This is a genomic window from Streptomyces sp. NPDC051018, from assembly GCF_044456085.1.
Taxonomy (GTDB): domain Bacteria; phylum Actinomycetota; class Actinomycetes; order Streptomycetales; family Streptomycetaceae; genus Streptomyces.
Map to the genome: position 1 here is coordinate 1 of NZ_JBITFN010000001.1, position 57,671 is coordinate 57,671.

At 72.0% G+C, this 57,671-nt stretch carries 45 protein-coding genes, 2 tRNA genes and 1 pseudogene (1 of these 48 running past the window's edge); 38 read left to right on the forward strand and 10 right to left on the reverse strand.

The features are described from left to right. The 7 genes from ACIBCM_RS00005 to ACIBCM_RS00035 form a co-directional block, all read left to right on the forward strand. On the forward strand, positions 1 to 757 hold a 757-nt coding region (locus ACIBCM_RS00005; RefSeq protein ID WP_399238359.1), incomplete at its 5' end, for an SDR family NAD(P)-dependent oxidoreductase. Positions 758 to 962: 205 nt separating this feature from the next. After that, a complete protein-coding gene (locus ACIBCM_RS00010; RefSeq protein ID WP_399238361.1) occupies positions 963 to 3,071 on the forward strand; it encodes a hypothetical protein in 2,109 nt (702 codons plus the stop codon). A gap of 357 nt (positions 3,072 to 3,428) precedes the next feature. Further along, on the forward strand, positions 3,429 to 4,556 hold the full coding sequence (proB, locus tag ACIBCM_RS00015) for a glutamate 5-kinase (protein ID WP_399238363.1): 1,128 nt from the start codon (positions 3,429 to 3,431) through the stop codon (positions 4,554 to 4,556). A 134-nt stretch (positions 4,557 to 4,690) separates the two neighbouring features. Continuing rightward, positions 4,691 to 5,281, forward strand: a complete 591-nt coding sequence (locus ACIBCM_RS00020) for a hypothetical protein (protein ID WP_399238365.1) — start codon at positions 4,691 to 4,693, stop codon at positions 5,279 to 5,281. Positions 5,282 to 5,455: 174 nt separating this feature from the next. Continuing rightward, positions 5,456 to 6,748 carry a glutamate-5-semialdehyde dehydrogenase gene (locus ACIBCM_RS00025; protein ID WP_399238367.1) on the forward strand — a complete coding sequence of 431 codons (1,293 nt, stop codon included), beginning with the start codon at positions 5,456 to 5,458 and terminating at the stop codon, positions 6,746 to 6,748. A gap of 104 nt (positions 6,749 to 6,852) precedes the next feature. Next, the gene (locus ACIBCM_RS00030) at positions 6,853 to 7,485 is read left to right on the forward strand and encodes a hypothetical protein (protein ID WP_399238369.1); all 633 of its coding nucleotides are present in this window, start codon (positions 6,853 to 6,855) and stop codon (positions 7,483 to 7,485) included. A gap of 915 nt (positions 7,486 to 8,400) precedes the next feature. Beyond that, complete coding sequence (locus ACIBCM_RS00035; RefSeq protein WP_399238371.1) at positions 8,401 to 9,522, forward strand: hypothetical protein; 1,122 nt, start codon at positions 8,401 to 8,403, stop codon at positions 9,520 to 9,522. Positions 9,523 to 9,733: 211 nt separating this feature from the next. Here ACIBCM_RS00035 and ACIBCM_RS00040 read toward each other — a convergent pair whose 3' ends face one another. Next, on the reverse strand, positions 9,734 to 10,813 hold the full coding sequence (locus tag ACIBCM_RS00040; RefSeq protein ID WP_399238373.1) for a M48 family metallopeptidase: 1,080 nt from the start codon (positions 10,811 to 10,813) through the stop codon (positions 9,734 to 9,736). Between the two features lie 294 nt (positions 10,814 to 11,107). Between ACIBCM_RS00040 and ACIBCM_RS00045 the strand changes: the two genes are divergently transcribed. The 6 genes from ACIBCM_RS00045 to ACIBCM_RS00070 all read left to right on the forward strand — a co-directional run bounded on the left by ACIBCM_RS00045 (position 11,108) and on the right by ACIBCM_RS00070 (position 15,288). Beyond that, positions 11,108 to 11,269, forward strand: coding sequence for a hypothetical protein (locus tag ACIBCM_RS00045; RefSeq protein WP_399238375.1), 162 nt, complete (start codon positions 11,108 to 11,110; stop codon positions 11,267 to 11,269). Positions 11,270 to 11,316: 47 nt separating this feature from the next. Then, positions 11,317 to 11,940 (forward strand): nicotinate-nucleotide adenylyltransferase, encoded by a 624-nt coding sequence (gene nadD, locus ACIBCM_RS00050; RefSeq protein WP_399238377.1) that lies wholly within the window; start codon positions 11,317 to 11,319, stop codon positions 11,938 to 11,940. A 19-nt stretch (positions 11,941 to 11,959) separates the two neighbouring features. Further along, positions 11,960 to 13,852 (forward strand): LytR C-terminal domain-containing protein, encoded by a 1,893-nt coding sequence (locus tag ACIBCM_RS00055; RefSeq protein WP_399238379.1) that lies wholly within the window; start codon positions 11,960 to 11,962, stop codon positions 13,850 to 13,852. A gap of 163 nt (positions 13,853 to 14,015) precedes the next feature. After that, positions 14,016 to 14,447 carry a ribosome silencing factor gene (gene rsfS / locus ACIBCM_RS00060; protein ID WP_389263760.1) on the forward strand — a complete coding sequence of 144 codons (432 nt, stop codon included), beginning with the start codon at positions 14,016 to 14,018 and terminating at the stop codon, positions 14,445 to 14,447. Then, the gene (locus tag ACIBCM_RS00065) at positions 14,444 to 15,100 is read left to right on the forward strand and encodes a histidine phosphatase family protein (protein WP_399239763.1); all 657 of its coding nucleotides are present in this window, start codon (positions 14,444 to 14,446) and stop codon (positions 15,098 to 15,100) included. The genes rsfS and ACIBCM_RS00065 overlap by 4 nt, the downstream gene beginning before the upstream one ends. Before the next feature lie 115 nt (positions 15,101 to 15,215). Further along, positions 15,216 to 15,288, forward strand: a tRNA-Ala gene (locus ACIBCM_RS00070). 153 nt (positions 15,289 to 15,441) lie between these two features. Here the strand turns inward: ACIBCM_RS00070 and ACIBCM_RS00075 are convergent. Continuing rightward, positions 15,442 to 16,368 carry a helix-turn-helix transcriptional regulator gene (locus ACIBCM_RS00075; RefSeq protein WP_399238381.1) on the reverse strand — a complete coding sequence of 309 codons (927 nt, stop codon included), beginning with the start codon at positions 16,366 to 16,368 and terminating at the stop codon, positions 15,442 to 15,444. Between the two features lie 102 nt (positions 16,369 to 16,470). Between ACIBCM_RS00075 and ACIBCM_RS00080 the strand changes: the two genes are divergently transcribed. The 3 genes from ACIBCM_RS00080 (at position 16,471) to ACIBCM_RS00090 (ending at position 18,650) form a co-directional block, all read left to right on the forward strand. Beyond that, on the forward strand, positions 16,471 to 17,907 hold the full coding sequence (locus tag ACIBCM_RS00080; RefSeq protein WP_399238383.1) for an MFS transporter: 1,437 nt from the start codon (positions 16,471 to 16,473) through the stop codon (positions 17,905 to 17,907). A gap of 238 nt (positions 17,908 to 18,145) precedes the next feature. After that, a complete protein-coding gene (locus ACIBCM_RS00085) occupies positions 18,146 to 18,379 on the forward strand; it encodes a hypothetical protein (protein WP_389263768.1) in 234 nt (77 codons plus the stop codon). A gap of 198 nt (positions 18,380 to 18,577) precedes the next feature. Further along, positions 18,578 to 18,650, forward strand: a tRNA-Ala gene (locus ACIBCM_RS00090). Positions 18,651 to 18,819: 169 nt separating this feature from the next. Here the strand turns inward: ACIBCM_RS00090 and ACIBCM_RS00095 are convergent. After that, the gene (locus tag ACIBCM_RS00095) at positions 18,820 to 20,409 is read right to left on the reverse strand and encodes an NADH-ubiquinone oxidoreductase-F iron-sulfur binding region domain-containing protein (protein ID WP_399238385.1); all 1,590 of its coding nucleotides are present in this window, start codon (positions 20,407 to 20,409) and stop codon (positions 18,820 to 18,822) included. Continuing rightward, positions 20,406 to 22,079 (reverse strand): hypothetical protein, encoded by a 1,674-nt coding sequence (locus ACIBCM_RS00100; protein ID WP_399238388.1) that lies wholly within the window; start codon positions 22,077 to 22,079, stop codon positions 20,406 to 20,408. The genes ACIBCM_RS00095 and ACIBCM_RS00100 overlap by 4 nt, the downstream gene beginning before the upstream one ends. 677 nt (positions 22,080 to 22,756) lie before the next feature. Here ACIBCM_RS00100 and leuS point away from each other — a divergent pair. The 6 genes and pseudogenes from leuS (at position 22,757) to ACIBCM_RS00130 (ending at position 32,958) form a co-directional block, all read left to right on the forward strand. Then, positions 22,757 to 25,684: a leucine--tRNA ligase gene (gene leuS / locus ACIBCM_RS00105; RefSeq protein ID WP_399238390.1), complete on the forward strand. Its 2,928-nt coding sequence runs from the start codon at positions 22,757 to 22,759 to the stop codon at positions 25,682 to 25,684. Between the two features lie 165 nt (positions 25,685 to 25,849). After that, complete coding sequence (locus tag ACIBCM_RS00110) at positions 25,850 to 26,671, forward strand: hypothetical protein (RefSeq protein ID WP_399238392.1); 822 nt, start codon at positions 25,850 to 25,852, stop codon at positions 26,669 to 26,671. A gap of 289 nt (positions 26,672 to 26,960) precedes the next feature. Beyond that, complete coding sequence (locus ACIBCM_RS00115) at positions 26,961 to 27,806, forward strand: DegV family protein (protein WP_399238394.1); 846 nt, start codon at positions 26,961 to 26,963, stop codon at positions 27,804 to 27,806. Between the two features lie 588 nt (positions 27,807 to 28,394). Beyond that, on the forward strand, positions 28,395 to 29,186 hold the full coding sequence (locus tag ACIBCM_RS00120) for a helix-hairpin-helix domain-containing protein (RefSeq protein WP_399238396.1): 792 nt from the start codon (positions 28,395 to 28,397) through the stop codon (positions 29,184 to 29,186). Continuing rightward, positions 29,183 to 31,939 (forward strand): annotated as a pseudogene (locus tag ACIBCM_RS00125) (ComEC/Rec2 family competence protein); the annotation flags it as partial. The gene ACIBCM_RS00120 and the pseudogene ACIBCM_RS00125, both read left to right, overlap by 4 nt. 239 nt (positions 31,940 to 32,178) lie before the next feature. Further along, positions 32,179 to 32,958: an arylamine N-acetyltransferase gene (locus tag ACIBCM_RS00130; RefSeq protein WP_399238398.1), complete on the forward strand. Its 780-nt coding sequence runs from the start codon at positions 32,179 to 32,181 to the stop codon at positions 32,956 to 32,958. 82 nt (positions 32,959 to 33,040) lie between these two features. Here the strand turns inward: ACIBCM_RS00130 and ACIBCM_RS00135 are convergent, their stop codons facing one another. Continuing rightward, positions 33,041 to 33,484: a DUF4240 domain-containing protein gene (locus ACIBCM_RS00135; RefSeq protein ID WP_399238400.1), complete on the reverse strand. Its 444-nt coding sequence runs from the start codon at positions 33,482 to 33,484 to the stop codon at positions 33,041 to 33,043. A 360-nt stretch (positions 33,485 to 33,844) separates the two neighbouring features. Beyond that, on the reverse strand, positions 33,845 to 34,093 hold the full coding sequence (locus tag ACIBCM_RS00140) for a hypothetical protein (RefSeq protein WP_399238403.1): 249 nt from the start codon (positions 34,091 to 34,093) through the stop codon (positions 33,845 to 33,847). A 71-nt stretch (positions 34,094 to 34,164) separates the two neighbouring features. Here ACIBCM_RS00140 and holA point away from each other — a divergent pair, with 71 nt between their 5' ends. Continuing rightward, positions 34,165 to 35,151, forward strand: a complete 987-nt coding sequence (gene holA / locus ACIBCM_RS00145) for a DNA polymerase III subunit delta (RefSeq protein ID WP_399238406.1) — start codon at positions 34,165 to 34,167, stop codon at positions 35,149 to 35,151. Between the two features lie 780 nt (positions 35,152 to 35,931). On the opposite strand, the gene rpsT is transcribed toward holA, so the two are convergent. Then, complete coding sequence (gene rpsT / locus ACIBCM_RS00150; protein WP_399238408.1) at positions 35,932 to 36,198, reverse strand: 30S ribosomal protein S20; 267 nt, start codon at positions 36,196 to 36,198, stop codon at positions 35,932 to 35,934. Positions 36,199 to 36,422: 224 nt separating this feature from the next. Between rpsT and lepA the strand changes: the two genes are divergently transcribed. The 3 genes from lepA (at position 36,423) to hemW (ending at position 42,634) form a co-directional block, all read left to right on the forward strand. After that, positions 36,423 to 38,291, forward strand: a complete 1,869-nt coding sequence (gene lepA, locus ACIBCM_RS00155) for a translation elongation factor 4 (RefSeq protein ID WP_399238410.1) — start codon at positions 36,423 to 36,425, stop codon at positions 38,289 to 38,291. A 539-nt stretch (positions 38,292 to 38,830) separates the two neighbouring features. After that, a complete protein-coding gene (locus tag ACIBCM_RS00160) occupies positions 38,831 to 40,720 on the forward strand; it encodes an AMP-dependent synthetase/ligase (RefSeq protein WP_399238412.1) in 1,890 nt (629 codons plus the stop codon). Positions 40,721 to 41,401: 681 nt separating this feature from the next. Continuing rightward, entirely contained in the window at positions 41,402 to 42,634 is a 1,233-nt protein-coding gene (gene hemW / locus ACIBCM_RS00165; protein WP_399238414.1) for a radical SAM family heme chaperone HemW, read from the forward strand. Between the two features lie 177 nt (positions 42,635 to 42,811). On the opposite strand, the gene ACIBCM_RS00170 is transcribed toward hemW, so the two are convergent. Further along, positions 42,812 to 43,612: a DUF3097 domain-containing protein gene (locus tag ACIBCM_RS00170; RefSeq protein ID WP_399238417.1), complete on the reverse strand. Its 801-nt coding sequence runs from the start codon at positions 43,610 to 43,612 to the stop codon at positions 42,812 to 42,814. A gap of 47 nt (positions 43,613 to 43,659) precedes the next feature. Beyond that, positions 43,660 to 44,475, reverse strand: a complete 816-nt coding sequence (locus tag ACIBCM_RS00175) for an MBL fold metallo-hydrolase (protein WP_399238420.1) — start codon at positions 44,473 to 44,475, stop codon at positions 43,660 to 43,662. 178 nt (positions 44,476 to 44,653) lie between these two features. Here ACIBCM_RS00175 and hrcA point away from each other — a divergent pair, with 178 nt between their 5' ends. The 4 genes from hrcA to ACIBCM_RS00195 all read left to right on the forward strand — a co-directional run bounded on the left by hrcA (position 44,654) and on the right by ACIBCM_RS00195 (position 49,111). Then, positions 44,654 to 45,682 carry a heat-inducible transcriptional repressor HrcA gene (gene hrcA, locus ACIBCM_RS00180; protein ID WP_389263799.1) on the forward strand — a complete coding sequence of 343 codons (1,029 nt, stop codon included), beginning with the start codon at positions 44,654 to 44,656 and terminating at the stop codon, positions 45,680 to 45,682. After that, positions 45,683 to 46,816, forward strand: coding sequence for a molecular chaperone DnaJ (gene dnaJ, locus ACIBCM_RS00185; protein ID WP_399238422.1), 1,134 nt, complete (start codon positions 45,683 to 45,685; stop codon positions 46,814 to 46,816). 331 nt (positions 46,817 to 47,147) lie between these two features. Next, positions 47,148 to 48,371 carry a nitronate monooxygenase gene (locus ACIBCM_RS00190; protein ID WP_399238424.1) on the forward strand — a complete coding sequence of 408 codons (1,224 nt, stop codon included), beginning with the start codon at positions 47,148 to 47,150 and terminating at the stop codon, positions 48,369 to 48,371. Then, complete coding sequence (locus ACIBCM_RS00195; RefSeq protein WP_399238426.1) at positions 48,368 to 49,111, forward strand: 16S rRNA (uracil(1498)-N(3))-methyltransferase; 744 nt, start codon at positions 48,368 to 48,370, stop codon at positions 49,109 to 49,111. The genes ACIBCM_RS00190 and ACIBCM_RS00195 overlap by 4 nt, the downstream gene beginning before the upstream one ends. 185 nt (positions 49,112 to 49,296) lie before the next feature. Here ACIBCM_RS00195 and ACIBCM_RS00200 read toward each other — a convergent pair whose 3' ends face one another. Continuing rightward, positions 49,297 to 49,725, reverse strand: a complete 429-nt coding sequence (locus ACIBCM_RS00200; RefSeq protein ID WP_399238428.1) for a hypothetical protein — start codon at positions 49,723 to 49,725, stop codon at positions 49,297 to 49,299. 22 nt (positions 49,726 to 49,747) lie between these two features. Here ACIBCM_RS00200 and ACIBCM_RS00205 point away from each other — a divergent pair, with 22 nt between their 5' ends. From ACIBCM_RS00205 to ACIBCM_RS00240, 8 genes are all read left to right on the forward strand, one after another. Beyond that, positions 49,748 to 50,395, forward strand: a complete 648-nt coding sequence (locus tag ACIBCM_RS00205) for a hypothetical protein (protein WP_399238431.1) — start codon at positions 49,748 to 49,750, stop codon at positions 50,393 to 50,395. A 675-nt stretch (positions 50,396 to 51,070) separates the two neighbouring features. After that, complete coding sequence (locus ACIBCM_RS00210) at positions 51,071 to 51,430, forward strand: histidine triad nucleotide-binding protein (protein ID WP_399238433.1); 360 nt, start codon at positions 51,071 to 51,073, stop codon at positions 51,428 to 51,430. Between the two features lie 11 nt (positions 51,431 to 51,441). Further along, entirely contained in the window at positions 51,442 to 52,350 is a 909-nt protein-coding gene (locus ACIBCM_RS00215; RefSeq protein ID WP_399238435.1) for a ribonuclease Z, read from the forward strand. A gap of 17 nt (positions 52,351 to 52,367) precedes the next feature. Continuing rightward, entirely contained in the window at positions 52,368 to 53,375 is a 1,008-nt protein-coding gene (locus tag ACIBCM_RS00220; protein ID WP_399238437.1) for an adenosine deaminase, read from the forward strand. A 553-nt stretch (positions 53,376 to 53,928) separates the two neighbouring features. Beyond that, positions 53,929 to 55,029 (forward strand): carbohydrate kinase family protein, encoded by a 1,101-nt coding sequence (locus ACIBCM_RS00225; RefSeq protein ID WP_399239765.1) that lies wholly within the window; start codon positions 53,929 to 53,931, stop codon positions 55,027 to 55,029. A gap of 512 nt (positions 55,030 to 55,541) precedes the next feature. Next, the gene (locus tag ACIBCM_RS00230) at positions 55,542 to 56,591 is read left to right on the forward strand and encodes a PhoH family protein (RefSeq protein ID WP_399238439.1); all 1,050 of its coding nucleotides are present in this window, start codon (positions 55,542 to 55,544) and stop codon (positions 56,589 to 56,591) included. A gap of 13 nt (positions 56,592 to 56,604) precedes the next feature. Then, positions 56,605 to 57,102 (forward strand): rRNA maturation RNase YbeY, encoded by a 498-nt coding sequence (ybeY, locus tag ACIBCM_RS00235; RefSeq protein ID WP_399238441.1) that lies wholly within the window; start codon positions 56,605 to 56,607, stop codon positions 57,100 to 57,102. Then, positions 57,099 to 57,671, forward strand: partial view of a hemolysin family protein gene (locus tag ACIBCM_RS00240; RefSeq protein ID WP_399238443.1) — the start only. 726 nt of this gene lie beyond the right edge of the window; only the first 573 of its 1,299 coding nucleotides appear in the window; it begins with the start codon at positions 57,099 to 57,101; its stop codon lies beyond the right edge, outside the window. The genes ybeY and ACIBCM_RS00240 overlap by 4 nt, the downstream gene beginning before the upstream one ends.

Here is a 57,671-nt window from a genome sequence, read left to right on the forward strand (position 1 = left end):
CACGGCGGCGCCCCGGCAGGCCGGGGAGAGCGCGTACCGGGAGCTGCTGGCCGGCCGTACTCTCGTGGTCTTCGGCGGTTCGTACGGTATCGGCGGAGATATCGCCCGGCTGGCCGGGTCCTACGGTGCGCGGGTGTATGCCCTGGGCCGTTCGACCACCGGCACTCATGTGGAGAACCCGGAGCATGTCGGGGAGGCGCTGTCGCGTGCCTACGCGGAGACGGGCCGTATCGACTATGTCATCAACACGGCCGGGGTCCTGCGGGTCGGGAAGCTGGCCGAGACGGACAACAGCACCATCCAGGAGGCGCTGAACGTCAATTATCTGGCGCCTGTCCAGATCGCCCGCGCTTCTTACAAGTATCTGGCGGAGAGCCGGGGGCAGCTGCTTCTCTACACCTCTTCGAGTTATACGCGGGGGCGTGCCGAGTACAGTCTCTATTCGTCGACGAAGGCGGCCATGGTGAATCTGACCCAGGCTCTGGCGGACGAGTGGGCGGCCGAGGGGATCCGGGTCAATTGCGTGAATCCTGAACGTACTGCGACGCCGATGCGGACCAGGGCGTTCGGTACGGAGCCCGCCGGTTCCCTCCTGTCCTCCGAGGCCGTCGCGAGGACCTCCCTCGATGTGCTCCTCTCGGAGCTGACGGGTCATGTCATCGATGTACGGCAGCAGGACCCGACCCGCGGCGCCGGAGAAGCATCCGGCTTCGAACAGGCACTCGCCGCGGTCCTGGACCGCGAGGGGGATGTGTAATAATTCACGCTCGCATCCTTACCGGCATGCGATGAAATTCCCGGACCTCTGTGATTGCCTCGCCGTGAAAAGGCGTGCGAAACGCGGGACGCGAGAGAGACGCGAAATGCGGAGGCTCCGTACGTGAGGCCCCGACTTCCCCGGGAAGCCCCGGCTTCGCGATTCCCCTGAAGGATCGACCGGCACCCTTTGGAGCAGGTTCCCCGTGATTTCGACCGCCATTCGCCTGGTACGAGTCGGCAGCCGGTCAGAGCTGGCCGCCGCCGCTCTGATCGGGCTCGGCTATCCGTGCGTCATGCTCGCCGCGCTGCTCCCGAGCATTCCGCTCTTCGCGGCCGCCGCCGCCGTGACCTATGCCGCGGACTGGTATCTGCACCATCGCCGCAGCTATCTCGTCAACCGGCTCAGCAAGGTCCGGGTGGGCCTGCCGATCCGCTTTCTGCTCCGTCAGCTGCTGCTGGTCCTGCTGCTCGCCCGTGAGGCGCTCGCCCAGACCCCGCTCTTCTACACGGCCGTCGCCGGATTCCTCCTCCTGTACGCCCTCTCGGCGCCGCACGGGGCGCTGGCGACCCTGATCCGGATGCGGCGCATCATGCCGGTCATCACCCGGAACGTGGACCTCCAGAAGATCCGTATCCCGGACGCCCCGCCGAAGGCGCTGCTGCACCGGTCCGGCGAGAAGATGCTCCACCTCGACATCCCCGCCATGGCCGGGGTGCTGACGGCCGCCGCCTCCGGCAGGAACGCCATCGGTTACACGGGGGTCGCCGTGACCGTCGGGCTCGGGCTGCTCTACACCGTGGTCCTCGCGCCCTATCTGCTCAGCCGCCGGGTTCCGCCCGCCGCCACCGTGCTCAAGGCGGTGAGCGACTGGCTGCTGGAGTACCGCCCCACCGTCGCCCTCTACTTCTCCGGCTCGGACGAGTCCGCGTACCAGGTCAACATGTGGCTGGAGACCCTGGAGCAGATCGACGGCCGCCCGCTGATCATCATGCGCGAGCGCGAGCTGGTGCCCAGGCTCAACCCCACCGCCGTACCCGTGCTGTGTGTCCCCGGGGGCATGCACATGATGAACCTCAGCCTCTCCACGGTCCGTGTCGCGCTCTACCCGGCCAATGTCGGCAAGAACATCCACATCCTGCGCGCACCGACCATGAAGCACGTCTTCATCGGGCACGGCGACAGCGACAAGCTCGCCAGCGTCAACCCGTTCAGCAAGGTCTACGACGAGGTGTGGACGGCCGGCCGCGCCGGCCGCGACCGCTACGCCCTGGCCGACGTCGGCGTACGGGACGAAGACATCGTGGAGGTCGGACGGCCCCAGCTCGCCCCCATCCGGGCCGGCGCGGGCAGCCCGAAGCACCCCGTTCCGACGATCCTGTACGCCCCCACCTGGGAGGGCTGGGACGACAACCCGGGCAACACCTCGCTGCTGCTGGCCGGTGAGAACATCGTCCGCCGTCTCCTCGCCGCCGACCCGCCGGTGCGGCTCGTCTACAAGCCGCACCCCTTCACCGGCATCCGCAACAAGAAGGCCAAGGCCGTCCACGAGCGGATCACGGCCATGGTGAAGGCCGCCGCGGCCGAGCGCCGCGCCGACGCCCGCTGGTCCTCCGAGGCCGCCGAGGCGAAGGCCGACCAGGACAGGGCCCGCGCCGAACTCGTCGCCATCAAGGCCGAGCTGGCGGACCTCGCCACCCCCGGCCGCTCCGGCGGCGACGAGGCCGAGGAGTCGAGGGTCTCGCTCTCCGATCCGGTCCGCCTCGCGCGGATCAAGCAGCTGCGGGCCGACTGGAACGACGCCTACTGGCGCTCCACCGGCTGGTGGGAGCACCGGATCGTCACCGGCGACGAGCCCAAGCTGTACGACTGCTTCAACGAGGCCGACGCGATGGTCTCCGACATCTCCAGCGTCGTCTCGGACTTCATGGCGAGCGGCAAGCCGTACGCCGTGACCGACTCCGCCGGGCTGGGCGTCGAGGAGTTCCAGCGGCAGAACACCGCCGCGCGGGCCGCCGTCGTCCTCAGCAACGGCGCCGCCGAACTGGACGCCCTGCTCACCGCCGTCGCCGCACCCGAGCGCGACCCGCTGGCGGACGCGCGGCGCGAGCTGAGGGACTACCTCCTCGGCCCCGACCGCCCCACCTCGCTGGAGCGCTTCAACTCCGCCGTACGCACCCTCCAGGCAGCGGCCGAGGCCCGCAACCGGGCCGTCGAGCAGCGCGCCGACGAGCAGTCCCGGGGGAGGCCGCAGCCCGGCGGTGCCTACCGGGCCGCGGAGCCGAGCGGGGCGGGGGCCCAGCTGGCCCGCTGAACCCGGTCCCGCACCCGGACGCGGGGCCCGCACGGTGACGACACCGCGCGGGTCCCGCGTTCGTGTCCGCCCGCGCACGGCGGCGGGGGCCGGGCCGGGGCGGCGGGCCCGGCGTACTGCCGCCGACTCCTCCGATACGGGGACCCGTGTGTCGTACGGGTCCGGTGTCGCGGGCCCCGCGCGGCGCCTCCGCCGGTGTCCTGCCGTACCGGCGCCGGGTCCCGCGGTACGGCCTCCCGTCACGCCCCGCGACACCCGCGCCCCCGGCGCCGGGGGGTGGTGCCGCCGGGCGGACGGGCCTGTCCAGCGGGTGAAATGGCCGGGCACCCCGTCCGTGCCCTGGCATAGATTCGGCCTGTGACAGTGGCAAGACAGCAGGTAACCCAGGCCCGCAGGATCGTCGTCAAGGTCGGCTCGTCCTCCCTGACCACCGCGTCGGGCGGGCTCGACGCGGACCGGGTGGACGCGCTCGTCGACGTACTCGCCAAGATCCGCAGCGGGGGCGAGAAGGAGATCGTGCTGGTCTCCTCGGGCGCCATCGCGGCCGGACTCGCACCTCTGGGCCTCGCCCGGCGCCCCAAGGACCTGGCCCGCCAGCAGGCCGCCGCCAGCGTCGGCCAGGGACTGCTCGTCGCCCGTTACACCGCCTCCTTCGCCCGCTACGGCGTACGCGTCGGCCAGGTGCTGCTCACCAGCGACGACACCAGCCGCCGCGCCCACTACCGCAACGCCTACCGGACCCTGGACCAGCTGCTCGCCATGGGCGCCGTCCCCGTGATCAACGAGAACGACACGGTCGCCACCGACGAGATCCGTTTCGGCGACAACGACCGCCTGGCCGCGCTGGTCGCCCATCTCGTACGGGCCGATCTGCTGGTGCTGCTGTCGGATGTGGACGGGCTCTACGACGGAGACCCGTCCCAGCCCGGCACCTCGCTCATCGGGGAGGTACGCGGCCCGGCCGACATCGAGCACGTGCAGATCGGCAGCGCGGGCCGGGCGGGCGTCGGCACCGGCGGCATGGTCACCAAGGTCGAGGCCGCCCGGATCGCCACGGCGGCGGGGGTTCCCGTCGTCCTCACCTCCGCCGTGCGCGCCGCCGAGGCGCTGACGGGACGGGCCGCCGGGACGTACTTCCACAGCACCGGACGGCGTTCGGCGGACCGGCTGCTCTGGCTCGCCCACGCCTCCACCCCCCAGGGCGCGCTGATCCTCGACGACGGCGCGGTCAGGGCGGTCGTCGAGGGAAGGAAGTCGCTGCTGCCGGCCGGGATCGCCGCGGTCGAGGGCGAGTTCTCCGCCGGGGACCCCGTGGAACTGCGTGACACCCTGGGCCGGGCGGTCGCCCGGGGGCTCGTGAACTTCGACGCCAAGGAGATCCCGCAGCTCCTCGGCCGCTCCACCCGTGAACTCGCACAGGAACTCGGTCCGGAATACGAGAGGGAAGTCGTACACAGGGACGATCTCGTGGTCCTGCACCCCTGAAACGGCTGAAAGTCCCGCCAACCAACAGGGACCTTTACCAAAACCGCCCCATCCCCGGCCTGGGACTGGTCAACTTTGAGGCGGGGTTGTGGCGGGGGTAGAGCAAGTCGAGACATGCAATCAGGAGGCCGCCGGTGAGACGAGCGCGCCCAGGGGACATGCCCCGAGGCAACGATGGCGTCCCCCACATTCGCAGGGCTACGGGGGAGTCCACCCGTAGATCCGCAGGTGAACCCGCTCGCCGGGCACCGGGCGAGGAACGGACGCTCACCAGCGTCGGGGCGGGTGCCGACTTCGGCGAGGGGACGCCGGCGGGGCACGGGGCCGCTCCGCCGGACTCCTCGGGGCCCGTGGACGGCGACCCGTACGGCGACGAGCGCGCCCAGTCGAAGCTGTGGCACATCACGCTCAGCGTCTCCGGCGCCGAAGCACCGCTCCCGGAGGTCAGGCGCGGCCTCGAACAGCTCGCCCACGACCATCCCTTCCTGCTGACCAGCCGATACGCCGGCGATCACGCGGAGATCCGCTACTGGGAGGAGGCCCGGGACCTCCACGACGCAGCCGCGGTGGCGCTGCGGCTGTGGGGCGAGCACCGCTCGACCGCAAGGCTGCCCCCGTGGACGATCGTCGGGCTGGAGGTCATCGACCGGCAGACCTATCACCAGCGCATCGCGGAGGGGTACGGCCCGCCGCCGGCCGCGCCGGTGGGGGTCCACCCCTTCTGAGCCCCCGGCCGGAGCCTCTCCGGAGCCCTTCCGGCGCCCGTTCCCCGGGCATTCCCGGGCCCTCCGGGTCGTGGGACCCGGCCCGGGGACGTCCGCGGTGCCCGGTGCGGGGCATTCGTCTCGGAGTGCGGGATACCCGCCGGACGTCCGCGGCGAGCGCATTACCCTGCGGGTATGACGACGTCCTCGCCGCTCTCGCCCTACGACAACCTCTCCCCGGTCGCGCAGGCCGCCTACCGGGCGCGCTCCGCCGCCGCCGACCTCGCCCCGCTGCCGCGCTCGGCGAAGGACGATGCGCTGCTGGCGATCGCGGACGCCCTGGAGGTCCGTACGAGCGAGATCGTTTCGGCCAACGCCGAGGACGTCGCCCGGGCTCGTGAGGCGGGCACCGGTGAGGCGATCATCGACCGGCTCACCCTGACCCCGGAACGGGTCCGGGCCATCGCCGCCGACGTCCGCGACGTCGCGGCGCTGCCCGACCCGGTCGGCGAGGTCGTCCGCGGCTCGACCCTGCCCAACGGCATCGACCTGCGCCAGGTCCGCGTCCCCCTCGGTGTCGTCGGGATCGTCTACGAGGCCCGGCCCAATGTCACCGTCGACGCCGCCGCCCTCTGCCTCAAGTCGGGCAACGCGGTCCTGCTGCGCGGCTCGTCGTCCGCGTACTCCTCCAACACCGCCCTCGTACGGGTCCTGCGCGACGCGGTCGGCGGCTCCGGCCTCCCGGCCGACGCGATCCAGCTCGTGCCCGGCGAGTCCCGCGACTCCGTGCAGGAGCTGATGCGTGCCCGCGGTCTGGTGGACGTGCTCATCCCGCGCGGCGGCGCCGGACTGATCCGTACCGTCGTCGAGGAGTCCACCGTCCCCGTCATCGAGACCGGAACCGGAAACTGCCATGTGTATGTGGACGCCGCGACCGATCTCGACATGGCCGTCGACATCCTGATCAACTCCAAGGCGCAGCGGCCCAGTGTCTGCAATGCCGCGGAGACCCTCCTGGTCCACCAGGACATCGCCGCCGCCTTTCTGCCGCGCGCCCTGGACGCCCTCGCCGACGCCGGGGTGACCGTGCACGGCGACGAGCGCGTACTGGAGTACGCGGACGCGACCAAGGCCAAGGTCGTGGCGGCGACGACCGACGACTGGGAGACGGAGTACCTCTCGTACGACATCGCCGCGGCCGTCGTGGACTCGCTGGACGCCGCCGTGGCACACATCCGCCTGTGGTCCTCCGGGCACACCGAGGCGATCGTGACCACCTCCCAGGCGGCGGCCCGCCGCTTCACCCAACTGGTCGACTCGACCACCGTCGCCGTCAACGCCTCGACCCGTTTCACGGACGGCGGCCAGTTCGGCTTCGGCGCGGAGATCGGTATCTCCACCCAGAAGCTGCACGCGCGCGGTCCGATGGGGCTGCCCGAGCTGACCTCGACGAAGTACATCGTCACGGGCGACGGTCACACCCGGTAGGGGCACGCGGGACCCGGCCGTCCGCCGTGGTTCGCGCCATTCCGCCGGGGAGAGAGTTCTCCTTCCGTCTGCCCAAACCCATCTCCCGCGTCTACTCTGAATGCGTGCCGGACGACGTGGGGGGCAGGCCGTTCCCGGACGGCTGGGAGCCCGACGACGACCGCGGAGGCGCGGACGAGGACTTCGCCTCCGTGGTGTTCGACGAGGACTTCGTCCGGGCGGCGGAGGTCCATGAGCCGACCGCCGTCGAGCGGCTGCTCGCCGCCGCCCAGGCCCGCGCGGAGGCCGAGGCGGCCCGCGCCGGATCGGGCCTCGGGGTCACCGAGGACGAGCTGTACGACGGCGGGTACGGGGTCTACGGCCGGGAGCGCGCCTACCGCGACGGCACCGGCTTCGGCGACTACGACGAGTACGCCGACCCCTACGGCAGGCACGGCGGCGCCCTGCGTCCCTACCGCGGCAGCGCCCGCTGGCACCGGCCGGTGGCCTGGGTCCTCGCCCTGCTGATGGGGATCGGGATGGTCGCCCTCGCCTTCACCGCCGTCTACCGGGGCGCCTCGGGCAACCGCCAGGACCAGGTGCCACCGCCCGCGACGACGGGCGTCGACGCCACCAAGACCTCCCGGTCGACCGGCTCCGCCCCGGACCCCAACTCCCTCAGGGACCGTGTCGGCACCCCGTCGGTCTCCGCGGAGCACTCCGCACCCCCGGCCCCTGCCGACCGCCGCGTCCCCTGACCGGCACCCGATCACCGGCATCGCCCTGGGCGACGGCGACGGGGACGGAGATCGCGTCGGCTCCTGCGCGCACGACGGCGACCGTGCTCGGCCTGGGCCTGGGCCTGGGGCGGCGGGCGCGAGCCGGAGCCTGGGACCGCGGGTGCGAGCCGGAGCTTGGGGTAGCGGGCGCGACGCGTCGGGGTCAGCGGCGCGAGCCCGGAGTGTGAGGTCGCGGCCGGGTCGGCTGGGGCACGGAGCTGCCGGGTATGCGGCGCGGACGTGGCTTGGCCGTGGCTTGGGCCCGGGGCGGCGGGCGCGGGCCTGAGGCTGCGTCGGGGTCCGTGCTCGGCTGGGAGACGAGCCCGGGGCGGCGGGCCCGAGCCGGAGCCTGGGGCGGCGGGCGCGACGCGCCCGAGGCCGAAGGCACAGGAGCGGCGGTTGGCGCGGCTCCGCCGTGGTGAGCCTGGGGCGAGCGACATCGGAGCTGCCGGCGGAGTGCGGCGCGGGCTCGGCTGGCCGTGGCATGAGCCCGGGCCGCCGCCGGCGGCGCGGACGCGGGCGGACCGTCGGGCTCAGCCTGTCTGCGGGCCGCCTGAGGCTCAGCGCCCGCAGGCACGGCGAGCTCCACGGCCCTCCCGGCCGGACGCGCCCCCGCCGGATTCCCGTCGGCCGGCCGATCTCCGTCCGGACGCACCCCCTGCCGGGCTTCGAACCGTGTTCTCCTTCCTTGCCGAAGGGAGGCGGGCCCGGTGCTCCGGTGTCCGCCGCCACGGCGTGCCTGGTCCCGTGGCCTCCGGCGCTCGGTCTCCCGCCGGCCGCTGATCACCTTCCGGTCCACCGGTGAACGGATGGGGTACAACTTGGTGAGAACTCGTCAGACTTTGTCGAGTACGGGCGCGTTTACCGAAGCCCCGCCGGACCTAACCTGAAAGTATGGCTGGGCGCCAAGACCCGCCCGAGGGGACGCCGGAGGGGACACCCGAAGGATTTCCCGGCGGTGGAGAGGACGAGTACCGGTCCGTCGTCTTCGACGAATCGTTCGTACAGGCTGCGCGGCTTCAGGAGTTCTCCGCGCAGGAGCGGATGGGCGCCCACGCGCGCGCCGTACGCTCCCTCCCCGGGTGGAAGCCCAAGTCGGGCGGTACCCGGCAGGTCGTGGTGTTGGTGCTTCTGGTGGCCCTCGCCTTCGGGGCGGCGGTCTATCTGGCCGTCCGTCAGCCTTCCCAGACACCCGTCGGCAAACGGGCCGAGCCCTTGCGTATCACGATGATCCCCCTCGCTCCCCAGGGTCCCGTTCCCGGCGGGACACCCGCCGATCTCTACGCGCGCAGCCCCGCCGCGCACTACCGTGTCTCCGCTTCCGGCATCAACCTCCCCGGCGCCCGGCGCACCCGGAACTTCTCCGAGAGCCAGGTGATGACCGCACTGACCATCGCCAAGGACTATCTCGTGGTGTCCTCCCTGGACCCCGATGTCCTCACCGGCGGTGCCGTGCGGCCGGTGCGGGTGCTGCTCGATCCCGATCAGCTGGACCAGTTCGACCGGAGCATGTCGACGCCCGTCGCCGACGGTCACCACGCGGCCACCGGCTGGATGGTGCGCTTCGACCCGGCGAAGGTGGCCCTCGCCGACCCCGAGGTGCGGGTGCGGGGCGGGCTGACCTATCTGGAGGCCGGAGCCGACGCCCTGGAGGTGACGGCGAACCACACCTTCACCTACGCCCTGCGCCCGGCCCGGATGGACGGCACCCCCGCGGGCAGGGCGGGCAAGGCGTCCCTCTTCACGGTCCGCCGGGAACTGCACCTCCGCTTCGACCGTGAGGACCTGGACCACCGCCGTGCGGAGCTGGTCTCCAGCCATGTCCAGGCCGGACCTCAGGCATGCTCCGACGACCCCTCCGGCACCCTGCGCCCCCTGCTCGCGGGCCAGCGCGCCGCCCCCGGTGTCCCCGCCGGCACCGACCCCTATGCCACGGGCGACGCCACAACGGCCCTCTGCGGCTCTCTGTCCCCCTCGGCCCAGCCGAGCCCCTCCCGGAGCTCCCCGAGGCCCTGAGGGCGGCGGTGGGAGACGGCAGGGCGGCTCCCGGCCCGCGACCCCGGCCGGGGCAGCCACCCGGGCCGGGACAGGGACACCCGCCCGGGCCGAATCCCGGGCGCGGCGGGGGCCCGGCGCGGTCCAGCCCGCCGTACGGACGGAGTCCGGGCCTGGCCCGGACTCGGCCCTGCCCCTCGGCCGGCGGCCGGTCGGCCACCGGCCGCGCCCGTCAGCCGCTGCCGTTGCTTCCGCTGTCGCTTCCCCCGCTGGAGGAGCCGCCGGACGCGCCGCCGCCCGTGAACTTGCCGCGGAGCCTGCCGCCCAGGTCGCCCGCGCCGCCGGCTATGTCGCCGACGAGCTTCATCAGCGGATCCTTGCTCGTACGCACCGTGTCCGCGTAGTGCGAGGCGGACTCCCGGAAGGAGCCGCTCACCGAGGTGTCCTTGTCCTCCGAGCGCCGCGGATAGTGACCGTCCATGATCCGCTGGTAGTCACGGCTCTCCGCCCACTTCTTCAGCTCGGCCGCACGGACCGTGGTGAACGGGTGCGAGCGGGGCAGCACATTGAGGATCTTGAGCACGGAGTCGCGCAGATCGCCCCCCTCCTCGTACTCCTCCGCCTGCTTGAGGAACGCGTCGACGTTCATCTCGTGGAGATGGTTGCCTCCGGCTATCTTCATCAGGCCCCGCATCGATGCCTGGAGATCCTGGCCCACCACCAGCCCCGCGCGGTCAGCCGAGAGCTCCGACTTGCGGAACCACTCCCGCAGCGCCGTGACGATGGCCATGATCGCCATATTGCCGAGCGGGATCCAGGCGATCTTCAGTGCCAGATTGGTGAGGAAGAGCAGAATCGTGCGGTAGACGGAGTGGCCCGAGAGAGCATGGCCCACCTCATGGCCGACGACCGCCCGCATCTCCTCCTCGTCCAGCAGCTCCACCAGACCGGTGGTCACCACGATGATCGGCTCGTCCAGGCCGATGCACATCGCGTTGGGCCGCGGGTCCTGGGTGACGTACATCGCCGGGACCTTCTCCAGGTCCAGGATGTAGCAGGCGTCCCTCAGCATGGCGTTGAGGTGAGCGAACTGCTCGTCGCCCACCCGGACCGAATCGGAGAGGAACAGCAGCCGCAGACTGCGCTCCGGGAGCAGTCCGCTCAGTGCCTTGAAGACGGTGTCGAACCCGCTGAGCTTGCGCAGAGCCACCAGCGCCGAGCGGTCCGCGGGATGTTCGTACGCCCGTGAGGAGATGCCCGGGAAGCGCTTGCGCTGCCGGCCCGGCACGTTCTCATGACTGCTTTCGGTCATTCAAGCCCCCTGTTGACCCTGATGATGTGATCGATGACGTGATCGGCGAGTAATAGTCGTCCCCCTGGCAAGCCCCAGCGTAGGCGCTGGTGCCCCAGCCCGTCGGGGGCTGTGGATAACCTGGGAGTACGGGAGCCGCACGCCCGGTTTCCACCCTTCTCAGCTGCACGGCACCGCCGGAACGGCGCCGTGACAACCACAACGACCGAGTCGGCGTAAGCGTGCCCGAGGGGCCCGCATACGATGTGGGCGAAGTCGCTCCGCCTTGATTCCCGATCGATAGGTCCGCTGAAGATGAGCCTCACCAGCACCGCCGCCAACCTGGTCACTCTCGCCGAAGGCGCAGAGCACGGCGGCAATCACCAAAGCCTCGACCCGTACTTCATCGGTGGCAGCGTCCTCTTCGCGCTGCTTCTCCTGCTGTGGATCACCACCCGTTTCAACCGCGACCGCTGAGCCCGGACCGGGCGGCCCGGACGAACGTGCCAGTAGGCTCTGCACGCATGGGAGAGCAGGAAGTGCCTACGGGTACCGCTACCGGCAGGCGTCGACTGGGTGTGATGGGCGGGACATTCGACCCGATCCATCACGGCCACCTGGTGGCCGCCAGCGAGGTGGCCGCCCTTTTCCACCTCGACGAAGTGGTGTTCGTACCGACCGGACAGCCGTGGCAGAAGACCCACAAGGTGGTGTCCCCGGCAGAGGACCGCTATCTGATGACGGTCATCGCCACGGCGTCCAACCCGCAGTTCTCCGTCAGCCGTATCGACATCGACCGCCCGGGGCCGACGTACACGATCGACACCCTGCGGGACCTGCGCTCCCTCAACGAGGACTCCGACCTCTTCTTCATCACCGGAGCCGACGCGCTCTCCCAGATCCTCGGCTGGCGTGACGCGACCGAGCTGTTCTCGCTCGCCCACTTCATCGGAGTGACCCGTCCCGGACATGATCTGACGGACGACGGGCTGCCCGAGGGGAAGGTGTCCCTGGTGGAAGTCCCCGCGCTGGCGATCTCCTCGACCGACTGCCGGGCGAGAGTCGCGAAGGGGGATCCGGTCTGGTACCTCGTACCGGACGGCGTCGTGCGCTACATCGACAAGCGCCAGCTGTACCGCGGCGTGTGAGCCACTGGGAGGGGCACCGGTGAACGACCAGAACCGTCCGTACGACCCGTATCACCAGGAGCCGCAGATCATCGGCTACGACGAGTACGGGCAGCCGGTCTATCAGCAGCCCCAGCAGTACGATCCGTACGCCCAGCAGCAAACCCAGCACCCCGACCAGCACCAGTACCAGCAGGGCCAGGCCGGCGGGGACTACGGCTACGACCCCTACGCCCCGCAGCAGCCGACGACCGGGGAGCACCCGCCGTACGATCCGTACGCCCAGCCCCCGTCGCGGGACCAGGACGGCCACGGCACCCAGGGCGGGCAGGACTACCCGTACGGAAACGACGGCGGTGCCTACGGCGACGCGTACACCGGTGGCGGATACAGCGGCAGTGGGGACAACGGGTACTCCTACGGCACCGGCGGGCAGCCCGCCGCGGTGGACACCACCCGGCAGTGGGACGCCGCACAGCAGTACCAGCAGACCGGATACCCGGCCGAATCGCCCACGGCGACGGCCGCCCCCGGAACCGAAGCATCCGGAGTCCCGTCCTCCGGAGCCGCCGCTCCCGGCTTCCCGGCCGAGGGGTCCCCGTCCGACGGCTCCCTTGCCTCCGCCGCGCCGGGGCGGACCGTACCGGGACCGCGCCGGCCCGGGGACGGCGAGCGCGACTACCGCACCGAGCAGTTCTCCTTCATCGAGGAGCCGGACGAGGACTCCGAAGACGTCATCGACTGGCTCAAGTTCACCGAGAGCCGCTCCGAGCGGCGCGAGGAGGCCAAGCGCCGCGGCCGGCACCGCGTGGTCGCCCTGGTCGTTGTCCTGGCGCTCGTCGTCCTCGGCGGCGTCGGCTATCTGTGGGCCGCCGGCAAGCTGCCCGGTCTGTCGGACGGCGAGTCGTCGGACACGGCCACCGGGCCGCAGAAGCGGGACGTGATCGTGGTCCATCTGCACAACACCAAGAAGAAGGGCGCCACCTCGACCGCCCTCCTCGTCGACAACGTCACCACTCAGCAGGGCACCACCGTCCTTCTTCCCAACGCGCTCTCCGTCGCCAACGACGACGGCACCGGTACCACCCTCGGCAAGTCCGTGGAGGACGACGGCTCCGTGGGGACCCGGGAGGCGGTGGGTTCCCTCCTCGGCGCCAAGATCACCGGCACCTGGCGGCTCGACACCCCGTTCCTGGAGAATCTGGTCGAGCTGGTCGGCACCATCGACCTGACCACCGACACCGCCGTGCCCGGCGACAAGCAGGGCGCCGCGCCGCTGGTGAAGAAAGGCGAGAACCAGACGCTGAACGGCCGGGCCGCCGTCGCCTACGCCACCTATACCGGCCCGGGCGAGGCGGAGGCCGACCAGCTCCAGCGCTTCGGGCAGGTCATGCAGGCCGTTCTGAAGAAGTTCCCGAGCGAGCCGAAGTCCGCGACCGTCACGGTGGAGACCCTGGGGCAGATCCTCGACCCCTCGCTGACCGAGAAGGACCTGGGGGCCTCCCTCGCCAAGCTCGCGGAACACGCCAAGGGCGGCGACTACCGGACCGCGCTGCTGCCGGTCCAGCAGGACGGCACGCTCACCGAGGAGGCGTCGAGCAGCGTCGTCAAGGACATCCTGGGCGGCTCGGTCACGGCTCCGGAGCAGGGGGCGGCCGTCCGCGTCGGCATCAAGAACGGCACCGGGAAGACCTCGGCCACCGAGACCGCCCGGGTCTCCCTGGTCAACGGCGGCTATGCGGTGATCGACAGCGGCAAGGCGGAGACCGTTCCCGCCTCACGGATCACCTACGGTGACGACGCGAAGAAGGAGGAGGCCGCGGAGGTCGCGAAGACCCTGGGTCTGCCCGCGGGCGCGGTGAAGAAGGGCACACCCGCGGCGAACGCCGACATCAGCGTCGTCCTCGGCAAGGACTTCAGGACGGGCGGTTGATCCCCGGGACGGGCGGCTGGCTCCCAGGACGTCCGGCTGAGCGGAAGCCGCCGGTCCGGGCCCTGAGCGGCCCGGACCGGCGGCTCTCCGTAAGGGAGGCGAGGGTTGTCGGTGGTCCGTGAGACCCTTGAGGGGTTACTCGACCGCCGACGAAAGCCTGCTTGTGACCGCTACGGACCGCTCCATCGAGCTTGTCAACACCGCCGCCCAGGCGGCCGCCGACCGGCTCGCGCACGACATCATCGCCTATGACGTCAGTGATGTGCTGTCGATCACCGATGCCTTTCTGCTCGCCTCCGCGCCCAACGACCGCCAGGTCAAGTCGATCGTCGACGAGATCGAGGAGCGGCTGAGCGAGAAGCTGGGCGTCAAGCCGGTCCGCCGTGAGGGCGACCGCGACGCCCGCTGGATCCTCCTCGACTATGTGGACATCGTGGTCCATGTCCAGCACAGCGAGGAGCGTGTCTTCTACGCCCTGGAGCGGCTCTGGAAGGACTGCCCCGAGCTGCCGCTGCCCGAGGACGCCGTGAAGACCCGCGGAAAGGCCAAGGAGCACGCGGAGCTCTCCGGCACAGCGGACGGTGAGTTGAGCTGAACGAGGACGCCTACAAGCGCACGGGCCGCCGTCTCGTCCTGTGGCGGCACGGGCAGACCGCCTGGAATCTGGAGCGCCGCTTCCAGGGCACCACGGACATCGCCCTGACCGAGACCGGTGTCGCCCAGGCCCGCCGGGCGGCGCGCCTGCTCGCCGCCCTCAAGCCGGACGCCATCATCGCGTCCGATCTCCGGCGGGCCGCCGCCACGGCCGGTGAGCTGGCCGGGCTGACCGGCCTCGACGTCTCGTACGACGCCGCCCTGCGCGAGACGTATGCGGGAGTCTGGCAGGGCCTGACCCATCAGGAGATCATCGAGCTGTACGGAGAGCAGTACACGGCCTGGAAGCGCGGCGAGCCCGTGCGCCGGGGCGGCGGCGAACTGGAGACCGAGGTCGCCGACCGGGCCGCGCCCGTGGTCCTCCACCATGCCGAGAAGCTTCCGGAGGACGGCACGCTGGTCGTCGTCAGCCACGGTGGCACCATCCGTACCACCATCGGCCGTCTGCTCGGCCTGGAGTCCGCGTACTGGGAGAGCCTGGGCGGGCTCTCCAACTGCTGCTGGTCCGTTCTCGGCCAGGGCGCGCGCGGCTGGCGGCTGCTGGAGCACAACGCGGGCACCCTGCCGGAACCGGTCCTCGGCGACGACGACTGACCCGCCCGGTCGCGTCCCTCACGCCGGCCGCGGCCCCGTACCTCCGGATTTCACTTTCCGGCAGGTCGCAGGCTAAGGTTCTTCTTGTTCGCAGCGCCGAGCGCGGAGAACACGCGGGGCTATAGCTCAGTTGGTAGAGCGCCTGCATGGCATGCAGGAGGTCAGGAGTTCAATTCTCCTTAGCTCCACATCCCTGGAATCCCGTCCTCAGCAGAGGGCGGGATTTCGCTGTTCCGGCAGGACGACAGATCGGCCGGAGCATGCCGGGCGGCCGGCCGCATGGCTGCGGGGGAGCGCAGACGTCATACGGCCGGCCGGCCCGGGGTGCAAGGGCGCCGGTATCAGGAGGCACCGTCGGGCCGCGCCACCCGCAGCCGTTCGAGGCGCCTGCCACTCTCCGCGTCGTCCGGGCTGTAGGCGACGATTCTGCACTCCGGCATGCCGTTGATCTCCAGAGAGACGGAGGTCATCCGCATCTCGCCCACGTCCTTGTGCCGGAACGTCTTCACCCGCGGTCCGGGCGGCGCCACGTCTCCTCTCTGCCACAGTTCGGCGAAATGCTCGCTCCTCGACGCCAGCTCCGCGATGAACGACTCCCACGCGACCTCGCCCACATGACGCCCGTAAGCGCCGCGCAACTGCGCCACCATCACGGGAAGCTCCAGCGTGTGGAAGACGACCGGGCAGTGCTCGGGAACGGCCTGGGTGAAGAGTGCCCACAGCACATTGCTTCTGCCGGGCCCCACGAACCGGTCGTTCACAAAGAGATCGCTGTAGGCGCGGTTGGCCGCCAGCATGTCGTACCGCGCGTTGTAGACCACGGCGGGGCGCGGGTCCAGCGCGTCGATGATGCTCTGGATCTCCGGGCTCACGCTCTGCGGGCCCGCCTGTGCCACCCCTTCGTACGGGACCTCGGCCAGGTGGTACAGATGCTCACGCTCCGGACGGTCCAGGCGCAGCGTCCTGGCCACCGCGTCCAGGACCTGTGCCGACACCTTGATCGGACGCCCCTGCTCAAGCCAGGTGTACCAGGTCACGCCCACTCCGGAGAGCTGGGCGACCTCCTCACGGCGCAGGCCCGGGGTGCGCCGCCGCAGCCCCGGCGCAATCCCCACGTCCGCGGGTGTCAGCCGTGCGCGCCGGCTGCGGAGGAACGCCGCCAGCTCCGGTCTGCGGCGGTGCCCCGCCCGGCCCTCTCGCTGCCCCTGTGCTGCGCGGGTCTCCGGGGACGGGTGATCCGCTCCAGTCGCTGTCATCGCGGTCGTCATCCCCCCATGGTCGGTTCCCGGGCTCCTCCTTGCCAGGTGCTGCCAATACCAGCATCAGCGGGCTCTCACCACCCGTACCAGAGTGTCGTCACGCTGCGGAACATGACGACTGCCCCACGTGAGCCCCGTACTCTCAGTAAAGACCCCGGCACTGACAAACGCACCGGCCCCCTGCTGGCCGTCGTGCTCGCCGCGCAGTTCATGGCGCTGCTCGACACGTTCATCGTCGGCGTCGCCGCCCCCACCATCCGCAGTGAACTCGACACCTCCGACGCGGGGTTGCAACTCGTCGTCGCCGGATACACCGTCGCGTACGCCGTCCTCCTGATCACCGGCGCAAGGCTCGGTGACCGGATGGGCCACCGGCGGGCGTGGCTGACCGGACTGGCGCTGTTCACCGCCGCCTCGCTGGCCTGCGGACTCGCCGCCGGCACAGGCCAGCTGATCGCGTTCCGGCTGGCCCAGGGGGCAGCCGCAGCTCTGCTGATCCCCCAAGTGCTCAGCCTGATCCAGCGCAGCCACGTCGGCGAGGCACGGGTCAGGGCGCTCGGCGCCTACTCCGCCGTCCTCGCCACCGGGGCCGTCGCCGGGCAGGTCGTCGGCGGTGTCCTGGTCAGCGCCGACCTCTTCGGGATGGGCTGGCGGCCCGTCTTCCTGGTCAATGTGCCCATCGGCGTCGTCCTGCTGGTGCTCGGCACCAAGGTCCTGCCGACGGACCGGCGGGACCCGGGCGCGGCCGTCCGGCCGCTCGATCTGCCGGGGCTGGTGCTCCTCGCGGCCGCGATGTCCCTGTTCACCGTGCCGCTGGTGCTCGGCCAGGAGGAGGGCTGGCCCGCCTGGACCTGGATCTCCCTGATGGCGTCCGTGCTGCCCTTCGGCGCGTTCGCCGCGTACGAGTCACGGCTCGCCCGGCGCGGCGGTGCTCCGCTGATCGCCCCACGTGTGCTGCGGATTCCGGGGATGGTCCAGGCCGTGCTGCGGATCATCGTGGTGATGGCCGTGAACGCGGGGTTCGTCTTCGCCGCCACCCTGCACGTCCAGAGCGGTCTCGGTTACGGCGCCCTGCGTTCGGGGCTGATGTTCGCCCCGACCGCTCTGGTCTTCGGTTTGGTCGGACTGACCTGGCGACGCTGGCCCCCGCGACTGCAAACGGGCCTGGTGCCGGGCGGGTTCGTCCTCACGGCACTCTCCACGGCCGCGGTGGGGGCACTGCTGCGGGACGGCGGTGACGGCGGCCCGCTGCTGTACCTGGCGCTCGTGGGCGTCGGCGGGGGCATGGCGGCCGCCTACAGCCCCACCCTCACCGGAGCGCTGGCGACCGTAAGCACGGAAGACGCGGCCGACGCCAGCGGGCTGCTGGTGACCGTCACCCAGATCGGACAGGTCCTCGGAGTAGCCGTTTTCGGCACACTCTTCCTGAACCGGGGGGCCGGACCGGGGGCGGAGGGCTCCGCGGACGGCCTGTGGATGTGCGCCACGGCCCTCGCCGGCGCGTCAATCCTCGGTGCTGTGGCCGGTCTCGTTCGCAAACGCTCCTGACCATCTTGCGTGGCCATGGCAGAATCGGACGGCCGGAGGGGACACCGGCCAGAACGGGAAGGAGTGCACGATGTCCGCCAGCGGGAGCCAGAAGACCGACGCCCTGCTCACCACGGCGGACGCGAGCGCACCCCTGAGTTGCCCGTCCTGCGGATCTGCGCATGTCGCCCAGGTCCTCGGCGACAACGGTGGAGTTTCTTACGTGTGCACGTCCTGCGGCCACAGCTGGAGCTGACTGATGGGGGCACACAGGCGTAAATGCGACTGGTGCGGCAGTGGTACACCCATTGTCCGGGACATGGACCCGCTGAATCCCGAGTACCAGTACTGGTGCGAGGAGTGCGCGCGGGCGCTGATCATAAAGGGCGACCCCATCGAGACCTACCGGGAACTCGAGGGGGAACCCATCTACGGGCGCCTGCTGGACGAGCACTGCGCGCTGAAGCGTTTCTACTCGTTCGCCACGGCGTAGCCGGGCGCCGGGCAGGGAGAGTGCAAGGGGTCCCGGGCCGTCTGCGGACGCGGTCCGGTTCCCCGCCCGCGCCGCGCCGACGGCTCCCTCCGGGGCACGGACGGGAGGCGGATATGGATTTGGTGAAGCACCAGGGGGAGCGTTAATGTTGGCGATGTCGCCCCCGAGGGAAGCCTCCGGCCGGGCGGCATCTCACAAGGGGCTATAGCTCAGTTGGTAGAGCGCCTGCATGGCATGCAGGAGGTCAGGAGTTCAATTCTCCTTAGCTCCACAGGCTTCATTCGCAGCACTGTGAGGAAGAACCCGCCGGGACCGACGGTCCGGCGGGTTTTCTGTTGTTTCCGGAGGTTTGGTTCCCGGACGACGACAGAGGAGGGCGGGCCACGATCGGGTGACCCGCCCGTCCCCAACACAGGTCCGGCGCACGGGCGGTGGGGCCGTCAGCCGCGCCCGCTGCCCAGCTCCTTGCGCCTCGGCGCGGGCAGAGCGGGCCGTCCGGCCCCCGGCGCCGGTTCGGAGGTCTGCTCGATACGCATCGCCAGCCCGGGACACCGGCGTACGGCCCGCTGGGCGCGCCCCCGCAGATGCGCCGGCACCACGGCGTCGGCCACGGACGGGTAGCCGTCCGGGTTGATCCGGATGAGCTCCGGGATGATGTCCGCGCAGAGCCCGTGCCCCTGGCAGAGCGTCCAGTCGATGAAGACCTTCTCGCCGCTCGGGATCGACTCCTCCGCCTCCGCGTAACCCGGTAGCGGCAGCGGCAGCACTCCGGTCGTCTCGCGGCCGCAGCCCCCGTGCAGCACATGGGCGGCCAGATCGTCCGTGAACGCCGACAGGGTGGAGGCGAAGAAGCGCGCCGAGCCGTCCGGGTGCTTGCACGCGCCCCGGCCCTTCACGGCCTGGGTGACCTCGCGCAGGGCCTCCAGCGCGGCCGGGCCGCCGCCGTTCATGACATCCGCCAGACCGCCCGCCGCGGCGGGCAGTCCCAGCCTGCACGGGCCGCACTGCCCCGCGGTCTCGGCGGCCAGCCAGTTGGCCACCCGCAGGGCCTCGCCCAGCGGACAGGTCTCCGGGCCGATGGGCAGGATCGCTCCCGCGCCCAGAGAGCCTCCGACGGCGGCCAGTGACTCCCGTGAGACCACCGCCTCGTGCACGGCGACCGAGTCGATCCAGTTGCCGTGGTAGCCGCCGGTCAGTACCCCCTGGGGGAGCGGCGGAGCGCCCGCGAGCTGGAGCACATAGCGCAGCGGCACACCCGTGGGCACCTCGACGACCATGGGGCGCGCGACGGCTCCGGAGATCGTCAGCAGTACGGTGCCCGGCTCGGAGCCCGTACCGGTGTTGCCGTAGCGGCGGGCGCCGATCCGGGCCGCGACCGCGAGCTGTGCGTACGTCTCCGCGTTCGACAGGAGCGTCGGCGCGCCCCCGACGCCCGTGTCGGCCGCCCGGACCCGGCGTCCGGGCGGCAGCGCGGGGCCGCCGTTGATCGCCCGGATGACCGAGGACGCCTCACCGGAGACCATCCGCTCCGGCGTCCGGACGATCCGCGCGCGCAGCCGCTGCCCGCGGCGGTCCGACAGCCCGCGCTCGGCGAGGGCGGCCCGCATGGATATCTCCGTGGAGTTGCGGGTGACCGCGACGACCAGGGTGCGTGCGCCCAGGGCCTCGGCGGCCAGCAGCGCGCCGTCCAGGATCAGATGGGGCGCGCGGTTGAGCAGCACGGTGTCCTTGCGGCAGGCGGGCTCCCCCTCGCTGCCGTTGACCACGACGACGGGCCGCACCCCGCGCCGGATCGCCGACTTGGCCACGGCACGCAGCTTCTGTCCGAAGGGGAAGCCGGCTCCTCCACGGCCCCGGAGGAATATCTCCTCGGAGAGCTGTGCGAGCCGTTCGCCCGTGACCGGCTCCAGCGGGCCGTGCACCTTGAGGTGCATCGGGAGATCCAGGCGCTCGACGAGGTCGAACCCCTGGGTGAGCTGGGGAAGGCCGACGACTCGGACCTCGGGGACATCGGGGAGGGGGACGTTCAAGGTCGGTCTCCTGCGGGCGAGTTCCAGGGCTCTCCCGCCCGGGGCGGGAAGAGGGGGCCGGGCATCGCCTGTGTGGTGTCGTCGTACGCACCGCTCCGACCGGTGTCGTACGGGGAGGGGGGTGGCGCGTAGGGGGAGTCGGCTGCCCCGTACTGGGCGGCCGCGGGGGCTGGGTATCCGGGCGGAGCGCTGGACTCCGGGTTGTTGGGGGGCGCGGCGCCGGGCGACCGGGCCGGGTACGGCGGGAAATCGAAGCCGGTGCCGGTCGCCGGGCCCTGGGCGGGGGTGCCGGAGGTCCCGGTTCCGTACGGGGGAGAGTCGTACGGGGGAGAGGCGTACGCGGGGGGTTCGGGCATCACCGGCTCGGGCGCCATCGGCTCGGGCACGGGAGGGGCGTACGCGGGGGGCGCGTACCACGGCGGAACGGCCTGGACCGGCTCGTACATGAACATCTGCGCCAGGGACGGCGCGGGTTCCGACGCGAGTGGCTGGGACGGCGGCTGCTGCGGGAGTTCCGGGACGAGGGCGCGGCCGGGGGGCGGCGGCGACGGTGTCGGCCACACACCCGGGGCGGGGCCCTCCTCGGAGATGACGGGCAGTTCCTCGGTCATCGGAATGCGCTCGGCCAGCGGAGCGGAGGGCTCGCCCGCGAGGGACACCGCGCGGTACGCGGCCGAGATACCGGTTCCGGCGGGGGTTCCCGGGCCGGGGCCCCGGCCGCTGGTGGCGGTCTCCGGGGGCGGTGGGGCTTCGTAGAGCTGGGGGGAGGGGGCCGCGAGCGTCGGCCGCCGGCGGGGCGGGGCGAGAGCCGCCGGGCCCGCGGCCGTCTCGCGCCGGAGGTCGGTTTCATAGGGGAGCCGGGACGACGGTCCCTCCCCGGCGCCGGGGACGGACGCCACCGGCCCACCGCTCTCGTCCGGGAGGAGGGAGCGCCCCGTATCGCGCCGGGCGCCCCCCTCGCGGTCCTCGGAACCACCCCCGGTCAGCCTGAGGACCTTGCGCGACAGACGGCGCTGCACGGGGCGCGGCAAGAGGCGTATCGATACGGCAGCCGCGACGGCCAGCAGCGCCAAGCAGTACATCGTCACGACCCAAGCCGCAGCCGGGCGGCCGGAGAACAGCCCGTGGACCAGCGCGAAGCACCAGGCCGGATATGCCAGCATATGCAGGGGGCGCCAGCGCCCGGCACCCCTGACATTGCCCGCCAGCGCGCTGCGCAGCGCGCCGGTCGTGCCCGCGACGACCATCAGGAATCCGGCCAGGGAGCCGAAGCCGATGAGCCCCGCCGTACCGCCGGCCCCGAGGCCGAAGGGGACCATCGCGCCGATCAGGCCCACATGCCCGAGCGACACCTTCACGGTGGCGTGGAGCAGCAGGAATCCGAGGGAGGCCGTCGCCGTCGCACGGTGGACGGCCTGGGCGAGGAGCCGGTGGCGCGGGGACAGCAGCAGCCGGTCCGTCGCGATGAGCCCCCACGCGATGGCCGCCGTCAGGGACACCAGCGAGAGGACTCCCGTGGTGTGGTCGAGCGCGGCGCGGAAGCCGTCGCTCGCGCCGACAGCGAGCAGGGGGACGAGCACGAACGCCGCCACGGTGAGACCGCCCTGCACCGGGCGGCTGAGCCCGCCGCTCGGCGGCGGCGACGAGCGGCTCTTGCGATGAGGCTTCATGGGGCAACTCCGAGGGTGCGGGAAATGCGGCCCGTTGACGCATGCTAAGTCGACCCATACCGAGCGGTACGACGTTTCAGTGTTTAGGGAGGCGAACCGAGGCCAACTCGCGCTGGGCTTGTCCCGGATACGGTCGATACGCGGGGTAATGCCGACCGTCGGAAACTGGCCGGTCCGGCCCCGCCGGGCAGACGCCGACCGCTTGCTCCCTCCGCTCCCGCGGACGCCGGAAGCGCCGCACGTTCCGCGCTGCCTCGGGGGCGACCGGCTGATCTCCGGGCGGGCGCACGGGTGATCTCCATACGGGACGGGTGATCTCCATACGGATAGATACGGCGTTCGCCGCGGGTTGTCTCGATGAGTCCCCGAGTCCGTTCCGGCTCCGCGCGGAGGCCGCGCGCGACGGCGATTTCCGGCCGGGACCGCCCGTCGCACGCGGTGGCGGGCCGGGCCCGCCGTGGGGTATCCCGCGCGCGTCCGGAACATCCGCTGCGGTACCCTGACGCCATGCGTGCCGTACGCCTTCTGCTTAGCGAGCCGCGCTGATCAGTCCCGACGGATGAAAAATCCGGTCGGAATCGGCGCGGCGTCCCCTCCTGTGCGAGGGGTCCTTTTGTTTGTGGGCACTGCGCCCGTCCAAACCGCCGGCAGAGACGATCGATGGAGCTTTAAGGATCATGAGCGAGACGAATTCCGCTGCCCACGCTGCCGAGGTGGCCGCGCCGCACCGGTACACGGCTGCTATGGCCGCCGACATCGAGGCACGCTGGCAGGACTTCTGGGAGGCCCACGGCACGTACGAGGCCCCCAACCCGAGCGGCGACCTGGCAGGGGACCCCTCCCTGGTGGCCCGGCCCAAGAAGTTCGTCATGGACATGTTCCCGTACCCCTCGGGCGCGGGGCTGCACGTGGGGCATCCCCTGGGCTATATCGCCACCGACGTCTACGCCCGCCATCAGCGCATGACCGGGCACAACGTGCTCCACACCCTGGGCTTCGACGCCTTCGGCCTGCCCGCCGAGCAGCACGCGGTCGCCACCGGCACGCACCCCCGGGTGTCGACCGAGGCCGCCATGGAGAACATGAAGCGGCAGCTGCGCCGCCTGGGCCTGGGCCACGACCAGCGCCGGTCGATCGCGACGATCGACCCGCAGTACTACCGGTGGACCCAGTGGATCTTCCTGCAGATCTTCAACTCCTGGTACGACAAGGAGGCGGACAGGGCCCGTCCGATCGCCGAGCTGATCGCGCAGTTCGAGAGCGGTGAACGGCCGGTTCCGGCCGCCGCGGGCTCCGGCGTGTCCCCGGACGGGGGCTCCACGCGCGCGTGGAGCGAGCTGAGCGAGGTGGAGCGCGCGGACATCCTGGGCGAGTACCGCCTGGCGTACGCCTCCGACGCGCCCGTCAACTGGTGCCCCGGCCTGGGGACCGTCCTGGCCAACGAGGAGGTCACCGCCGACGGCCGCTCCGAGCGCGGCAACTTCCCGGTCTTCAAGGCCAAGCTGCGCCAGTGGAACATGCGCATCACCGCCTACGCCGACCGGCTGCTGGACGACCTGGACGCCCTGGACTGGCCCGAGGCGATCAAGCTCCAGCAGCGCAACTGGATCGGCCGCTCCGAGGGCGCGCGCGTCGGTTTCGAGGTCGAGGGCCACGACGGCGCGCGGATCACCGTCTTCACCACCCGCCCCGACACCCTGTTCGGCGCGACCTATATGGTGCTGGCCCCCGAGCACGGGCTGATCGACTCGATCCTGCCCGCCGACTGGCCCCAGGGCGTCAAGCAGACGTGGACGGGCGGTGCCGCCACCCCGGCCGATGCCGTGGACGCGTACCGCAAGCAGGCGCAGACGAAGAGCGATGTCGAGCGGCAGACCGAGCACAAGGACAAGACCGGCGTCTTCACCGGCGCGTACGCCCTGAACCCGGTCACGGGAACCCGTATCCCCGTCTTCGTCGCCGACTACGTCCTGATGGGCTACGGCACCGGCGCGATCATGGCCGTCCCCGGGCAGGACGAGCGCGACTGGGAGTTCGCCGAGGCGTTCGAGCTGCCGATCATCCGTACCGTGCAGCCGCCGGAGGGCTGGGAGGGCGAGGCGTACACCGGCCGGGGAGTGGCGATCAACTCCTCGAACGACCGGATCTCGCTGGACGGTCTGGACGTTCCCGAGGCCAAGGCCCGGATCACCCGGTGGCTGACCGAGCGCGGTATCGGCGAGGGAACGGTCAACTTCCGGCTGCGCGACTGGCTGTTCAGCCGTCAGCGTTACTGGGGCGAGCCCTTCCCGATCGTCTACGACGAGGACGGCATCGCCCACGCGCTGCCCGAGTCGATGCTGCCGCTGGAACTGCCGGAGGTCGACGACTACTCGCCGCGCACCTTCGACCCCGAGGACGCGGACACCCAGCCCGAGACCCCGCTGTCGCGCGACGAGCAGTGGGTCAATGTCACGCTGGACCTGGGCGACGGGCCCCGGAAGTACCGCCGTGAGACCAACACCATGCCCAACTGGGCGGGTTCCTGCTGGTACGAGCTGCGCTACACGGACCCGCACAACAGCGGCAAGCTGGTCGACCCGGCCGTCGAGCAGTACTGGATGGGCCCGCGCGAGGGGATGCCGCACGGCGGTGTCGATCTGTACGTCGGCGGCGCAGAGCACGCCGTACTGCATCTGCTGTACGCGCGGTTCTGGTCCAAGGTGCTCTTCGACCTGGGGTATGTCTCGTCCTCGGAGCCGTTCCACAAGCTGTTCAACCAGGGCATGATCCAGGCGTACGTCTATCGGGACGCCCGTGGCTTCCCGGTTCCGGCCGCCGAGGTCGAGGACGCCTCCCTGCTGCCGGACGGCCAGGGCAAGGAGGGGACGTACGTTTTCCGGGGCGAGCCCGTCCGGCGTGAGCTGGGCAAGATGGGCAAGTCCCTGAAGAACGCGGTCACCCCCGACGAGATCGCCGCCGAGTACGGTGCCGACACGCTGCGGCTGTACGAGATGGCGATGGGCCCGCTGGACGTGTCCCGGCCGTGGGACACCCGTGCCGTCGTGGGCCAGTACCGGCTGCTGCAGCGCCTGTGGCGCAATGTCGTCGACGAGACGACGGGCGAGGTCACGGTCGTGGACGGCACGGTGGCCGACGAGGTCACGCTGCGCGTGCTGCACAAGGCGATCGACGGCGCCGGTCAGGACCTGGCCGCGCTGCGCTTCAACACCGCCATCGCCAAGATCACCGAGCTGAACAACCATCTGACCAAGGCCGGCGGCTCGCTGCCGAGGGACGTGGCGGAGCGTCTGGTGCTGCTGATCGCGCCCCTGGCCCCGCATATCGCGGAGGAGCTGTGGCGCAGGCTGGGCCACACCGATTCCGTCGTCCACCAGGACTTCCCGGTGGCGGACCCGGCCTATGTCGTGGACGAGTCCGTGACCTGCGTGGTTCAGATCAAGGGCAAGGTGAAGGCGCGTCTGGAGGTCTCCCCGTCGATCTCGGACGAGGAACTGGAGGCGCTGGCCCTGGGTGAGGCGGCCGTGGTCGCGGCACTGGGCGGCGCGGGCATCCGGAAGGTGATCGTCCGGGCGCCGAAACTGGTCAATATCGTCCCGGCGTGATCATCGGCTCCGGCGGGCGGCCGGGGTGACCCGAAAGGGTCGGGGAGGCTTCGGCGCCGCGTTCGGGGTGTCCCCTACGGGCAGGTTGGGGGGTTCCGGTGGAACCCTTCGCCTGCCCGTTCCGTTTACGGTGGAAGGACCACAACCGACGCCGAAGGACTGTCCATGGACGCCGTGATTCTGATTCTGGCGCTGCTTTTCTTCGCCTTCGTGGCGTTGGGGGTGTACGTGACAGTGAAGGCCGTCGGGGCGGCCAAGCGAGGAGTGGAGCGTACGGTCACCCAGGCGCGCCGTACGGTCGAGGAGACCGCGCTCCGGGCCAAGAGCTACGGGCAGGCCGGTGTCGCCGGGGAGCTGGCGCAGCTGCGGCTGAAACTGCGTACATCGATGCGGGCGACCCAGGACGCGCTGCAGGCGGGTGCGGCGGAAGACGCCTCGCTCTCGGAGTCCATCAGCCTCTTCCGGCGGCTCAGCGCCCATGGGCATGAGCTGGACGACGAGCTGAAGCTGCTGGAGCGCGAGCCCGACCGCTCGACGGTGGCCGCTCGGCTCCCCGATCTGAAGGAGCGCGTGGAGCGGATCGTGCATTCGGCGGATTCCCTGCGATGGGCGGCGCGCGACCGCGCGCGGAAGTTCGCCGACGACGATCTGGACACGCTGAGCACCCAGATCGACATGGAGGCGGGGGCGCTGCGGCACTGGTCGGAGCCCGGGGAGCCGCAGGGTGCTCCCGGAGCCGCCGATTCCGAAGGAGTCGGGGCATCCCGGGCGGCCGGGGCCGGGCCGGAGGCGGAAGGTTCCGTTCCCGGACAGGGCGTGCCCGACGGGGACACCGGGGCCGGTGCGGTCGCCTCCGGAGCCGGGGAGGCCCCGTCGGCGCGGCAGGAACCGGGGGGCAGGCAGGAACCACAGGCGATCACGGCGCGCGATCCGCGGCTGGAGTCCTACCCCTGGCAGAAGACCGCCCGCCCCGAGACCACGAACTGACGGGTGGGGCGCGGCGATATGCGGAGCCGAACGGCATCTCCCGTCCGTCGCGGGGCCGGTGACGCGGTGTTCGGTCACGAGGCCGTTTCCCGTCATCCCGGTCATCCCGGCCATAAGGTGGTTCCCGGTCACGAGGTGCCGTTCGGCCGTGGAACCGTGTCCGGCCGAGGCGCCGGGCCCACCGGGCCACGGCGTCCGGCGCCGACGCCATGGGCACCGGTGATACCGGCGCGGGGTCGTCGAGGGGCCGGGCTGCCGTCCGGCGCCGCCGACCGGTAACCTCCCGCTCATGTCCCGCCATGTCGCTATCGTCACCGATTCCACGGCCTATCTGCCGCAGCCGGAGATGGAGCGCCACAGCATCGTGGCGGTGCCGCTGACGGTCGTACTCGGCGATCAAGCGCTCGAAGAGGGCAATGAGATCTCGGCCCGCTCGCTCGCCCTGGCCCTGCAGAAGCGACGCCCGGTGACCACCTCGCGGCCCAGCCCCGAAGTCTTCGCCGAGACCTATCGGGCGAGCGCCGAGGCGGGCGCGACGGGAATCGTCTCCCTCCATCTGTCGGCGGAGTTCTCCGGGACCTACGACGCGGCCGTGCTCGCGGCCGGGGAGGCCCCCGTGCCCGTGCGCGTGGTGGACACCGGCATGGTCGCGATGGCGCTCGGCTTCTGCGCACTCGCGGCTGCCGAGACGGCCGAGAGCGGGGGCACCCTGGATGAGGCCGTGGCCGCGGCGGAGAAACGGGCTTCGGGTACCTCCGCCTACTTCTACGTCGACACCCTCGACTATCTGCGGCGCGGCGGCCGGATCGGGGCCGCGCAGGCGCTGTTCGGCTCGGCGCTCGCGGTGAAGCCGCTGCTGCAACTGGACGGGGGCCGCATCGAGATGCTGGAGAAGGTGCGTACGGCGTCCAAGGCGATCGCCCGGCTGGAGGAGATTGCGGTCGAGCGGGCGGGCACGAGCAGTGTGGACATCGCCGTGCACCATCTCGCCGCGCCGGAACGGGCCACGGCTCTCTCCGAACGCCTGCGGGAGCGGGTTCCGGGGCTGGTCGATCTGCACGTCAGCGAGGTGGGTGCGGTGATCGGCGCGCACACGGGGCCGGGGCTGCTGGGGGCCGTGATCTCGCCGCGCTGACGTTCCGTGACCTCCGCTGGTGGGGGGCGGGTGCGGGTGCGGGTGACGGAGTTATCCACAACGCGCTGGTTATCCACGGGTATTGAGCCCGCTCAGCGGGGTCGGCCGGGTGTATCTACCGTCTTGTGCATGGCTTTTCGATCACGTTACGCAACCAGTGGGCCGGGGCGCCTCCCGGCATCGGACAGGCGCGCCTCCTCCGGGCGCGGGGCAGGTACGGGCCCCGGAAGGGGGCGCGGGCCTTTGCGGGTCTCCCGTCTCTACCGTCTATCCCGTTCGCGTGGCCCGCGCCTCGCCGCCGCGCCGGGGGCGATTCCGCGCCGGAGGGCGGACGCCATGTTCGCGGCGACGGCGGGCGGGGCGCGGGGTGCTCCGGATCCCGGGGGCGGTGGCGGGGGCTCCACCGTGCTGGACCCGCGTCCGCGCCCGGATCCGCATCCGCGCTTGGAGCCGGGGACCAGCCCGGGTGCGGCTCCTGGCCGGGGTGCGGGCACCGGCCCTCCCGGCGCGGGATGCCTCGGCCTGGACTCCGAGGCCGGGAGCGGGGCGGGCAGGGGCGTGGGTCCGCGCGTCCGCCCGGGTACGGCGGTGGGCACCGTATCCGCAGGTGCGGACTCCGCCGGCGGCCTGCGGAGAGCGGCGCTCGCCCTGCGGGAGCGGCTGCCGCTGTGGGTGCAGCTCAGATGCGGGCTCGAACCGAGGGCTCTCGCCGCCCTGGCCGTGGTTCTCGTGGCGGCGGCCGTTTTCGCGGTCCACCACTTCTGGGCGGGGCGGCCGGGGACCGTCCGAGCCCCCACGCTGGTCAACCAGGGCGTCCCCGCACCGCAGTCGCCCCGGCCGTCGCCCGGACTGCCGGGGGCACCGGGAGCCGCACCCGGCGGGCGGATCGTCGTCGATGTGAGCGGCAAGGTGCGGCGACCGGGTGTGCTCAGGCTGCCGACCGGCTCCCGGGTCGCGGACGCGCTCGCGGCAGCCGGTGGCATCCGCGAGGGCGCGGATCTGACGGGCCTCAACCGCGCACGGGTGCTCGTCGACGGGGAGCAGGTCGTCGTGGGCGTACCCCAGCCGGCGGGGCTGCCCGGGGCCGGTCCGGACGCCCAGGGCGCGGGAGCCGTCGGACCGGGACCGGGTGCCGGGGTTCCGGGGGCGTCTGTCGGCGGAGCCGCCGGGGGTGGTGGTCCGGCTGCCGGGCCCATGAGCCTGAGCACGGCGACCGTGGAGCAGCTCGACACTCTGCCGGGAGTGGGTCCCGTCCTCGCCCGGCACATCATCGACTACCGCACCCGGCACGGAGGATTCCGTTCGGTCGATGAGCTCCGCGAGGTCGAGGGAATCGGCGACCGCCGGTTCGCGGATCTCCAGACCCTGGTACGGCCATGACCCGCCAGGCGGTGCATGCCGCGTCGGGCCATCGGCTGGGGGCGTCCCACCCCCGCCAGGAGGGACCGGCCGATCTGCGCATGGTGCCGTTGGCCGTGGCGGCCTGGGCCGCGTCCGCTCTCGCGCTGGGCGCGCCCGGTGGGCCGGTCGGCGCCGGCGTGGCACTCTGCCTGGCCCTGGCGGGACTGCTGCTGGCGCCCGGGACGGTGAGATGGGTCCGGGCCTTCCGGGCAGCCCGGGCCTCGCAGGTCACTGGTGTGGTCCGGGCAACCGGTGCGGTCCGGGGGACCCGTGGGGGCCAGTCTGCCCGCACTGTTCATGCGGATCGCACCGGCCGCATCGTCAGTCTCCTCCGCACCGCCCGGGCTGTCCGTGCGGGCTGGGGCCTCCGCGCGGGCACGGTGCCCAGTGCCGTTCGGGCGCCAGGCGCCGGGGAGCATGCCGGTCCGGGCGATGAACGGGCCGGTCCAGGGCCCGGCACCGGAGATCGTCGGCGGCTCAACGCCACAGCCCTCGCGGGGATCCTGCTCTGTGCCGCCGCCGGAGCCGCCTCCGCGGGACTGCACGGAGCGGATATGCGACGCGGCCCTGTGCCCGCCCTGGCGGACCGATACGCGTATGTCACGGTGGAGGTGACGGTCACTTCCGACCCCCGGTTCTCCCGTCCCCGGGCCCAGGGCGGCGGGACCGCTGTCCGATCGCTGATGATCGACGCGGAGGCGACCCGGGTGACAGCGACCCGGGGTGCGAGCGCCACGACCCGGACGCCGGTACTCGTCGTCGTACGCCCGGGTGTCTCCCGGGCCGCCCTCGCCGGGTGGTTACGGCTGCTGCCGTCGACGAAGCTACGGCTGGCGGGGCGGCTCGCGCCCCCGCCGGGCGGGGCCGACAGGTTCGCCGCCGTCCTGAGGGTGAACGGAGACGGTCCGGAAACCATCGGAGCGCCAACAGCACTGCAGCGCACCGCCGGAGAGCTGCGGGCGGGCCTGAGGGAGGCGACGGACGGGCTGCCCCGGGACGCCCGCGCACTGCTCCCTGGACTCACCGTGGGAGACACCTCCCGGATCACCCCCGAACTCCAGGAGGCCTTCGAGGCGACCGACCTCTCCCACGTCCTCGCCGTTTCCGGCAGTAACCTCACCGTGGTCCTGGTCTTGCTGATCGGCCCGCCGGGCAGGGCGGGCCTGGCCGAACGGGGCGGTCTCGCACCCCGGCTGGGCATCACCCTGCGGGGGACGGCACTCGTCGGCGGCGCACTGACACTGGCGTTCGTCGTCGTGTGCAGACCGGAGCCGAGTGTGCTCAGAGCGGCGGCCTGCGGTGCCGTCACCCTGCTCGCCATCGGCACCGGACGCCGCCGGTCACTGATCCCCGCGCTGGCCACGGCCGTACTGCTGCTCGTCCTGTACGACCCCCGGCTCGCGCGGAACTACGGCTTCCTGCTCTCCGTCCTGGCGACGGGATCCCTGCTCACCATCGCTCCCGGTTGGAGTGGCGCGCTCGTACGCAGGGGCGTACCGCCGAGGCTCGCGGAAGCGCTGGCCGCCGCCGGAGCGGCACAGGCCGTGTGCGCTCCCGTGGTGGCCGTCTTCGCGGCACGGCTCAGTCTGGTGGCGATCCCCTGCAATCTGGCCGCCGAACTCGCCGTCGCCCCGGCCACGGTGCTCGGCTTCGCCGCCCTGGCCACCGCGACGGTGGCGATGCCCCCGGCCGAGGTGCTCGCCCGGGTCGCCGGATGGCCGGCCGGTTGGATCGCCACCGTCGCCCGCACCGGGGCCGGGCTGCCCGGGGCCCAGGTGGAATGGCCGGGAGGCTGGCGCGGCGGGCTGCTGCTCGCCGCGGTCACCTGCGTCGCCGTGCCCGTCGTCCGCCGGCTCTCCCGCCGTCCGTGGGCGGCCGCGCTCTGTGCCCTGCTGCTGGTACTGGTCGTCGTCCGTCCGGTCCCGCTCACCAGGGTGCTCACCGGCTGGCCGCCGCCCGGCTGGTCGTTCGCGATGTGCGATGTCGGTCAGGGCGACGCCGTGGTGCTGGCCGTGGGCGACGGTTCGGCGGTGGTCGTCGACGCGGGACCCGATCCCGCACCGGCCGACCGCTGTCTGCGTGATCTGGGGGTGACCGCCGTTCCCCTGGTCCTGCTGAGCCACTTCCACGCGGACCACGTCCGGGGGCTGCCCGGGATCCTGCGGAACAGAACCGTCGGTGAGGTGCAGACGACGACTCTTGACGAGCCACGGGAGCAGGGCGCCTTCGTCCGGAGGGTCACGGCCTCGGCACGAGTGCCCATGGTCCGTGCCGGAGCGGGGGAGCGGCGCCGGATCGGACGGCTGACCTGGGAGGTCCTCTGGCCCGCCGCCGGTCCGCCCCGGGGCGCCGGCCCCGGCTTCGTGCCTGACGGCCCGAACGACGCCAGTGTCACCCTGCTCGTACGGGTCGAGGGCGGCCCCACCCTGCTGCTGCTCGGTGATCTGGAACCACCGGCGCAGCGAGGACTGCTGCTCGCGCATCCGGCCCTGCCACCGGTGGATGTGCTCAAGGTCGCCCACCACGGCTCCGCGCACCAGCACCCGGGTCTGCTGCGTGCGGTGCGACCGAGGCTGGCCCTGATCTCCGTGGGACGGGACAACCTCTACGGCCACCCGTCGCCCCGCACGGTCAGGGCGCTGCGGGACCAGGGCGCCCGGGTGCTGCGCACCGACACGGACGGGCCGATCGCGATCACGGGAGCGGGCCGGGATCTGCGGGCCGGACTGCGGCGCGGGCGGCGTCCGGGGCGTGCCTCCCCGGCGGCCGAGGAGCGATCCCCGGCCCGCCGGGATCCGTACGCCCGCCGGGATCCGCGTATCGGTTGGTGCGCCCGCCGGAGCCCGCTCCCTCTTCGGGATCCGCGTGCCGGTCGGGCCGGATATGCACTGGGCACATGCCTCCCGGCCGACGAACCTCCGTCCAACGGATCACGGTGTGTCGCGGTCGACACTGCGGCCACACTGTCACCATGGACGACTATCTCCGCCGTATCGGTGCCGACCGCCCGGAACACGCAGACGCCGCGGCGCTGCGCGATCTACAGTTGCGGCACTTGCGGACCGTCCCGTTCGAGAACCTCTCCATCCACCTCGGCGAGGACATCGTGCTGGAGGAGAAGGCGCTGCTCGCCAAGATCGTCGAGCGGGAGCGTGGCGGGTTCTGTTACGAACTCAACGGAGCGTTCGCCGCTCTGCTCCGTGATCTCGGGTTCGATGTCACCCTTCTCCAGGCCCGTGTCTTCGGTGCGGACGGACGCCTCGGGATTCCCTACGACCACCTGGTGCTGCTGGTGGAGACGGAGGACCGGGCCGGCCGCTGGCTGGCCGATGTCGGATTCGGCGATCACGCCCACCATCCCCTCGCCTTCGATCTGCGGGAGGACCAGGGCGACCCGGCCGGGACGTTCCGGCTTGTGGAAACGGGCGACCACGGCGATCTCGACCTCCACCGGGACGGCAAACCGCAGTACCGGGTCGAGATCCGGCCGCGTGAGCTCGGTGACTTCCGGGCCGGCGCCTGGTGGCACAGCACCTCGCCGCAGTCGCACTTCACCAAGTCCCTTGTCTGCTCCCGGCTCACGGAGGACGGAAGGATCACGCTCAGCGGTCACACGCTGGTCACCACCCGCCGCGGTGAGCGGTACGAGCAGCCGCTCGGCAGCGACGAGGCGGTGCTGGCGGCCTACCGCGAGGAGTTCGGGCTGCGCCTCGGACGGCTGCCGCTCGAACCCCATCGCGCCGACTGCTGAGTGCGCTCCCCGTCGGCCGCCCGCACGGTGCGCCTTGTGGCGAAGGCGCACCGGCGGGCCGTGGTGCGGTGATCGGGGGAGCTCACCGGGGACCGGGACCGTCGGCCCAGCCGTCCTCGTTGGCGTAGGACTCGTAGCTGTACCGGGTGCCTCGGTGCCAGTCCTCACCGGTGAGGTGCCGGTACGCGTGGTCCGGGACGTAGAGCAGGCTCTCGGCCCAGATCAGCTCCTCGGCGTACGGCGTGAAGGCGGCCGGGTCCCCGAGGACACGCGCGTAGGCGTCCCTGCCGTCGGCGACGACGGCGCACCGGGTGTAGAGGAAGGCGTCCGCGGACTGCTCGCTCCCGTATTCACGGCGGTCCAGCCCGTACAGCAGGCGGGCCAGCTGCTCGGCGAAGCCGACCACATCCGATACCGGGCCCTTGGACAGGCGGGCCGTCAGCGCCTCCGCCAGCAGATCGGCGTCGGGATCGGGGCCGTCGGGCCGGCACTCGTCGAGGAACTGCCAGAAGGTGTTCTCGTCCATGGTCACGTCCGTGGCCGCAGCATGCCGTACCGCGCCGACAGCGGGATCGGCCCCCTCGGCAACCCCGCGGCCCTGGCGGGCGGTCCCGTCTCCACCGCCGCTGTCGCGCCACCGCAGCTCCCCGCGGTTCCGGATCCTGCCCGGCGCACGGCCTCGTCCCGGCGATACGGCCCGTGGCCGCCGGGCCGGCCGTTCCCGCCGCACCGGTCGCACCGCCCCACCCGCTGTGCGGCCCCCGCCGGGTGGCGCCCGGCCCGAGCCGGGAGGGTCTGTGCCGGGTCCCGCCTTCCGGGGTGGTGGCCGTGTGGTCGGGACCGGCCGCACTGCTGGTCCCGGCCGCCCCGGTGCGCGGGCGGACGGTCAGCGGGGTGCTTCCAGCCAGCCCTCGTACGCGGCCGCGAAGTCGTCGAGTTCCGACGGGTCGAGGCGGGCCGAGGGGTCCTCCACCACGACCAGCCACTGGGCGTCCTCGGCGTCGTCCTCACCGGCCAGCGCGTCCCGTACGAGCTGGGGCTCCTCCCGGACTCCGAAGCGGGCGGCCAGTTCCTGTGCCACCTCCTCCGCGGTATCGCGGTCGGGCAGCACCAGTACATGTCGTCCTTCGCTCACCCCGTCATTCTCCGGCACGGGGAGGTCGTCCCGGGACCGGGTGTCAGTGGCCCGTGGGATGCTGGAGCGCGATGGCCACCAGGAAGAATTCGACAGACGACCCGCTCGCTCCCGTCACGCTCGCCGTGGGCCAGGAGGATCTGCTCCTCGACCGCGCGGTGCAGCAGGTGGTGGCGGCCGCGAGGGCCGCCGACGCCGACACGGACGTCCGCGACCTGACCGCCGACCAGCTCCAGCCGGGCACCCTCGCCGAGCTGACGAGCCCCTCGCTCTTCGCCGAGCGCAAGGTCGTGATCGTGCGGAACGCACAGGACCTCTCCGCCGACACGATCAAGGACATCAAGGCGTATCTCGACGCGCCCGTGGAGGAGATCACCCTCGTTCTGCTGCATCCCGGCGGTGCCAAGGGCAAGGGTCTGCTGGACGCGGCGCGCAAGTCGGGGGCACGGGAGGTCGCCTGTCCCCGGACGACGAAGCCGGCGGAGCGGCTGACGTTCGTGCGGTCGGAGTTCCGGGCACTGGGCAGGTCGGCGACGCCCGAGGCGTGCCAGGCCCTGGTCGATTCCATCGGCAGCGATCTCCGGGAGCTCGCCAGTGCGGTCTCCCAGCTCGTGGCGGACGTCGAGGGCACGATCGACGAGGCGGTCGTCGGGCGGTACTACACGGGCCGGGCCGAGGCGTCCAGCTTCACCGTCGCCGACCGGGCGGTGGAGGGCAGGGCGGCGGAGGCGCTGGAGGCACTGCGCTGGTCGCTGTCGACCGGGGTGGCGCCGGTGCTGATCACCAGCGCGCTCGCCCAGGGAGTCCGGGCGATCGGCAAGCTCTCCTCCGCGCGCGGCGGCAGACCGGCGGATCTCGCCCGCGAGCTGGGTATGCCGCCGTGGAAGATCGACCGTGTACGGCAGCAGATGCGGGGCTGGACGCCGGACGGGGTGGCGGTAGCGCTGAGAGCCGTCGCCGAGGCGGACGCGGGGGTGAAGGGCGGAGGGGACGATCCGGAGTACGCGCTGGAGAAGGCCGTCGTCGCTGTCGCCCGCGCTGCGAGGGCCCGGCGCTGAGCGGCGCGGGCCCCGGCGGATGCGGTCGTGTGGCGGGCACTGTGGTGCTGACGGGAGCGGTCTGAGCGGCGCGAGACCTGGCGGTGCGGCGTGGGGACGTGGCCTGGCGGTGCGGCGTCGAACAGCGCGGGGCTCGGCGGTCCGGCATGGAGCGGCGCCGGGCGGTGCGCGCCTGGCCGGTTTCGCGCTGAGCGGCGCCGGGTTTCGACGTGCACCGCGGGTGGTGCCGGGCCTTGCGACCGGGTCGGGCCGTGAAGCCTTGAGCCGTTCTGAGCGCGGGCCCTCTGCGGTGCGGCGGGCAGTGCGGTGCGGCCGGGGGCGCGGTGCGGCGGTCTTGAGCGGCGCTGAGCGGTGCCGGGCCTCAGGCCCGGGCCTGAGGCGGTGCGGGTCCAGAACGGGCGCGGGCCCGTAACACCCCCCGCGGCAGCCGTCGGCCTCCGGAGCCGGGCCCGAGCCGCGTGCCCCGGCCCGGCCGCGTCCCCGGCGCGAGGTCGGGCCGTCGGGCAGCCAGGTGAACCGGGAACCAGTGGACCAGGGGAGGGGCGGGAAAACCGGAGGCCCCGGGGGCTCTTCCGTGCCCTGGGGAGGGCGGGGGAAGAGGCCGGGGCCTCGGGAAAAGTACTGCCGATGGGCTCGCACCCGCGTGGCGAACGCAGGTCCAAGTGCGAGTCCGGTGCGCCGGTCGGGGAGCGGAGAGAGAGGGCCCGCCCGGGTCCTTCCGGCGATCAAGTCGTCCGGCGGTTCACCCGCAGGGGGTGTGCCGGGTCACTGCGGTGGTGCTCAGCCCTGGAGAGCGGCAACCTTGGACGCCAGCGCCGACTTCTTGTTGGCGGCGGCGTTCTTGTGGATGACGCCCTTCGAAACGGCCTTGTCGAGCTTGCGGGAAGCCTCGCGAGTGGCCACGGTGGCCTTCTCGAGGTCACCCTCGGCGGCCGCCTCACGGGCCTTGCGGATCGCGGTCTTGAGCGAGGACTTGACGGCCTTGTTGCGCAGGCGCGCCTTCTCGTTCGTCTTGTTCCGCTTGATCTGGGACTTGATGTTCGCCACGAAAGAGCCTTTTCAGGTTCGGTTGATCTTTGAGTGAGCGTCCCGGTGATGAAGCTCGTACGTCAGCCGGACGAGATCATGAGACACAGCTAGTCAGGCTACCAGTCGGCCTCGGAGCGGCCCAAACCGGGCGCAGTCCCGTACGCGTGGGACCATGGAGGCTACGTATCGATCCGCCTTCGCCCGAGACGAGACGCCCGGCGTCTCAAGAATCAGGACCCTGCGTGCCCGCGACTCCTCCCAACGTGCCCGAGCCGAGCCGTACCGACCCGGCGCTGATCCGCAATTTCTGCATCATCGCGCACATCGACCACGGCAAGTCGACCCTTGCCGACCGGATGCTCCAGTTGACCGGGGTGGTCGAGCAGCGGCAGATGCGTGCCCAGTACCTCGACCGCATGGACATCGAGCGCGAACGCGGTATCACCATCAAGTCGCAGGCGGTCCGGCTGCCCTGGGCGCCCACCGAGGGCCCGGGACAGGGCACCCCCCACATCCTGAACATGATCGACACCCCTGGGCATGTGGACTTCACCTATGAGGTCTCCCGTTCCCTCGCGGCCTGTGAGGGCACGGTCCTGCTGGTGGACGCGGCCCAGGGCATCGAGGCGCAGACCCTCGCCAACCTCTATCTGGCGATGGAGAACGACCTCACGATCGTGCCCGTGCTCAACAAGATCGACCTCCCGGCGGCACAGCCGGAGAAGTTCTCCGAGGAACTGGCGAACCTCGTCGGCTGCGACCCGGAGGACGTGCTCAAGGTCTCGGCCAAGACCGGCCTGGGCGTCGAGGCGCTGCTCGACCGCGTGGTGCGGGACGTGCCCGCCCCGGTCGGGGTCGCCGACGCGCCCGCACGCGCGATGATCTTCGACTCGGTCTATGACTCGTATCGCGGTGTCGTGACCTACGTACGGGTCGTCGACGGCAACCTCGGCAAGCGCGAGCGGATCCGGATGATGTCCACCGGAGCCACCCACGAACTGCTGGAGATCGGCACCAACTCGCCCGAGATGCTCCCGGCCGACGGCCTCGGCGTCGGCGAGGTGGGCTATCTGATCACGGGTGTGAAGGACGTCCGCCAGTCCAAGGTCGGCGACACCATCACCCAGCAGCACAAGGGCGCCGAGGAGGCCCTCGGCGGTTACAAGGATCCCAAGCCGATGGTGTTCTCCGGCCTGTACCCGCTGGACGGCTCCGACTACCCCGAGCTGCGCGACGCCCTCGACAAGCTCCAGCTCAACGACGCCGCCCTGGTGTACGAGCCCGAGACGTCCGCGGCTCTCGGCTTCGGCTTCCGCGTCGGCTTCCTCGGTCTGCTGCACCTGGACGTGATCCGGGAGCGGCTGGAGCGCGAGTTCGGTCTCGACCTCATCGCCACCGCGCCGAACGTGGTCTACCGCGTCCTCATGGAGGACGGCGCCGAGCACACCGTCACCAACCCGAGCGAGTTCCCCGAGGGCAAGATCTCGGACGTGTACGAGCCGGTCGTGCGGGCCACGATCCTCGCCCCCAGCGAGTTCATCGGCGCGATCATGGAGCTGTGCCAGACCCGTCGCGGCGCCCTGCTCGGCATGGACTACCTCTCCGAGGACCGTGTCGAGATCCGCTACACCCTGCCCCTCGCCGAGATCGTCTTCGACTTCTTCGACCAGCTGAAGTCCAAGACCCGCGGCTATGCCTCCCTCGACTACGAGCCCACAGGAGAGCAGGTGTCGAGCCTGGTCAAGGTGGACATCCTGCTGCACGGCGACAAGGTCGACGCGTTCTCGGCGATCACCCACAAGGACGCGGCGTACGCGTACGGGGTCAGGCTCGTCGCCAAGCTGCGGGAGCTGATCCCCCGGCAGGCGTTCGAGGTGCCGATCCAGGCCGCCATCGGTTCCCGGGTGATCGCCCGCGAGACCATCCGCGCCATCCGCAAGGACGTCCTCGCCAAGTGCTACGGCGGTGACATCTCCCGTAAGCGGAAGCTGCTGGAGAAGCAGAAGGAAGGCAAGAAGCGGATGAAGATGGTCGGCAGCGTGGAGGTGCCACAGGAGGCGTTCATCGCGGTGCTGTCCAGCGACGACGGCGGCGGCAAGACGAAGAAGTAGCGGCCTTCCGCGGTACCGGGTGGGAGGCACCGGCCGTGGCCGGCGCGATCCGCCGTACGGCCTCCGCTCACCCGCCGCAGGTACGCGGGCTCCCGCGGAGGTACGCGATGAGGAAGCACGCATGAGGGAGAGCGTCCGCCCCCGACCGGCGGCGGGCGCCTCCCGGCCCGCCCGCGCCCGCTGCGCCGCCCGCGCCCGCTTGCCCGCCCGGACGCCACCCCGTCCGCCGTATGCGCCCGGGTTTCCCTCCAGCCGCTTCCGGCGCACCCGGTATCACGTTCCGGAAGGGCGCCGGCACCCGTCCCCGCCGTCGTTCGGGCTGGTGATGCCCCTCGTGGGCGACGGGGCCCGGTGATCCCCGGGCGCGCCGCCCGGTCCGTCACCGGCCTGTTCGGCCGATGGCCTCTTCGTTATCAAGCGGCGGCACGTATCCCCTTACGCACTGGCTGTGAGCGTTCTAATCTGATCGCGACTCGATGGTTACTCGCCAGTCATAACAGCCAGTCGTGTGCAGTGCTGCCGCAGGCCCGGAGGATGTCTTGAGCGACACACAGACCATGATCGAGAATCGTCCGCCGTCCGTGGCGACGCTGTTCGCCGAGCGCGTCGAGGCCACACCGGACGCCGAGGCGTTCCGTTACCCCGTTGTCCCCGCGCCGGGCGACGGGCCCTCCGAATGGAAGTCGCTCAGCTGGGGCCGTACGGCCGAGCGCGTCTACGCCGTCGCCGCCGGGCTGATCGATCTGGGTGTGCGGCCCGAGGACCGGGTCGCGCTGCTGGCCGCGACCCGGATCGAGTGGATCCTCGCCGACCTCGGTGTGATGTGCGCGGGCGGGGCGACCACCACCATCTACCCGTCGACGACCGCCGAGGAGGCGGCGTACATCCTCTCCGACTCCGGCAGCCGGGTCCTGATCGCCGAGGACGCCTCCCAGCTCGCCAAGGCCCGTGAGCGCCGCTCCGGGCTGCCCGATCTCACGCATGTCGTCGTCATCGACGCCGCGGGAGTGGAGGGGGACGCGGACGACCCCGAGGGTTTCGTCGTCACCCTCGCCGATCTGGAGGCGCGCGGGACGCGTTATCTGGAGAAGCACCCCGGGGTGGTCAAGGAGCGGATCGACGCGATCACCGCCGACCAGCTCGCCACCCTGATCTACACCTCGGGCACCACCGGCCGCCCCAAAGGGGTACGGCTGCGGCACGACAACTGGTCGTACATGGCCAAGGCCATCGCCGCCACCGGGCTGATCGGCCGGGAGGACGTCCAGTACCTGTGGCTGCCGCTCGCCCATGTCTTCGGCAAGGTGCTGACCTCCGGACAGATCGAGGTCGGCCACGTGACGGCCGTCGACGGCCGTATCGACAAGATCATCGAGAATCTGCCGCTCGTCCAGCCCACCTATATGGCGGCCGTGCCGCGCATCTTCGAGAAGGTCTACAACGGCGTGGCGGCCAAGGCGCGGGCCGGGGGCGGCGCCAAGTACAAGATCTTCCAGTGGGCGGCCGTCGTCGCGCGGGAGTACGCCAAGGTGTCTCAGGACACCTTCCGCCGTACCGGGACGGCGTCCGCGCCGTTCGGTCTCCGTGCCAAGCACAAGATCGCCGACGCCCTCGTCTACTCCAAGCTGCGCGAGGCGTTCGGCGGCAGACTGCGCGCCGCCGTCTCCGGCTCCGCCGCCCTCTCGCCCGAGATCGGCTTCTTCTTCGCGGGCGCCGGTATCCACATCTTGGAGGGGTACGGGCTGACCGAGTCCAGCGCCGCGTCCTTCGTCAACCCGGGCGAGGCGTACCGGACCGGCACGGTCGGCAAACCGCTGCCCGGCACCGAGGTGCGGATCGCGGACGACGGCGAGATCCTGCTGCGGGGCCCCGGGATCATGGAGGGCTACCACGGGCTGCCCGAGAAGACGGCGGAGGTCCTGGAGGCCGACGGCTGGCTGCACACCGGTGACATCGGCGAACTCTCCGCCGACGGGTATCTCACGATCACGGACCGGAAGAAGGACCTGATCAAGACGTCGAACGGGAAGTACATCGCGCCGACGGAGGTGGAGATCCGGTTCAAGGCGACCTGCCCGTTCGTCTCCAACATCGTCGTCATCGGCGCCGACCGGAACTTCTGCACCGCGCTGATCGCGCTCGACGAACCGGCGCTCCTCGGCTGGGCCGGGGAGAACGGCCTGGCGGGCAGCACCTATACGGAACTGCTGGCCGCGCCCGCGACCAGGGAGATGGTCCAGGGCTATGTCGACCGGCTCAACGAAGGGCTCCAGCGCTGGCAGGAGGTCAGGCAGTTCCGGCTGCTGCCGCGCGACCTCGATGTGGAGCACGGCGATCTGACGCCCAGCCTCAAGCTGAAGCGGGCGGCGGTCGAGCGGACGTTCGGAAACCTCATCGAGGAGATGTACGCGGGGCAGCGCGAGGCGTAAGGGGGCGCGTCGGGGGCGCAGGGCACACGCTGTCGGACCAGGACCAGGACCAGGACCAGGACCAGGACCAGGACCGGACCCGGTGCCGCGACCGGCCGGGCCCGGTCCACCCGGACCGGCGCCACGCCACCCGGTCCCGGACCGGGAGGCGGCTCACCCGGACCGGGCCCCCGGACCGGGCCCACGCGGACCCGGGCGCCGGCGTACGCCGGGTGCCCCGAGGGCCCGTGGCTGCCGGGCCCGGCGATGACCCGGCCCCAGCCCGTCCCCGGTGCCACCGCCACGGGCCCGGGCTTCTCCATGGCTCCCCGGCCGGGTCCCGGGCCACCCGCACCGGGGACGGACGGGGCCGGGTGCCCGCGGCCCCGTCCGTCCCCGGGTCCCGTCCCCAGGGGCCCGGAATCCCCGCCAGGCCCCTCCCCGGGTCCTTCCCCGGATCGGCACCCGGTCCCGAACCTCCGGGCCCGTCCCTGCCCGGACCCCGTGCTCTGGCCACAGGCTCCCGGGCCCCGTCCCCCGCCGGACCCCGTGCCCTGGTCCCAGGCTCCCCGGGCCTGTACCTCCCCGAATCTCCGGTTCCGACACCGGCCCCGGGGTCTATTCCCGGGGCAGGACACCGCCCCCGCGGCCCCCCGGACCGTTCCGCCGGGCGGGCGCCCGCGGTGACGGACAATGGGTGACATGCCTTCCGTACTGCCCGACGGCGAGCCCGTGCCCGAGGACGGGTCGCTGCCCGCGTCCGCCCTCGACGGATCCGGCGACCGGCCGCTCGCCTTCTATCTGCATGTGCCGTACTGCGCGACGCGCTGCGGCTACTGCGACTTCAACACCTACACCGCGACCGAGCTGCGCGGCTCGGGCGGCGTCCTGGCCTCCCGCGACAACTACGCCGAGACGCTCGCCGACGAGATCCGGCTGGCGCGCAAGGTCCTCGGCGACGACCCCCGCCCGGTGCGGACCGTGTTCGTCGGGGGCGGTACGCCCACGCTGCTGGCCGCGGCGGACCTGGTGGCGATGCTCGACACCGTACGGACGGAGTTCGGGCTCGCGGACGGTGCCGAGATCACCACCGAGGCGAATCCGGATTCGGTGGACCCGGGGTATCTGGCCCGGCTGCGGGAGGGGGGCTTCAACCGGATCTCGTTCGGCATGCAGAGCGCGCGGCGGCATGTGCTGAAGGTGCTCGACCGTACGCACACACCGGGGCGGCCCGAGGCATGTGTGGCCGAGGCACGGGCGGCGGGCTTCGACCATGTGAACCTCGACCTGATCTACGGCACCCCGGGCGAGAGCGACGACGACTGGCGGGCCTCGCTGGCGGCGGCCGTGGGCGCGGGGCCGGACCATATCTCCGCGTACGCGCTGATCGTCGAGGAGGGCACCGGGCTGGCGCGGCGCATCCGGCGCGGGGAGGTGCCCATGACCGACGACGACGTCCACGCGGACCGCTATCTGATCGCGGACTCCGTCCTCGCGGAGGCGGGCTACTCCTGGTACGAGGTCTCCAACTGGGCCACCACCGAGGCCGGGCGCTGTCTTCACAACGAGCTCTACTGGCGCGGAGCCGACTGGTGGGGCGCCGGACCGGGGGCGCACAGCCATGTGGGCGGAGTGCGGTGGTGGAATGTGAAGCACCCCGGCGCGTACGCGGGCGCGCTGGCCGCCGGACGGTCGCCGGGCGCGGGCCGGGAGGTCCTCACGGCGGAGGACCGCCGGGTCGAGCGCATCCTCCTGGAACTGCGGCTCCGGGACGGCGTACCGCTCTCCCTGCTGCGGCCCGCCGGCCTGGATGCGTCCCGTACGGCCCTGTCGGACGGCCTCCTGGAGCCCACGGCGTACGAGGAGGGGCGCGGGGTCCTGACCCTGCGGGGACGGCTGCTGGCGGACGGGGTGGTCCGGGAACTCGTGGACTGAGGTCCCCCGGAACCGCTCCGCGGCGTACCCGCGCACCGGCCACGCCCGGCCGGTCACAGGAGGCCGTACAGTCACACGCGCCGGACGGTCACGAACAGCCGCACCCGTAACAGACGTAACAGGCAGCCGTCACGGACGGTCCCACCGCAACGGCCACAACCACCCCCGCGCCCCCGCTCATGCCTCCGTCACATGGTCGATGAGGTGCTCCACCGCGCCCAGCAGTTCCGGCTCCAGGTCCTTGTAGGAACGCACCCGGGAGAGGATGTGCTGCCAGGCCGCGCCCGTGTTCGGGGGCCAGCCGAGGGCCTCGCAGACGCCCGTCTTCCAGTCCCGGCCACGGGGGACGGAGGGCCACCCCGGGATACCGACCGACGACGGCTTCACGGCCGCCCACACATCGATGTACGGATGTCCGACGACCAGGACGTGCTCGCCGGTGACGGAGGCGGCGATCCGGGACTCCTTCGAGCCCGGGACCAGATGGTCGACCAGGATGCCGAGGCGGGCGTCCTGCGCGGGGGCGAAGTCGGCGACGATCGCGGGGAGGTCGTCGACGCCCTCCAGATACTCGACGACCACCCCCTCGATCCGCAGGTCGTCACCCCAGACCCTCTCGACGAGTTCGGCGTCGTGCCGGCCCTCCACATAGATACGGCCCGCGCGGGCGACCCGCGCCCGAGCGCCGGGGACTGCGACCGAACCGGAGGCGGTACGGGCCGGGGCCGCGGGCGCCGAGGACGGACGGACCAGGGTCACCACCTTTCCCTCCAGGAGGAAGCCGCGGGGGTCCAGCGGGAAGACCCGGTGCTTGCCGAAGCGGTCCTCCAGGGTCACCGTGCCCGCCTCGCAGCGGATCACCGCGCCGCAGAAGCCCGTGGTGACCTCCTCCACGACCAGATCGGGATCGGCGGGGACCTCGGGAGCGGAGGCGGACTTCTTCCAAGGGGGCGTCAGATCAGGGCTGTAGCTGCGCATGCGCCCATTGTGCTGGGTGGGGCCCCGGGGGCGAGTTCAGGACATCCTCAACCGGCCGCCGGATCCGGGCCGGACGCCGACGCACCGGAAGGCCCTGTTCCGAAGCGTTCGGCCAACGCGTCCCGCTGTGCCCGTACGAACCGCGCGTCCACCACCGCGCCGTGCCCCGGCACATACGCCGCGTCCTCGCCGCCGAGCGCCAGCAGCCGGTCCAGCGCGTCCGGCCAGCGGGACGGGATCGCGTCCGGACCCGCCTGCGGCTCGCCCGACTCCTCGACCAGATCGCCGCAGAAGACGACTTCCGGGCTCCCCGGCACCAGGACCACCAGATCGTGGCCCGTGTGGCCGGGGCCCACATTCGCCAGCAGCACCTGACGGCTGCCGAGGTCCAGCGTCCGCTCCCCGGTGACCAGGTGCGTCGGCGCGACCAGCAGGTCCGCGGCCCGGGCGGCCTCGTCCTCGGGCACCCCATGGCGTGCGGCGTCCGAGCGCAGCGCGTCCCGCTCCCGCCGCAGCAGCGCGTCGACCCCCACCGCTCCGTACACCTCCGCGCCCGCGAAGGCCGCGGTGCCCATGACATGGTCGAAGTGCGGATGGCTCAGCGCGATATGGGTCACCCGCCGGACGGCCGCTCCGCCTCCGCCCCCGCCCGCGGGGCCCTCCCCGGGGCCTGTGGCCCCCAGCAGGGCCTCCGCCTGCGCCCGTAGCTCCGCGCCCTCGCGGAGCGTCGAGCCCGTGTCGTACAGGAGTACGCCCTCCGTGCCGACGACGAGCCCACAGGTCGCGTCCCAGCCAGGGAGGCGACGCCTGCCCACCCCCTCGGCGAGACGCTCCCAGCCGAGGTCTTCCCAACCGACGTCCATAGCGCGACGCTACTGGCAAAGACCAGGACAGGGCGCACGGTAGCGTGGTTGGCCGCCCTTGCTGGCGCCGTACCGGGCAGCCGTACACTGGCACGGGGAAATTACTGGCACTCGGACGGCGTGAGTGCCAGGCAGTGACCGGAGAACCACCGAGGGACATCAGCTGGAGGTGTGCGCGATGCTCAGCGAACGCAGACTCGAGGTGCTGCGCGCCATCGTCCAGGACTATGTCGGCACCGAGGAGCCCGTCGGCTCCAAGGCGCTCACCGAGCGCCACAAGCTCGGCGTCTCCCCGGCCACCGTGCGCAACGACATGGCCGTGCTGGAGGAGGAGGGCTTCATCGCCCAGCCCCACACCAGCGCCGGACGCATCCCCACCGACAAGGGGTACCGCCTCTTCGTCGACCGGCTCGCCGGGGTCAAGCCCCTGTCCTCGGCCGAGCGCCGCGCGATCCAGAGCTTCCTGGACGGAGCCGTCGACCTCGACGACGTCGTCGGCCGTACGGTACGGCTGCTGGCGCAGCTGACCCGCCAGGTCGCGATCGTGCAGTACCCCTCGCTCACCCGGTCCACCGTCCGCCATGTCGAACTGCTCTCCCTCGCGCCCGCGCGGCTGATGCTCGTGCTGATCACGGACACCGGACGGGTCGAGCAGCGCATGATCGACTGTCCCGCGCCCTTCGGGGACACCGCCCTCGCGGATCTGCGCGCCCGGCTCAACAGCAGGGTCGTGGGACGCAGATTCGCGGATGTGCCGCAGCTGGTGCAGGACCTTCCCGACTCCTTCGAGGAGCCGGAGGACCGGGGTACGGTCTCCACCGTGCTCTCCACCCTCCTCGAAACTCTGGTCGAGGAGACCGAGGAGCGGCTGATGATCGGCGGCACCGCCAATCTGACCCGCTTCGGGCACGACTTCCCGCTCACGATCAGGCCCGTGCTGGAGGCGCTGGAGGAGCATGTCGTCCTCCTCAAGCTCCTCGGCGAGGCCAAGGAGTCGGGCGGAATGGGCATGACCGTGAGGATCGGTCACGAGAATGCCTACGAGGGGCTCAACTCCACCTCCGTGGTCGCCGTCGGCTACGGTTCGGGCGACGAGGCAGTCGCCAAACTCGGCGTGGTCGGACCGACCCGCATGGACTACCCCGGAACGATGGGAGCGGTACGCGCAGTGGCACGTTACGTCGGACAGATCCTGGCGGAGTCGTAAGTGGCCACGGACTACTACGCCGTACTCGGCGTACGCCGCGACGCATCGCAGGACGAGATCAAGAAGGCATTCCGGCGGCTCGCGCGTGAGCTCCACCCGGACGTCAATCCCGATCCGAAGACGCAGGAGCGGTTCAAGGAGATCAACGCCGCCTACGAGGTGCTCTCGGACCCGCAGAAGAAGCAGGTCTACGACCTCGGCGGCGACCCGCTGTCCCAGGCGGGCGGCGGCGCGGGCGGTTTCGGCGCCGGAGGGTTCGGGAATTTCTCGGACATCATGGACGCCTTCTTCGGCACGGCGTCCCAGCGCGGCCCGCGTTCGCGTACGCGCCGGGGCCAGGACGCCATGATCCGCCTGGAGATCGAGCTCAACGAGGCCGCCTTCGGCACGACGAAGGACATCCAGGTCGACACCGCCGTCGTCTGTACGACGTGCAGCGGCGAGGGCGCGGCCCCGGGCACCTCCGCCCAGACCTGTGACATGTGCCGTGGCCGCGGTGAGGTCTCGCAGGTGACCCGGTCCTTCCTGGGCCAGGTCATGACCTCCCGCCCCTGCCCCCAGTGCCAGGGCTTCGGGACCGTCGTCCCGACCCCGTGCCCCGAGTGCGCGGGCGACGGCCGGGTCCGTTCCCGCCGAACCCTGACGGTGAAGATCCCCGCCGGTGTCGACAACGGCACCCGGATCCAGCTCGCCGGCGAGGGCGAGGTCGGCCCCGGTGGCGGGCCCGCGGGCGATCTGTACGTCGAGATCCACGAGCTGCCGCACCCGGTGTTCCAGCGCCGGGGCGACGATCTGCACTGCACGGTGACCATTCCGATGACGGCGGGCGCGCTCGGTACGAAGGTGCCGCTGGAGACGCTGGACGGCATGGAGGAGGTCGACATCCGCCCGGGGACCCAGTCCGGGCAGTCGATCCCGCTGCACACGCGCGGGGTCACCCATCTCCGGGGCGGCGGACGCGGCGATCTCATCGTCCATGTCGAGGTCACCACCCCGTCGAAGCTGGACGCGGAGCAGGAGCGGCTGCTGCGGGAGCTGGCGAAGCTACGGGGCGAGGAGCGCCCGATGGGGCAGTTCCAGCCGGGGCAGCAGGGGCTGTTCTCCCGTTTGAAGGACGCGTTCAACGGCCGGTAGGCCGCAGCCGGCGGTACGGCTTAGCGGGTCCGGGCAGGGGCCGGGTGCTGTCGCCGTACCCGGGCGGGGGAGCGCGCGCGGCCGTCGCGTACGTCCGCAGCGCATCGCGGTCCCGCGGACCTGCCCGGCAACGTGCCGTCGGTCCCGCGGACCTGCGCGGCCTCGCGGTGGCGGTCCGGCGCCCGGTCACGGCGTGCCACCGGTCGGACCGCGGCCTTCCCCGTGACCGTACGGATCCGGACCGAGGGGCCATGAGCAGGTAAACCCGCCTCCCCCGGGGCGTACCGGGCCCGATTCGGCGGTATCGGGCCCACGGTGGCACGATGCCTGCATGTCCTCCGCGCCCCCCGCGTCCTCCGTACTGACCGATCTCCGCCGCTGTCCGATCGTGCAGGCCCCCATGGCGGGCGGCGCGTCGGGTCCCCAGCTGGCCGCCGCCGTGTCCGACGCAGGAGGGCTCGGCTTCCTCGCCGCCGGGTACAAGACCACGGACGGCATGTACCAGGAGATCAAACAGATCCGGGGGCTCACGGGACGGCCCTTCGGAGTGAACCTCTTCATGCCGCAGCAGCAGAGCGCCGACGCCGCGACGGTGGAGGTCTACCGGCATCAGCTCGCGGGAGAGGCCTCCTGGTACGAGACCCCGCTCGGCGACCCCGAGTCCGGCGGCGACGACGGCTACGAGGCCAAGCTCGCCATCCTGCGGGACGACCCCGTGCCGGTCGTCTCCTTCACCTTCGGCTGCCCGGGCCAGGAGGTGCTCGAATCCTTCGCCAAGGCGGGCACCCTGACCGTCGTCACGGTCACCACACCCGAGGAGGCGCAGGTCGCGCAGTGGGCGGGCGCGGACGCCGTCTGCGTCCAGGGCATCGAGGCCGGGGGACACCAGGGCACCCACCGGGACGACCCCACGAGGGACGGCACCGGCATCGGCCTGCTCACGCTGATCACCCTCGTACGGGAGAGCGTACGGCTGCCGATCATCGCCGCCGGCGGTCTGATGCGCGGCAGCCAGATCGCGGCCGTCCTGGCGGCCGGGGCGACGGCGGCGCAGCTCGGCACCGCGTTCGTGGTCTGCCCCGAGTCCGGCGCGCACCCCCTGCACAAGCAGGCGATGACCAACCCGCTCTTCGCCCGGACCGATCTCACCCGGGCCTTCTCCGGGCGGCCCGCGCGCGGGCTCGTGAACCGCTTTATGCGCGAACACGGCCCGTACGCCCCCGCCGCCTACCCCCAGGTCCACCATCTGACGAGCGGGCTGCGCAAGGCGGCGGCGAGGGCGGGGGACGCGCAGGGCATGTCGCTGTGGGCCGGGCAGGGGCACCGGCTGGCACGCGATCTGCCGGCGGGGCGGCTGGTGGAGGTGCTCATGGAGGAGACGGCCGCCGGGCCGGGCGCCCCCGGGCCGGCCGCGGATGTCTCCGGCACGGACCCCGGGGGAGGCGCCAGCGGTGAGCCCCCGGTGACGGGCGGCGGGACCGGTCCCGGAGGCGTTCCCCGCCGGGACACCGGACGGGGAGCGCGTGACCTGCTGTCGGGGGAGGTGTCCGGATGACCGCGCCCGTGTTCGTCGTCGGCACACTGGAGGGCGAGGGCCCCGGCTCGGTCCTCACCCTGGACGGGCCCGAGGGGCGGCACGCCGTCTCCGTACGGCGGCTCCAGCCCGGCGAGGAGATCGTTCTGACGGACGGCCTCGGCCGGGGCGCGGCCGGAGCCGTCCTGAGCACCGAGGGCAAGGACCGGCTGACCGTGCGGGTGCAGAGCCTTCCGGTGGAGCCCGAGCCCGTGCCCCGTATCACCGTCGTCCAGGCCCTTCCCAAGGGCGATCGCGGCGAACTCGCCGTCGAGACCATGACCGAGACGGGTGTCGACGCGATCGTGCCGTGGGCCGCCGCGCGCTGTATCACCCAGTGGAGGGGCGAGCGCGGGGCCAAGTCCCTCGCCAAGTGGCGGGCCACCGCCCGGGAGGCGGGCAAGCAGTCGCGCAGGCTCCGCTTCCCCGAGGTCGCGGACGCGGCGACGACCAAGGAGATCGCGGCCCTTCTCGCCGGAGCCGACTTCGCCGCCGTGCTCCACGAGGAGGGCGCGGAGCCCCTCGCCACGGCACCCCTGCCGTCCGAGGGCTCGATCGTGCTGGTCGTGGGCCCGGAGGGAGGCGTCTCACCGGAGGAACTGGCGGTGTTCGCGGCGGCGGGGGCCAAGCCGTACCGGCTGGGCCGGAGCGTGCTGCGGACCTCCACGGCGGGTACGGCGGGGGTCGCGCTGCTGCTGGGGCGCACGGGACGCTGGTCGTAGCCGGGCGGAACGTTGCCGGTTTGACCGGGGGTGGGACCCCGAGGGCGGGCTCGACGGTACGTACGGGGCGGGTGTTCGTACGGGCGTCGCCGTACGGAGGGGTAACCGTCCCTCTGGGCCCGGCTGTCCGTACAGGACCGGTCGTCCTCTACGGCGGAGTGGGGTCCGGCCGCGTCCCGGGCCGGTCAGCCGTCCGTACGGGTGGCGAGCGCGGTGTCACCGGCCCCGCTCCCGGCCACCACCGCGTCGAACAGCGGCCAGCCGTCCACCTCCCGGTTTCCCGGAGCCGAACCGGCGGCCGGCAGCAGTCCCCGTGCCGCGGCCTCGTCCGCGAACCGGCGTACGACACCCGGCTCGTGGAGGTTCAGCCAGTGGTGCGCCGAGTCGCCGAGCGCGCCGTGGTCGACGTAACCGTCCGCGATGACACGGCCCTCGGCCTGGGAGAACACGATGCCCAGACGGGACTTCGTGCCCTCCCGCCAGAGCGACAGCACCGTATGGCAGGTGCGGCTGCCGTCCGGGCCCGAGGTTCCGTGGCGATGGCGCACGGTCCACACGCAGACGGTGTCGGAGTCGACGACGAGCCGGCGCGGGCGGATCAGCTTTCGTCCCATCCTCCGACCGTACGGGCCGTCTGTGTCCGCAACCACTCTTTTACTCCTCGCCGCCCGCTGCCAGGCTTCCCCCATGCTGGGCATGGACCGGGGAACGACCCGGGGGACGACAACGGCCTCGGCGCGCGGGCGCCTTCGGCGGCTGTGGGCGGCGATCGGCGTCGCGGGCACGGTGGTTGCGGTAGTGGCGGGGGTGGCGGGCTGTGAGCCCTCGGCCGATGGGCTCAGTTCCGCCGCCGTCGCCGTCACCACCGACCGTACGGCGACGAGGACGCTGGAGCGGGTGGGGTTCGACGTGAGCTGGTTCAGCTGTACGGCGACGCTTGAGGGGGCCGGCGGAAGCGGTTCGTCCGCGTCGCCCTCCGCGTCCCCGGGCGGGCGCGCCGCCGCGACCGTCGACTGCGAGGGAGAGACCGGTTCCGGGCAGCGGATCACGCTCAAGGGCACGGTGACGGACGAGCGTTCGGGTGTCTGCGTACGGGGACGGATGACCGCGCGGGTGAACGGCGAGCTCGCCTTCGAGGCGAGGTACCTCGGTGAGTGCGGGGGTGAGAGCGCGGGGGAGAGCGGGGGCGGAGGGGGTATGCCGTCCCGGACGGAGCGGCCCGGGGGGCGGCCGGAGGTGACCGTCACGGTGACGGAGACGGTGACGGTGACGCCCGAGAAGTAGGCGGTGGAGTTGTGGTGACCGGGGTCCGTCACCCCGTACGTCCTCGATCGCCGGACGGGCGGGTGGCCCGGGTGGGTCCCGGGGTCCGGTTGCCCGGCTGTCCGGTGGCCCGGGTGGGTCCCGGGGTCCGGTTGCTCCGGGTTGCCGTGGCTCGGGTGGCCTGCGCCGCAGCCCTCCTGCCGGGCTCGGGCCCTTTCCGGGGCTCTGCCCCGGACCCCGCGCCTCAAACGCCGGCGAGGCTGAATGTGCGCGCCGCGCCTTGGAGGGCGGGAGAGCGGGGTGTGCGCCGCGCTTTGAGGGGCAGTGGTGCTGGGATTGTGGCCGCGCCTCAAACGCCGGCGAGGCTCGTTGTGCGCATGGCGCCTTGGAGGGCGGCGAGGCTGAATGTGCGCGCCGCGCCTTGGAGGGCGGTGGGGTCGACCGGGAGTGTGGGCCGGGCCTTCGGGCGCCGACGGCGCGGGTTGTGCGCATCGCGCCTTGGAGGGCGGTACGGCGGGGTGTGCGCGGTGCGCCTCGAACGCCGGCGGCGCTGGATGTGCGCGGTGCGCCCTGGAGGGCGGTGAGGTGGGGCCGGGACTGTGCACCTGGCCTTCGGGTGCCGGTGGGGGGCGGGCGGGGGAAGCGTGGTGGATACCATGCTGGCGTATCGGTCGGAAACGAGGAGGAACCCCGGCAATGGCGGGAGAACCGCAGGCTGACTGCCTGTTCTGCAAGATCGTCGCGGGGGAGGTGCCGGCGACGATCGTGCGGGAGACCGAGACCGTCGTCGCGTTCCGGGACATCAATCCCCAGGCGCCCACCCATGTACTCGTCATCCCGCGGGCCCACTACCCGGACGCCGCCTCGCTCGCCGCGGCCGAGCCCGCTCTCGCGGCGGATGTGCTGCGGGAGGCGGGGGAGGTCGCCGCGGAGGAGAAGGCCGACGGCACCGGGTACCGGATCGTGTTCAACACCGGGTCCGGCGCCGGGCAGACGGTGTTCCACGCGCACGCCCACCTCCTCGGCGGCCGTGGCTTCGCCTGGCCCCCGGGATAGCGGCGACCGGCGTGTCCGTACGAGAACTCGTGGTGCTCGGCACCGCCAGCCAGGTGCCCACCCGGCACCGCAACCACAACGGCTACTTTCTGCGCTGGGACGCCGACGGCATCCTGTTCGATCCCGGCGAGGGAACCCAGCGCCAGATGCTCCGCGCCGGGGTCGCCGCGCACGACATCAACCGGATCTGCGTCACCCACTTCCACGGTGACCACTCCCTTGGACTCGCGGGAGTGATCCAGCGGATCAACCTGGACCGCGTCCCGCACGAGATCACCGCGCACTACCCGGGAAGCGGCCGGAAGTTCTTCGAGCGGCTGCGGTACGCGACGGCCTACCGCGAGACCGTGTCACTGACCGAGGGCCCCGTCACCGCCGACGGGGTCCTCGCCGAGACACCCTCGTACCGGATCGAGGCCCGTCGGCTGTCGCACCCCGTCGAGTCGTACGGCTACCGGATCACCGAGCCGGACGGCCGTCGGATCCTGCCCGAGAGGCTCGCCGCCCACGGCATCACGGGCCCGGACGTGGGCCGGCTCCAGCGCGAGGGCGTGTTCGGCGGCGTCACGCTCCAGCAGGTCAGCGAGGTCCGCCGGGGCCAGAGGTTCGCGTTCGTCATGGACACCAGGCTCTGCGACGGCGTCCACGCCCTCGCGGAGGGCTGCGACATGCTCGTCATCGAGTCGACATTCCTCGACCAGGACGAGCAGCTCGCCCTCGACCACGGCCATCTGACGGCGGGACAGGCCGCCCGCGCGGCGCGGGACGCGGGCGTACGCCACCTCGTACTCACACACTTCTCACAGCGTTACACCGACGCCGGAGAGTTCGAGCGGCAGGCGCGCGCGGCCGGGTTCGACGGAGAACTCACCGTCGCCACCGACCTGCTGCGCGTTCCGCTCCCCAAACGCACCCCCTGAACGACGAGGTCACCCCCGTGCCGCTGCCCAAAGCCGAACTCCATGTGCACATCGAAGGCACCCTGGAACCCGAACTCGCCTTCGCGCTCGCCGCGCGCAACGGCGTGGAACTGCCGTACCGGGACACCGAGGAGCTGCGCCGCGCCTATCTCTTCCAGGACCTCCAGTCCTTCCTCGACCTCTACTACGGTCTGACGGCGGTCCTGCGGACCCACGACGACTTCACCGAACTCGCCGACGCCTATCTCGCCCGCGCCGCCGCCCAAGGCGTCCGCCACGCCGAGATCTTCTTCGATCCGCAGGCGCACACGGCCCGGGGCGTCCCCATCGGCACGGTCGTCGAGGGGCTGGCCCGCGCGCTGGCCACGGGCGAGGAGCGGTACGGCATCTCGGGCCGGCTGATCATGTGCTTCCTGCGGGACGAGTCCGCCGAGTCCGCCATGCGGACCCTGGACGAGGCGAAGCCGTACCTCCACCACATCACGGCCGTCGGCCTGGACTCGGCGGAGGCGGGGCATCCGCCGTCGAAGTTCCGCGAGGTGTACGCCGCCGCCGAGGCCCTCGGACTGCGCAAGGTCGCCCACGCGGGGGAGGAGGGCCCGCCGTCGTACATCCGCGAGGCCCTGGACGTCCTGGGCGTGGAGCGGATCGACCACGGGCTGCGCTGCACGGAGGACCGGGAGCTCGTGGAACGGCTGGCCCGGGAGCGGATTCCGCTGACGCTGTGCCCCCTGTCGAACGTACGGCTGCGGGCCATCGACATGCTGGAGGAGCACCCGTTGCGGGACATGATGGACGCCGGGCTGCTGTGCACGGTCAACTCCGACGACCCCGCGTACTTCGGCGGCTACATCGGTGACACCTTCCACGCGGTGCGCGAGGCGCTGGGACTGGACGACGAGCGGTTGCGCGAACTGGCGCGGAACTCGTTCGAGGTGTCCTTCCTGGAGGACGACGAGGAGCGGCGGGCGCGGCTGATCGCCGAGGTGGAGGCGTACGACTTCGGGGTGCGGCCGCCCGAGTAGCGGCACCGGACGCGCGGGGGCGGGGGCGGGGCCTGTCCGGACCGTCCGGCCGGCGCCCGCTCCCGGACCCGCAGGGCCTTTGTCGCCCATGGCCGGTGTGTTCGTGGTCTGCGGGGGATGGCGGGCGTGTCCATGGCCGGTCGGGGACGGACGCCCGGCGGGGTGGGACCCCGGGCCGGTGCCGTCTCCCGACGCACCGCGTCCGGATCTCGTCCGGATCTCGTGCCCGCGTCCGACTCGTGCCCGCGGCCTGCCCGGCCCCCGGGACGGCCCGTGTGCGGCCCGCCCACAGCCCGCCACGCTCTGCTGTCGTGCCCCGCCCGGCCGTGACCGCCCCGACAGGGGCGCACGCTCCCCTCCCGCGCGCCGTCACGCGCGCCCCTGCGCGTGGATTTGGCACACTGGCCTGACCTGCACCAGGCACAGGAGGGGCGCGGTGACGACCCGACACGGAGAGCAGCCCAGTCCGGACGGCACCCCGGGCTCATCCGGCCCGCACGGCACGCGCGGTATCCACGGCCCGCGCCTCGGTCCCCATGCCCGCCTCGACGGCATCCCGGCCGCGGACACCGTCCTCCCATCCCCCTGTGTCGACCCCCTGGCCGCCCTCCGTACCCCCGCGGACCCCGGCTGCGACGTGTACCTCACGGGAACCGTCTTCCTGGACATCATCTTCACCGGACTGGACTCCGCGCCGGTCCGCGGTACCGAGTCCTGGGCGCGGGGCATGGGCTCCAGCCCCGGCGGAGTGGCCAATATGGCCACCGCGCTCGCCCGGCTCGGCCTGCGGACCTCGCTCGCGGCGGCGTTCGGGGACGACCACTACGGGGAGTACTGCTGGGACGCCCTCGAACAGGGCGAGGGCATCGATCTGTCCCTGTCGCGCACCGTGCCCGGCTGGCACTCGCCCGTCACCGTGTCCATGGCGTACGAGGGCGAGCGCACGATGGTGTCCCACGGCCACGAGGCGCCTCCGCCCGAGTCCGCCCCCGACCACCCGCCGCGTTCCCGAGCGGCCGTCGCCTCCCTGACGCCCGGCCGCGCCGACTGGATCGCCCAGGCGGCGCGCAAGGGAACGAGGATCTTCGCCGACGTCGGCTGGGACGAGTCGGGCCGCTGGGACCCGGCGGACCTCGCCGATCTGGAGCACTGCGAGGCGTTCCTGCCCAACGCCGAGGAGGCGATGCGCTACACCCGCACCTCGTGTCCCCGGGCGGCGGCGCGAAAACTGGCCGAACGGGTGCCGGTGGCGGTCGTCACGCTCGGCGCGGAGGGCGCTTTCGCGGTGGACGGCGCGACCGGGGAGTGCGCCGAGGTCCCGGCCATCGCCGTGGAGGCGCTCGACCCCACGGGCGCGGGTGATGTGTTCGTGGCGGGATTCGTCACGGGTACGCTCGCGGGCTGGCCGCTCGCCGACCGGCTCGCCTTCGCCGGGCTGACGGCCGCGCTGTCGGTGCAGGAGTTCGGCGGGTCCCTCTCCGCGCCGGGCTGGTGGGAGATCGCGGCCTGGTGGCAGTACGTCCGGAGCCTGCCCGGTCAGGGTCCGGTGGCTCTGCGCCGGTACGCCTTCCTGGACCGGCTGCTGCCCTCCCCGGTCAGGCCCTGGCCGCTGCGCCGGGCCGTCCCGACGATCGGCTTCCGCAGCCCTGCCTGAGCCCGGGAGGCCGGGCGAGCGGGCGCGGGGTGATCCTCCGGCCGTACGGTGACCGCCTCGGTCGTCGGTGACGGTCCCGGCCGTACGGTGACCGCCCCACCCCTCGCCGGGACCGTGCCCATGGCTCCGAGCCCGCGCGAGGCTCGTGCGGGCCCACCGAGAAACCCGGCCGTACGCCCGTGCGAGGCCCGGGCGCCCCCGGGTCCCTGGCCCCCGGAGTCCCCGCCGCACCGCCCCCGGTCACCGGCATGGACTATCACCGGGGCTCCGGGCGGCGGTCCCGCGGAGCGCCGTGTTCCGCGACCTCGCCCCGTGGCCGGGTGCCCTGACCACCGGCCGGGACCGGTGACCCCGGGCCGCCGCCGGGACGCGCCCGTCCGGGGCGGTGGGGCGATCCCGCGTGAAAAGCCCTCGGCCGTTGTCGGTGTGGCGTCGTACGCTGGGTGTCCCAGAGGTTGTCGAGCAGCGAGAACCCTGCGACAGGAGGTATGTGCAGGCCACAGTGCCGGCCCATGACTCAGACACCCACAGTTCAGAGCCCCTCGGGGCAGGCGCGAGCCCACTTCACCGTCCCCGCCAAACATCCCATGGTGACGGTTCTCGGCTCGGGTGACGCCCTTCTGCGCGTGATCGAGGCAGCTTTCCCGGCTGTCGACATCCATGTCAGGGGCAATCAGATCAGCGCGGCGGGGGACGCGGCGGAAGTCGCCCTCATCCAGCGACTGTTCGACGAGATGATGCTCGTGCTCCGCACGGGACAGCCGATGACGGAGGACGCGGTGGAACGCTCGATCGCCATGCTCAGGGCGGAGGCCAACGGCGATGGGGACGGCGCCGGGGAGACCCCCGCCGAGGTGCTCACACAGAACATCCTCTCCAGCCGCGGTCGCACGATCCGCCCCAAGACCCTCAATCAGAAGCGCTATGTCGACGCGATCGACAAGCACACGATCGTCTTCGGCATCGGTCCGGCCGGTACGGGCAAGACGTATCTCGCGATGGCGAAGGCGGTCCAGGCCCTGCAGTCCAAGCAGGTCACCCGGATCATCCTGACCCGTCCCGCCGTCGAGGCGGGCGAGCGGCTCGGCTTCCTGCCCGGCACGCTCTACGAGAAGATCGACCCGTATCTGCGCCCGCTGTACGACGCGCTGCACGACATGCTCGACCCGGACTCCATCCCGCGTCTGATGGCCGCGGGGACGATCGAGGTCGCGCCGCTGGCATACATGCGCGGCCGCAGCCTCAATGACGCCTTCATCATCCTGGACGAGGCGCAGAACACGAACCCCGAGCAGATGAAGATGTTCCTGACGAGGCTCGGCTTCGACTCGAAGATCGTCATCACCGGCGATGTCACCCAGGTCGACCTGCCCAACGGCACCAAGAGCGGTCTGCGGCAGGTCCAGGACATCCTGGACGGCGTCGACGACGTCCACTTCTCGCGTCTCACATCGCACGACGTGGTCCGGCACAAGCTGGTCGGCCGTATCGTCGACGCGTACGAGAAGTACGACGGCCGGGCGGGTGCCCCGCACGGCGGCCGAGGCGCGCACGGGAAGTAGCTCGAACCACACCATGTCGATCGACGTCAACAACGAGTCCGGAACCGAGGTCGACGAGCAGGCCGTCCTTGAGGTGGCCCGCTACGCGCTCGCCAGAATGCGCATCCATCCGCTCTCCGAGCTGTCGGTGATCGTCGTGGACGCCGAGGCCATGGAGCAACTGCACCTCCAGTGGATGGACCTCCCGGGCCCGACGGATGTCATGTCCTTCCCGATGGACGAGCTGCGTCCCCCGGTCAAGGACGACGAGGAGCCCCCCCAGGGGCTCCTCGGTGACATCGTGCTCTGCCCCGAGGTCGCCAGGCGGCAGGGAGAGCAGGCCCCGACACAGCACTCCATGGACGAGGAGCTCCAGCTTCTGACGGTTCACGGGGTGCTGCATCTGCTGGGCTACGACCACGAGGAGCCGGACGAGAAGGCGGAGATGTTCGGCCTCCAGGCGGCCATCGTCGACGGCTGGCGGGCGGAGAAGGGCCTCACCGGCCCCTCCCCGGCGCCGACCGTGTCATGAGCGCCGCACTGATCACCGGCGCGGTCCTGCTGGTCGTCGTCGCCTGGCTGGCGGCGTGCGCCGAGGCGGGCATCGCGCGGGTCTCCGGCTTCCGGGCCGCCGAAGCCGTGCGCTCCGGGCGGCGCGGAGCCGCCCGGCTGGAACAGGTCGCGGCCGACCCGACGCGGTATCTCAACGTTGCCCTGCTGGTCCGGGTGGCGTGCGAGATGGCCGCGGGCGTTCTGGTGACCTACGCCTGCCTCCAGGAGTTCTCCGAGACCTGGGAGGCGCTGACCGTCGCCATCGGCGTGATGGTGCTCGTCTCGTATGTCGCGGTCGGTGTCTCTCCCCGCACCATCGGCCGCCAGCACCCGCTGAACACGGCGACGGCCGCCGCCTACGTCCTGCTGCCGCTGGCCAGGATCATGGGCCCCATCCCCCAGCTGCTGATCCTCATCGGCAACGCGCTCACGCCCGGCAAGGGATTCCGCAAGGGCCCCTTCGCGAGCGAGGCCGAGCTGCGGGCCATGGTGGACCTCGCCGAGCGGGAGTCGCTGATCGAGGACGACGAGCGCCGGATGGTGCACTCC

What these genes read in the sequence shown, in the direction of transcription:
- ACIBCM_RS00025 (WP_399238367.1), top strand. Translation starts at nt 5,456, where the DNA reads ATGACGACGTCCTCGCCGCTCTCGCCCTACGACAACCTCTCCCCGGTC.
- ACIBCM_RS00035 (WP_399238371.1), top strand. Translation starts at nt 8,401, where the DNA reads ATGGCTGGGCGCCAAGACCCGCCCGAGGGGACGCCGGAGGGGACACCC.
- ACIBCM_RS00040 (WP_399238373.1), bottom strand. Translation starts at nt 10,813, where the DNA reads ATGACCGAAAGCAGTCATGAGAACGTGCCGGGCCGGCAGCGCAAGCGC.
- ACIBCM_RS00045 (WP_399238375.1), top strand. Translation starts at nt 11,108, where the DNA reads ATGAGCCTCACCAGCACCGCCGCCAACCTGGTCACTCTCGCCGAAGGC.
- nadD (WP_399238377.1), top strand. Translation starts at nt 11,317, where the DNA reads ATGGGAGAGCAGGAAGTGCCTACGGGTACCGCTACCGGCAGGCGTCGA.
- ACIBCM_RS00075 (WP_399238381.1), bottom strand. Translation starts at nt 16,368, where the DNA reads ATGACGACCGCGATGACAGCGACTGGAGCGGATCACCCGTCCCCGGAG.
- ACIBCM_RS00080 (WP_399238383.1), top strand. Translation starts at nt 16,471, where the DNA reads ATGACGACTGCCCCACGTGAGCCCCGTACTCTCAGTAAAGACCCCGGC.
- ACIBCM_RS00085 (WP_389263768.1), top strand. Translation starts at nt 18,146, where the DNA reads ATGGGGGCACACAGGCGTAAATGCGACTGGTGCGGCAGTGGTACACCC.
- ACIBCM_RS00100 (WP_399238388.1), bottom strand. Translation starts at nt 22,079, where the DNA reads ATGAAGCCTCATCGCAAGAGCCGCTCGTCGCCGCCGCCGAGCGGCGGG.
- leuS (WP_399238390.1), top strand. Translation starts at nt 22,757, where the DNA reads ATGAGCGAGACGAATTCCGCTGCCCACGCTGCCGAGGTGGCCGCGCCG.
- ACIBCM_RS00110 (WP_399238392.1), top strand. Translation starts at nt 25,850, where the DNA reads ATGGACGCCGTGATTCTGATTCTGGCGCTGCTTTTCTTCGCCTTCGTG.
- ACIBCM_RS00115 (WP_399238394.1), top strand. Translation starts at nt 26,961, where the DNA reads ATGTCCCGCCATGTCGCTATCGTCACCGATTCCACGGCCTATCTGCCG.
- ACIBCM_RS00130 (WP_399238398.1), top strand. Translation starts at nt 32,179, where the DNA reads ATGGACGACTATCTCCGCCGTATCGGTGCCGACCGCCCGGAACACGCA.
- ACIBCM_RS00135 (WP_399238400.1), bottom strand. Translation starts at nt 33,484, where the DNA reads ATGGACGAGAACACCTTCTGGCAGTTCCTCGACGAGTGCCGGCCCGAC.
- holA (WP_399238406.1), top strand. Translation starts at nt 34,165, where the DNA reads ATGGCCACCAGGAAGAATTCGACAGACGACCCGCTCGCTCCCGTCACG.
- hemW (WP_399238414.1), top strand. Translation starts at nt 41,402, where the DNA reads ATGCCTTCCGTACTGCCCGACGGCGAGCCCGTGCCCGAGGACGGGTCG.
- ACIBCM_RS00170 (WP_399238417.1), bottom strand. Translation starts at nt 43,612, where the DNA reads ATGCGCAGCTACAGCCCTGATCTGACGCCCCCTTGGAAGAAGTCCGCC.
- ACIBCM_RS00175 (WP_399238420.1), bottom strand. Translation starts at nt 44,475, where the DNA reads ATGGACGTCGGTTGGGAAGACCTCGGCTGGGAGCGTCTCGCCGAGGGG.
- hrcA (WP_389263799.1), top strand. Translation starts at nt 44,654, where the DNA reads ATGCTCAGCGAACGCAGACTCGAGGTGCTGCGCGCCATCGTCCAGGAC.
- ACIBCM_RS00190 (WP_399238424.1), top strand. Translation starts at nt 47,148, where the DNA reads ATGTCCTCCGCGCCCCCCGCGTCCTCCGTACTGACCGATCTCCGCCGC.
- ACIBCM_RS00195 (WP_399238426.1), top strand. Translation starts at nt 48,368, where the DNA reads ATGACCGCGCCCGTGTTCGTCGTCGGCACACTGGAGGGCGAGGGCCCC.
- ACIBCM_RS00200 (WP_399238428.1), bottom strand. Translation starts at nt 49,725, where the DNA reads ATGGGACGAAAGCTGATCCGCCCGCGCCGGCTCGTCGTCGACTCCGAC.
- ACIBCM_RS00210 (WP_399238433.1), top strand. Translation starts at nt 51,071, where the DNA reads ATGGCGGGAGAACCGCAGGCTGACTGCCTGTTCTGCAAGATCGTCGCG.
- ACIBCM_RS00230 (WP_399238439.1), top strand. Translation starts at nt 55,542, where the DNA reads ATGACTCAGACACCCACAGTTCAGAGCCCCTCGGGGCAGGCGCGAGCC.
- ybeY (WP_399238441.1), top strand. Translation starts at nt 56,605, where the DNA reads ATGTCGATCGACGTCAACAACGAGTCCGGAACCGAGGTCGACGAGCAG.